General features: G+C 72.8%; 29 protein-coding genes, 2 tRNA genes and 1 riboswitch. Of the genes, 17 read left to right on the top strand and 14 right to left on the bottom strand.

Annotated elements, in window-relative coordinates:
- The first annotated feature begins 262 nt into the window (after positions 1-262).
- The 3 genes from ABZ340_RS31685 (at position 263) to ABZ340_RS31675 (ending at position 4,247) form a co-directional block, all read left to right on the top strand.
- Positions 263-2,383 carry a VCBS repeat-containing protein gene (locus ABZ340_RS31685; RefSeq protein ID WP_358785312.1) on the top strand — a complete coding sequence of 707 codons (2,121 nt, stop codon included), beginning with the start codon at positions 263-265 and terminating at the stop codon, positions 2,381-2,383.
- A gap of 57 nt (positions 2,384-2,440) precedes the next feature.
- Positions 2,441-4,039 carry an amino acid permease gene (locus tag ABZ340_RS31680; protein WP_358785311.1) on the top strand — a complete coding sequence of 533 codons (1,599 nt, stop codon included), beginning with the start codon at positions 2,441-2,443 and terminating at the stop codon, positions 4,037-4,039.
- Positions 4,040-4,174: 135 nt separating this feature from the next.
- Positions 4,175-4,247, top strand: a tRNA-Lys gene (locus ABZ340_RS31675).
- 466 nt (positions 4,248-4,713) lie between these two features.
- On the opposite strand, the gene ABZ340_RS31670 is transcribed toward ABZ340_RS31675, so the two are convergent.
- The 5 genes from ABZ340_RS31670 to ABZ340_RS31650 form a co-directional block, all read right to left on the bottom strand.
- Positions 4,714-5,247: an SMI1/KNR4 family protein gene (locus tag ABZ340_RS31670; RefSeq protein ID WP_358785310.1), complete on the bottom strand. Its 534-nt coding sequence runs from the start codon at positions 5,245-5,247 to the stop codon at positions 4,714-4,716.
- A 477-nt stretch (positions 5,248-5,724) separates the two neighbouring features.
- Positions 5,725-6,312 (bottom strand): class IV adenylate cyclase, encoded by a 588-nt coding sequence (locus ABZ340_RS31665; RefSeq protein WP_358785309.1) that lies wholly within the window; start codon positions 6,310-6,312, stop codon positions 5,725-5,727.
- Positions 6,313-6,323: 11 nt separating this feature from the next.
- The gene (locus tag ABZ340_RS31660) at positions 6,324-6,986 is read right to left on the bottom strand and encodes an SAM-dependent methyltransferase (RefSeq protein ID WP_358785308.1); all 663 of its coding nucleotides are present in this window, start codon (positions 6,984-6,986) and stop codon (positions 6,324-6,326) included.
- 551 nt (positions 6,987-7,537) lie between these two features.
- The gene (locus tag ABZ340_RS31655; RefSeq protein WP_358785307.1) at positions 7,538-8,440 is read right to left on the bottom strand and encodes a radical SAM protein; all 903 of its coding nucleotides are present in this window, start codon (positions 8,438-8,440) and stop codon (positions 7,538-7,540) included.
- Positions 8,441-8,545: 105 nt separating this feature from the next.
- Positions 8,546-9,238, bottom strand: a complete 693-nt coding sequence (locus ABZ340_RS31650) for a haloacid dehalogenase-like hydrolase (protein ID WP_358785306.1) — start codon at positions 9,236-9,238, stop codon at positions 8,546-8,548.
- Positions 9,239-9,335: 97 nt separating this feature from the next.
- Between ABZ340_RS31650 and ABZ340_RS31645 the strand changes: the two genes are divergently transcribed.
- Both ABZ340_RS31645 and ABZ340_RS31640 read left to right on the top strand, forming a co-directional pair.
- Positions 9,336-10,109, top strand: coding sequence for a helix-turn-helix transcriptional regulator (locus tag ABZ340_RS31645; protein ID WP_358785305.1), 774 nt, complete (start codon positions 9,336-9,338; stop codon positions 10,107-10,109).
- Positions 10,096-10,563 (top strand): NUDIX domain-containing protein, encoded by a 468-nt coding sequence (locus ABZ340_RS31640; protein WP_356938154.1) that lies wholly within the window; start codon positions 10,096-10,098, stop codon positions 10,561-10,563. The genes ABZ340_RS31645 and ABZ340_RS31640 overlap by 14 nt, the downstream gene beginning before the upstream one ends.
- Here ABZ340_RS31640 and ABZ340_RS31635 read toward each other — a convergent pair.
- Entirely contained in the window at positions 10,551-11,114 is a 564-nt protein-coding gene (locus tag ABZ340_RS31635; protein WP_358785304.1) for an HD domain-containing protein, read from the bottom strand. The two genes, ABZ340_RS31640 and ABZ340_RS31635, sit on opposite strands and share 13 nt — an antisense overlap.
- A gap of 62 nt (positions 11,115-11,176) precedes the next feature.
- Positions 11,177-11,473 (bottom strand): winged helix-turn-helix domain-containing protein, encoded by a 297-nt coding sequence (locus tag ABZ340_RS31630; protein WP_358785303.1) that lies wholly within the window; start codon positions 11,471-11,473, stop codon positions 11,177-11,179.
- A 414-nt stretch (positions 11,474-11,887) separates the two neighbouring features.
- On the opposite strand from ABZ340_RS31630, the gene ABZ340_RS31625 reads away from it, so the two are divergent.
- The 7 genes from ABZ340_RS31625 (at position 11,888) to ABZ340_RS31595 (ending at position 19,008) form a co-directional block, all read left to right on the top strand.
- The gene (locus ABZ340_RS31625) at positions 11,888-12,184 is read left to right on the top strand and encodes a hypothetical protein (protein WP_358785302.1); all 297 of its coding nucleotides are present in this window, start codon (positions 11,888-11,890) and stop codon (positions 12,182-12,184) included.
- A gap of 93 nt (positions 12,185-12,277) precedes the next feature.
- Positions 12,278-13,408, top strand: a complete 1,131-nt coding sequence (locus ABZ340_RS31620; protein WP_358785301.1) for a dihydrofolate reductase family protein — start codon at positions 12,278-12,280, stop codon at positions 13,406-13,408.
- A 95-nt stretch (positions 13,409-13,503) separates the two neighbouring features.
- Positions 13,504-14,754: an alginate lyase family protein gene (locus ABZ340_RS31615; protein WP_358785300.1), complete on the top strand. Its 1,251-nt coding sequence runs from the start codon at positions 13,504-13,506 to the stop codon at positions 14,752-14,754.
- 87 nt (positions 14,755-14,841) lie between these two features.
- Positions 14,842-14,915: transfer RNA gene (locus ABZ340_RS31610), tRNA-Met, on the top strand.
- 500 nt (positions 14,916-15,415) lie between these two features.
- Entirely contained in the window at positions 15,416-16,468 is a 1,053-nt protein-coding gene (locus ABZ340_RS31605; RefSeq protein ID WP_358785299.1) for a PP2C family protein-serine/threonine phosphatase, read from the top strand.
- Between the two features lie 256 nt (positions 16,469-16,724).
- Positions 16,725-16,882, top strand: a riboswitch (cyclic di-AMP (ydaO/yuaA leader).
- A 12-nt stretch (positions 16,883-16,894) separates the two neighbouring features.
- Positions 16,895-17,944: a M23 family metallopeptidase gene (locus ABZ340_RS31600; RefSeq protein WP_358785298.1), complete on the top strand. Its 1,050-nt coding sequence runs from the start codon at positions 16,895-16,897 to the stop codon at positions 17,942-17,944.
- A gap of 119 nt (positions 17,945-18,063) precedes the next feature.
- Positions 18,064-19,008, top strand: coding sequence for an aldo/keto reductase (locus ABZ340_RS31595; RefSeq protein WP_358785297.1), 945 nt, complete (start codon positions 18,064-18,066; stop codon positions 19,006-19,008).
- Positions 19,009-19,068: 60 nt separating this feature from the next.
- On the opposite strand, the gene ABZ340_RS31590 is transcribed toward ABZ340_RS31595, so the two are convergent.
- The 4 genes from ABZ340_RS31590 to ABZ340_RS31575 all read right to left on the bottom strand — a co-directional run bounded on the left by ABZ340_RS31590 (position 19,069) and on the right by ABZ340_RS31575 (position 24,360).
- Positions 19,069-20,475, bottom strand: coding sequence for a PrsW family intramembrane metalloprotease (locus ABZ340_RS31590; protein ID WP_358785296.1), 1,407 nt, complete (start codon positions 20,473-20,475; stop codon positions 19,069-19,071).
- Positions 20,476-20,525: 50 nt separating this feature from the next.
- A complete protein-coding gene (gene trmB, locus ABZ340_RS31585; protein ID WP_358785295.1) occupies positions 20,526-21,338 on the bottom strand; it encodes a tRNA (guanosine(46)-N7)-methyltransferase TrmB in 813 nt (270 codons plus the stop codon).
- A 291-nt stretch (positions 21,339-21,629) separates the two neighbouring features.
- Positions 21,630-22,862: an L-2-hydroxyglutarate oxidase gene (lhgO, locus tag ABZ340_RS31580; protein ID WP_358785315.1), complete on the bottom strand. Its 1,233-nt coding sequence runs from the start codon at positions 22,860-22,862 to the stop codon at positions 21,630-21,632.
- Between the two features lie 73 nt (positions 22,863-22,935).
- Complete coding sequence (locus ABZ340_RS31575) at positions 22,936-24,360, bottom strand: MFS transporter (RefSeq protein WP_358785294.1); 1,425 nt, start codon at positions 24,358-24,360, stop codon at positions 22,936-22,938.
- A 917-nt stretch (positions 24,361-25,277) separates the two neighbouring features.
- On the opposite strand from ABZ340_RS31575, the gene ABZ340_RS31570 reads away from it, so the two are divergent.
- Both ABZ340_RS31570 and ABZ340_RS31565 read left to right on the top strand, forming a co-directional pair.
- The gene (locus tag ABZ340_RS31570) at positions 25,278-27,491 is read left to right on the top strand and encodes an asparagine synthase-related protein (protein ID WP_358785293.1); all 2,214 of its coding nucleotides are present in this window, start codon (positions 25,278-25,280) and stop codon (positions 27,489-27,491) included.
- A 471-nt stretch (positions 27,492-27,962) separates the two neighbouring features.
- Positions 27,963-31,214: a BTAD domain-containing putative transcriptional regulator gene (locus ABZ340_RS31565; protein WP_358785292.1), complete on the top strand. Its 3,252-nt coding sequence runs from the start codon at positions 27,963-27,965 to the stop codon at positions 31,212-31,214.
- A 240-nt stretch (positions 31,215-31,454) separates the two neighbouring features.
- Here the strand turns inward: ABZ340_RS31565 and ABZ340_RS31560 are convergent, their stop codons facing one another.
- Together ABZ340_RS31560 and ABZ340_RS31555 are read right to left on the bottom strand one after the other, a co-directional pair.
- A complete protein-coding gene (locus ABZ340_RS31560) occupies positions 31,455-33,290 on the bottom strand; it encodes a sigma-70 family RNA polymerase sigma factor (RefSeq protein WP_358785291.1) in 1,836 nt (611 codons plus the stop codon).
- A 353-nt stretch (positions 33,291-33,643) separates the two neighbouring features.
- Complete coding sequence (locus tag ABZ340_RS31555) at positions 33,644-34,435, bottom strand: helix-turn-helix domain-containing protein (RefSeq protein WP_358785314.1); 792 nt, start codon at positions 34,433-34,435, stop codon at positions 33,644-33,646.
- Positions 34,436-34,925: 490 nt separating this feature from the next.
- Here ABZ340_RS31555 and ABZ340_RS31550 point away from each other — a divergent pair, with 490 nt between their 5' ends.
- Complete coding sequence (locus ABZ340_RS31550; protein ID WP_358785290.1) at positions 34,926-36,302, top strand: NAD(P)/FAD-dependent oxidoreductase; 1,377 nt, start codon at positions 34,926-34,928, stop codon at positions 36,300-36,302.
- Between the two features lie 175 nt (positions 36,303-36,477).
- The gene (locus ABZ340_RS31545) at positions 36,478-38,154 is read left to right on the top strand and encodes a SpoIIE family protein phosphatase (RefSeq protein WP_358785289.1); all 1,677 of its coding nucleotides are present in this window, start codon (positions 36,478-36,480) and stop codon (positions 38,152-38,154) included.
- Between the two features lie 21 nt (positions 38,155-38,175).
- Here the strand turns inward: ABZ340_RS31545 and ABZ340_RS31540 are convergent, their stop codons facing one another.
- Positions 38,176-39,453 (bottom strand): MFS transporter, encoded by a 1,278-nt coding sequence (locus ABZ340_RS31540; RefSeq protein WP_358785313.1) that lies wholly within the window; start codon positions 39,451-39,453, stop codon positions 38,176-38,178.
- A gap of 158 nt (positions 39,454-39,611) precedes the next feature.
- On the opposite strand from ABZ340_RS31540, the gene ABZ340_RS31535 reads away from it, so the two are divergent.
- Positions 39,612-40,160: a MarR family transcriptional regulator gene (locus ABZ340_RS31535; RefSeq protein ID WP_358785288.1), complete on the top strand. Its 549-nt coding sequence runs from the start codon at positions 39,612-39,614 to the stop codon at positions 40,158-40,160.
- Positions 40,161-40,525 lie beyond the last annotated feature (365 nt).

Raw genomic sequence — 40,525 nt, 5'->3', positions numbered from 1 at the left:
GTAGGCGGCGGTGGCCTCGCGCATCTTCCGCCGCATCTCCGCGGACTCCTCGTCCGTCACATAGTGCCCGAACCGCTCCGCGAGCAGGGACCGCGTGCGGGCCCTTCCGCATTCCGGGCGCGGCCCGTACGCCCTGGCCATGTGACTACCGCTGCCGCGCAGGGAGTTGCTAGCATCCGCTGTCTTGGCATGTGCAGGGCGGGCGAGGGGGTCTCGGAAACGCCGCCGCCGTGCCGTTTCTCGCTTCCCTGGGGAGGGACCCTTGACCCGGCGTGCCCGGATCGCGCTCACTCTGACCTGCCTGGCCGCCCTCGGCACAGGCTCCCTGACCACCGCGGGCCCGGCCACCGCCGCAGGCGCCGAGCCCACGCCGATCCAGACGGACGGGGTATGGGGGATCGACTACGCGGGCGGCTTTCTGACCAGCGTGGAGAACACCCCGAGCGGCTACCAGCGGGTGATCGGCCGCCGGATGTCGGCCGACGGCGCCACGGTGCTGGAGAAGACCAGCCGAGGGTATGCCGACACGTATGCGAACGGCAGCCACGTGCAGCGGGTGCCCTGTGACGCCGGCGGCTGCGTGCCGATGCGCTCGTTCGGCAACACGTGGGTCGGCTACTTCATGGAGGACGAAACGGGCAAGCAGACCGCCCAGGTCCACCTCACCGACAGCTCACTGAGCGGGAACGAAGAACCGCTCGTGACCGGCGGCCGCTTCGTGGACGCCGCCGGTCGTTACTACGTCTACAACGCGGCCTCCACCGGCAAGCAGTACGTCGACGCCGTGAACCTCTACCGCCGGGACAGCGTGCGCCTGACGCGCTCCGTCACCGCCGCATCGGTGTGGGGAAAACTCCTGTGGACACCCGGGACGGGCAAGGGGCAGGTCACGGCCTACGACCTGGAGCAGCGCAAGAACGCCGCGGCCGTCTCCACGGGCGCGCCCTGCACCGTCAAGGAGCTGCAGGTCGTCGGTCGCTGGATCTACTGGAACTGCGGACCCACAGGTGCCGCCGGTGTGTACGACCGCACGGCGAAGAAAGCGATCAAGGTTCCGTCGGGGCCCGCGCTCGTCGGCGACGGCTACCTGGTCCGGCACGACCGCGCCGCGGGCAAGCTGGTGCTGACGGATTACCACTCCGGCGTGGCCGCCGCCCCGCGTGCCGTCGCCGACCTCCCGGCCGGAAACACCGCCGATCAGCGGCGGCTGACCTGGACCGTGGACAAGTTCGGCGGTGACATCGCGTACGTCGGCGAGGACAAGGCGATCCGTATCGTGCAGAGCGGAGTGCCGTCCCAGTCGCTGGCGAACATCGAGTCCGACGTCGCCAGTGACGCGGTGGACCCGACGGGCCGCGGCGGAATCAACTTCTGGGACAGCTACTGGCAGCTGAACAAGCCTGCGAACTGGACCTTCACGGTGAAGGACGCCCAGGGCCGCGCGGAACGCACGATCAAGGGAGCGGGTGCGTCCATCGACGTCTCCTGGGACCTGAAGACGGACTCCGGTGCCTATCCGTTCAACGGCCCCAAGACCTGGACTCTTTCCGCCACGGCGGCCGAGGGCGGCGGCACCTACCGCACGAGCGGACGGATCGGCTACGTCGGCGGCCGGCAGGGCCACCACGACGTGGCCGGCTTCAACTACGGCGATCTGGTCACGCTGACCTCCTCGGGCGGCCTGACCCTGCACTACACCGACGGCAAGGGGACGTTCACCGGCAAGGAATCCGGCTCGGGCTGGCCCGCCGGCACCGTCGCGGTGCCGTTCGGTGACATGGACACGGACCGGTGCGCCGAGATGCTCGTCCGCATGCCCGGCGGCGAACTGCGCCGCTACCGGGGCAAGTGCGGTGGCGGATACTCCCCGGGGAACAGCCACACCGTGCTCGGCACGGGGTGGAACGCGTACAACGTTCTCACCGCACCCGGCGATGTGACCGGTGACGGGCGTACCGACCTCTTCGCCCGCAAGGCGTCGACCGGTGAGGTCTACCTGTTCGCCAACGACGGGGCGGGCAAGCTCAGGGCCGGCGTGAAGCTCGCATCGGGCTGGTCCGGGTACACGCACATCGTCGGCGCGGGTGACCTGACCGGCGACGGGTTCGGTGACCTGCTGGCGCGTGACAGGTCCGGGACGCTGTGGCGGTACGACGGCCGGGGCAACGGCACGTTCGGCACCCGCGTGCAGGTCTTCACCAAGTGGGGCACCGGGTACAACATCATCGTCGGTGTCGGGGACATCACCGGCGACGGGAAGGCAGACCTGGTCGAGAGGGACGGCGCGGGCAACCTGTACCGCAACAACGGCAACGGCAGGGGTTCCTTCGCCGCCCGCGTGAAGATCGCGAGCGGCTGGCAGGGGTACAAGGGCGTGTTCTAGCCATGCCGTCTCGCTTGTGACGCATGTCACGCCCCCGGCGAGGGAATCGCTGGGGGCATGACAGATGACGGCAAGGCCGGCGGGCTGTCGGACGAGGAACGGCTGGCCCAGCTCGGCTACACCCAGGTCCTGGCCCGCCGCATGTCGGCGTTCTCCAACTACGCGGTCTCCTTCACGATCATCTCGGTCCTGTCGGGCTGCCTGACCCTCTACCTCTTCGGCATGAACACGGGCGGCCCCGCCGTGATCACCTGGGGCTGGGTCGCCGTCGGCCTGATGACGCTGTTCGTCGGGCTGGCGATGGCCGAGATCTGCTCGGCATACCCGACCTCGGCGGGCCTGTACTTCTGGGCGCACCGGCTGGCGCCCGCGCGGTCGGCCGCGGCCTGGGCCTGGTTCACGGGCTGGTTCAACGTGCTGGGCCAGGTGGCCGTGACGGCCGGCATCGACTTCGGCGCCGCGTCCTTCCTCGGCGCCTACCTGAACCTCCAGTTCGGCTTCGAGGTCACCCCCGGCCGCACCATCCTGCTCTTCGCGGCGATCCTGTTCCTGCACGGCCTGCTGAACACCTTCGGCGTCCGTGTCGTCGGCCTGCTCAACAGCGTCAGCGTGTGGTGGCACGTCCTGGGCGTGGCGGTCATCGTCGGCGCGCTCGCCCTCGTCCCCGACCGGCACCGGTCCGCGTCCTTCGTCTTCGGCGAGTTCGTGAACAACACCGGCTGGGGCAGCGGCGCGTACGTCGTCCTGCTCGGCCTGCTGATGGCCCAGTACACCTTCACCGGTTACGACGCCTCCGCCCACATGACGGAGGAGACGCGGGACGCGTCCACCGCCGGGCCCAAGGGCATCGTCCGCGCCATCTGGACCTCCTGGATCGCGGGGTTCGTCCTGCTGCTCGGCTTCACCTTCGCGATCCGGTCCTACGAGGGCGCCCGCACCTCCCCGACCGGCGCCCCGCCCGCCCAGATCCTGCTCGACGCGCTCGGCGCGACCGCCGGGAAACTGCTGCTGCTCGTCGTCATCGGCGCCCAGCTCTTCTGCGGCATGGCCTCGGTGACGGCCAACAGCCGCATGATCTACGCCTTCTCCCGCGACGGGGCGCTGCCCTTCTCCCGCCTCTGGCACACGGTGAGCCCGCGCACCCGCACCCCGGTCGCCGCGGTGTGGCTGGCGGCGGGGGGAGCGCTGGCGCTGGGACTGCCGTACCTGATCAACGTCACGGCGTACGCCGCGGTCACCTCCATCGCCGTGATCGGCCTCTACATCGCCTACGTCATCCCGACCCTGCTGCGCGTCCGCAAGGGCCCCGCCTTCGAACGCGGCCCCTGGCACCTGGGCCGCTGGTCGCGGACGGTGGGCGTGGTGGCCGTGACCTGGACCGGCTTCATCACCGTCCTGTTCATGCTGCCCCAGGTGTCCCCGGTGACCTGGGAGACCTTCAACTACGCCCCGGTCGCCGTCCTCGCCGTCCTGGGCTTCGCGGCGGCCTGGTGGCTGGCGTCGGCCCGGTACTGGTTCCTCGTTCCCGGCGATGCCCGTACCCGGGCCGGGGTGCGGGGACGAGGGCGGGAGGCGTTCCGCGCGGACGCGTCCGGTCCGGCCGGCGAACAGGCCCGCTCCCCGGCCCGGCGACGCGTTCGGTTCCCCGGCCGGTGATCCGGTCGATCCGTGACGGATGACCCTTGTTCGACCCTTGTTCGATGCGCGTGTGGCCCGCGGCGTGGCCGTGTCTTCGATACCCGATCGGAGACACGGCCGTGTCCGGCTATGCTCGGGGTGGCACCCTTGCCTGGGCCCTTAGCTCAATTGGCAGAGCAGTGGACTTTTAATCCATTGGTTGTGGGTTCGAGTCCCACAGGGCCTACCGGTGGCGGGAGAGGGGTTATCCCCTCTGACCTGCTACGCAGCGTCCGGGTCGGCTTCGGTCGGCCCGGACGCTGCTTCGTTTCCGGGGTCCGTGCGCGAGCGGGTGTGCTCATGGTCTGGGACTCGGCTGCCGCTGGGGCGGATGATGCGCCCAAGCGGTTTTCTCGGCCCGGCTCCGGGAGCGGGCTCCTGTACGTGTCCGGGCCAGTGTGATGGCCGGGCGCCGCAGCGAGCACAGTTCGGCAGCAGCCCGACCGTGCCGGTAGACGCGGCTCCTGTGCCCATATGTCATGTACGCCGAGCTTGCCGGCCCAGCAGCCGCGATGCATGGAGCCGGAGGGATGCCGTGAGGCCCGTGGGCCTGATTGCGCAGCGCTCAGCCCTGACGAGGCGACACCGTCCCTCCACGGCGTCCTTCTCCGGTGGGGTTTGCTGTTCCCGTGGGTGAGTGAGGACCGAGCCGCTCAGACAGCCACCAGCTGCCGGAATTCGTGGTCGGCGAGTGGGAAGCGCGAGAAGAACACGGCGGATCGCACGTCTCCCTCGAGCACGGCGACGAGGAACTCGCTGCAGTTCATCGCGTAGTGCTCCCAGCGGTCGCCGCGGGCCTCGTTCACCATGACGGTCCACTCGTCGGGACTCCGGTCCGCCCGAACGAGCCAGTAGAGGCACTCACCGTTGTCGGTGGTGGCCCAGGGAATCACCCGGCTCTGTCCGTCCGCCAGCTCATCCGGCTTCTTCTCGAACTCCCAGAGGCCCTCCAACGCTTCGGTCTGCTGGTCCTCCCACTCGATGAGGTCGTAGTTGCCGTTCGGGCAGTCCGGTTCGAGGAGGTGCAGGTAGTCGTCCCAGTTGCTGCCCCCGTAGGTGCGGATCAGCTCCTTGTAGTCGGTGGGGAGGACGACGCCCAGCAGCCGCTCCGCCGCGTCCCAGTCCTTGTTCCCGGGCTCGGACGGCGGCGTGATTACCTGTGTGAGGCGGGCGAGTGCGGCGTTCATGGAATCTCCCTCCGTGGTTCTGTTCCATCACGCGCCGTGAGGGCGGGCCGCAGGGCGCTATCCAGGGGTGTACCGGGGAAGACACGCCCTGGCCACGGGGCTTGTGCCGAGAGGGACGGCAGGCTCTTCCGTGACCAGGGCGAGGGCTTAACCGCGGCGGTGATCTCGTTCGGATGGTCAGGGTGAGTCGATGCGTCCCTGCCGAGCAGCGACTCCCAGATACGTGCCTGGAGTTCGCGGATGGTGGGTCCGCACGCGTACATGGAAGCCTGAACGTCGGCGACGCTCGCGGGGCCGACCCACAGGACGCGGGTCCAGCGCTGGTCGCAGGAGAGTCGGCAGAACCCGTCGATCCATTCGTTTCCGTCATCCGTGGCCGCCGGAACGGGTAGTCCACCTCGGGCGAATTCTGCGATCCCGGGGTTCACCCTGCGCTGTAGGGCGACTTCCGGCAGCATGGTTCGTCCGCTTCCCCGATCAGGATTCCTGGGCCGCCGAGAAAGTGTTCTCCTGCTTCTCGCCGTCGGAGAACAGCAGGGTGGGCTCGGTGAGGATGTCGCGGCCGGCCTCGCTCTTGTAGATCTCGTCGACGCTGCCGAAGCGGGCCTCGGAGTAGTCGAGGCCCAGAAGATCGGCGGCCTGCCGGACAGACGCCTCGTCGGGGCCCTCGATCTCCAGGAACGTGGGGAGGTCGGGCCAGGTGTCGAAGTCGAAGGCGACTTCTCCCAGGCGCCATTCCTCGCGGTAGTTCTCCTGGTAGCGGACCTCGGTGAGACCGACCCGGCGGAGGATGTCGGCCATGGCGTGCAGATCGGCGACCTCGGTCTCGATCTCCTTGGTGCCGTCGATCGCCGTGGCGTCGGTGATCTGCTTGAGCGTGAGAGTCGAGCGGGTGCCCTCGTCCCGCAGACGGAGCCACGCTCCGCCGTCGAGAGACTCGCTCTCGAAGATCTTGCGGGTGAGGAGGGTGCGGGGAAGTGCCTGGACGGCACCAAGAGCGGACAGCTTGGCCTGGAGACCTGCGACGTCGACGGACAGGAACTTCGCCTCGTACTCGTGCTTCATGGGTCCTTCTCTCAGGAACGGTCGGTGAGGGTGGACGAACGGGCCGCCAGGAGCAGGCCCATGCGATGGATGTGGTCGTGCGGCCGGCCGACATGGGGCCGTTCGGTGAACTCGTTCGTGCGGAGGGTGAGCAGCACGTCCCAGTCGCCGAGGAAGTGACGGTGCAGGCGCTCGGGAGAGGTGTAGTGCTCCACCAGGTGATGACGCTTTTCGACGGGCATCATGAACTCCGCACCGAACACACCGCCCGGGCGGACCAGGCGCTGCATGCGGTCGACGAACTCGGCGAGCGGGCGGTGGTGGTTGGCACTGTAGTGCCACGAGCAGCTCGTCCAGACCGCTTCGCACGGCACGTCCAAAGGTTTCCCCGCGAGGAAGTCCTCTTCAATAACCTGCACACGGTCGTGGAGTTCCTCCAGCTTGAGCCGGTCGATCAACCCCATGGCGTGCACCTGGCTGTCACCCGGGAGGCGTACCTCACCTCCATGCACGGCGAGCGCATCGCGTTCGATGGCCACTACGCGGTACCCGGCGGTGGCCAGGGGCAGGACGAACTTGCCGTCGCTCGCACCGACGACCGCGACGGTGGAGTCAGGAGCAACACGTTCCCGCAGGGTCGCGAGGAACTGAGGGAAGAAGGTGAGGGTGTGCTCCCACAAGCTCTGTGTCTGCATGGGAGGGCGCTCCTTGCGTATCGGTGGCGGTGATCACGCGGAGGACTTGTTCGGGGGTGAGCCCCGTGGTGTCGATGCGTCGCATCGGGAACGAGGCGTAGGCATCCGCCACTTGGTCAGTGACGGTCTCCGTCAGCGCGTCCCATCGCGATATCGGCTTGTCCCGGGCTGCGAGGCGGCGCCGGCGTTCGTCGTCAGCGCAGACGAGGTAGTACGTGACGGGAGTCGGCAGCCAGGCCGGCAGAGTGACGCCGAGCCGGGCTCCCAAGGCTCGGTGGCTGGTGAGGCACCGGGCGAAATAGCTCTCCACGACAACCGGAACGCCGCTTCTGAGGTGCCGCTGGATCTCTTCGGCTGCTGTGAACAGTGCGGAGAGGTAGAGGCACATCCGAGCCTCGACGTTCGTCCGCCTGTCCACCTCGCGCCTGAGGGGCTGGTAGAAGGCTGGCACGGTGGGCACAAGGACGGCTTGACGGGCAACGGCGAGCATCGGAGCGATCGTCGACTTCCCAGTGCCCCGTAAGCCTTCCAGGCTCTCGAATCTCGGCTGGTCAGACACGGGCGTACACCACGTCCGGTACGGAGAGCGCGAGCTCATCGGTGGCGGAGGGCCTGTGGACGATGCGATTCGCGGCCTTCTCGTACCAGAACGCGTGGGAGTCCTTGCCCACCGCCTTGCACGACATGGTGAGCGCACCGCGCGGGTCGGCCTCGATCCGGTCGATCTCGCGGGGCCCGCCGGACGGAGCGCAGATCTCTGGCGCGCCGGACTCGGAGAGGTCCTCGTCGACGATCACTTCAAGCGGCAGCCTGGTCCGCGCGAGCTCTTCGCGGAGCCGGCCGTAGGCGGTCGTGTCCGTGACCAGCAGCTCGGGGTGGTCAGCGGCATTGCCAACCGGCCGCAGGTGGTGGAGTTTCAGCTGCCGGACTCCGAGCTGCCCGAGGATGCTGGCGAGAGGGAGGACCTCGCCGATGTTCCGAGAGGTCACGGTCATGGTCGCGCCCGTCGGAACCCCGAGGTCCCGTGCCAGGCTGAGTGAGCTGAGGGCGCTCTGGTAGCTGCCGCGCTTGCGGATGCCGTCGTTGGTCGAGCCGACACCCTCCAGAGAGACACGGAGCAGGTCCAGGTGCGAAGCGATCTCGGTCAGGCGGCGCTCGATCCGGTATCCGTTGGTGCAGATCTCGACGCGCTGGCCGAGTTCCTGCTTGGCGTGGCGGACGACCTGCGGGAGCTCCCTGTGGACGAACGGTTCCCCGCCGAGGAGGGTGACGGCCTGCGTGCCGTACTCGCCTCGCATCAGGGAGAGAAGACTGGCGGCTTCCTCGGCGGTGAACGCGTCGGCGTACTGAAGCCGCTTGCCGTGGAAGCAGTGCAGGCACGTGAAGTTGCAGCGGTACAGCAGCTGCAGGTACAGCATCCGGATCTTCCTGATCCCGGTGACTTCCCCGATCACATGGGCTCCTTCGGCTGACTGCCTGGTGGGAACCCCGATGGTGGCGGTCTGCCAGGGGACCTCGTCACCGCGTTCGGGGACGGTCCAAGGACGTCCTGGGACGTTTTACGTGCCCGAGAAGGACTCCAGGATGCCGAGAACCCGCCGGGTGTCCGACAGGTCGGACAGGATCTCGTGGGCGCCGGCAGCGGCCAGTTCCTCGGCACTGTGGACACCAGAGGCCACCGCAAGGATCGCGGAACCAGTGGCCAAGGCGGCTTCCACGTCGCGGGGGGTGTCTCCCACCAGGACGACGGGCACATCGGCTGGAACGCCACGGAGCTGCTGTATGCGTTCACGCGCGACCGCGACAAGTTCGGGACGAAGCTCAGCATCCGCTCCGTAGGCGCCGGCAGGCAGATCCAACAGCGAGTCAAGGCCGAAAGCGGAAAGCTTCACGTGAGCGTTGGCGGCGATGTTGCCGGTCAGAACAGAGGAGACCCAACCACTTCGTGCGGCAGCGGCCTTCAGTACCTCGTGAACCCCTGGCAAAGCCGTCCCGCGCAGGCGCAGATCATCAAGGCGGCCATGCCCAGCTTGCGCGAGGGCGGCCTCGATGACGGACCAGTCGGGTACAGGTAGCCCGTCGCGAAGGAACATGTCGCGCATGATGAGTCGATCCGTGCGCCCCTCGGTACGAGCCGGCTCCGACGGTACGCGTCCCGCAAGTGATGAGAAGGCGGCAGCGTAGATCTCCTTGCTGACCCCCGCGTTCTCGATGAGGGTGTGGTCGATATCCCACAGGACGATGAGCTCCATGGCGCCAGGGTAGGCAGTCGGTTCGCTGCACCGCTTCCGTGACGGCGTCCCAAAACGTCCTTGCGTGATCATGCACCGGGCCGCTTCCATGGCTCCTGTGAACGACCGACTGCACTCTGTGCTCGCGCAGCGCGGCGTCTCGCCCGAATCGCTCGCGGAAGTCTGCGAGGTGGACCCCAAGACGGTGAGCCGGTGGCTGGGAGGGCGCGTTCCACACGCACGGCATCGCTTCCGCGTCGCCCGCCATCTGCGCGTGGAAGAGACCTTCCTGTGGCCGGCGCCGCCTCGACGGTCCGGCCGACCGCGGGACGGGTTAGGCACCGAACTGGTCGGCACCTATCAGAACCGGGCCAGCGTGCCGCGGGACGTCTGGCTCTCGCTGCTGCGAGAGGCCCAGCACGAGATCAGCGTCCTCGTCTTCTCCGGCACGTTCTTCGCCCAGTCCAATCCGCATGTAGCCAAGATGCTTGCCGAGCGCGCGGCGGAGGGGGTCCGGGTGCGCCTGTGCTTCGGTGAACCGGACGGTCAGGCAGTCGCGATCCGAGGCCGCGAAGAGGGGATCGGCGACACCCTTGCCGCCAAGATCCGAGCATCACTGACGTACTACCGGCCCCTGCTGGGCGGAGCTGGGTGCGCCGTACGCCTCCACGACACCACCCTCTACACGTCCATGTTCCGCTACGACGACAACCTTCTGGTCAACCCCCACATCTGGGGGCAGCCGGCCAGCGCCAACCCCCTGCTCCACCTCAAGAGGACTGAAGGGACTGGGTGGTTCGACAGCTACGCTCAGAGCTTCGATGCCGTCTGGGCCGCCGCGCGGCCGTGGACACCCGATCGCGAGAGGACCACCGCCCATGGGCAGGACTGAGTACTACAACGACCCGGCCGCCCCGAAGGCAAACACGCTTATCCCGGCCAGCAACCTGCTCGTCGTCGACGAGACCGGAGCCATCCTTCTCCAGCGTCGCCGTGACACCGGCCAGTGGGCGCTTCCCGGAGGCGCGCAGGACATCGGCGAGACCGCGGCAGAGTGCGCGGTACGCGAGTGCCTGGAAGAGACCGGCATCGTCGCCGAGATCACGGGCTTCCTCGGCGTCTACACCAACCCGAACCACATCGTCGCCTACAGCGACGGAGAGATCCGCCAGCAGTACGAGAACACGTACATCGGCCGCCCCATCGGCGGAGCTCCCACGATCAACGACGAGGCCGACGGGGTGCGCTTCGTCCAGCCGGCCGACCTCGACCAGTACGACATCCACCCGAGCATGCGCCAGCAGATCGGGGACTACCTGGCCGGCACCTATCCCTACCTCGGCTGAGTCGCCAGCACCGCCTCGATCCTCTGCACGGAAGAGAAGATCTGCGGCGCCGCACGGCGGATGAAACGGCCGACCACGCTGTCCGTGCCATAGCGGCTGATGATCTCCGCGATCCGCTCCCGCGCACTGGTCCGGCCGCCGTCGGGCGTGGTCGTCATGTCGCAGTACACGAGAGCGTCCACCAGCAACGGCTCCTCCAGCAACGGAAACTCCGACGCCAACACGTCCCGCAGCCCACGCTCCTCAGCCTCCAGCAGGGCAAAAGAGTGGTTCGCGACCAGCCGAGTGAGCCGCTCGTCGGCCCCGTGCTTGTCGCGGAGGAACCTTGCCCCGTCCAGCGGGTGGAACCCTGTCACGGCCAGGCGAGGTGCGTACCCGATGTCGTGCAGCGTGGCGGCAGCGATCAGGAGGCCGGTGTTCTCCCCGAGGGCCGGGCCGACCTCGTTTGCGCGTTCTGCCACTCCGCGTGTGTGCGCCCACCGACGAGGGAGCGCGGCGCTGAGCTCGGCTTCCGCTATCCGCATCGCCCATCCCACGATCAGGTCACCCATGCGTTCTCTCTGCCCGGGGCGGGAGCCGCACAAGCCTCACTGGTCGAGGGGAGTCAGTGGCGTCAGTCGGCGTCCCCGTCCCCGTCCTCCGGCGAGTCGGAGGGCGGCTCCTCAGTGCGTACGAAGGTGCCCTTGATGGGCACGGTGATGACCAGGCCCTGCTCGCGCAGATCGCGGATCGCCCGGCGGATGGTGTTGACGGCCACGCCGTACTGCTCGGCGAGGTCGCGCTCGGCCGGGAGGCGTGCGCCCGCGGGCAGCCGCCCGGTCCGGATCTGCTCGGCGATGTGGTGCACGACCTGCACGTACACGTAGACGTGACTCGCCGGGTCGGGTCTCCAGTCGCGTTCATGAGCCATGAGTGCACGCTAAGGCGGCGAAAAGCACCCCACCACGTACGGGTGCAACCCCATGCTTCCTATTGCTACCTGATGCGTCCTATAGCAAAGTGAGAAACAGAAGACCCCGGCGGCCTGGCAGGGCCCCGGGGCATGGCCAACGCTTACCAGGAGCGTCGACATGCACGACCTTATCCGCCGTATCGCCCATTGGCTGGGCCTTCTCTTCGGTCCCGGGACCGGGGTCCACCGCGCGGGTGTCCCCCGTCACCGTGCCCCTCGCCCCGCCGCCCCCGGACCCCTTCCCCGCCACCACTCCCCGTACTGCCGCCACCTCCCCCTCGACGGCACCGGGACCCGCCTCGTCCGGCCGTACGTCACCGCGTACGAAGAAGAGAGCGGGCGCGTCGGAGACGGGCGGAAGGTGGCCGCCTGATGGGACGCGTCACCGAGCTGCGGCTGCTGCCCTGGCTGTCGGCCGAGGGAAAGCCCTGTTTCCTCGCCCCGGGTGACGGGGGCGGGATCGTCTCCCGTCTGGCCGACGAGACGGAGGCCCGGCAGCTCGCCGTCGGGAGGGACGTCCTCGGCAGTGCCCGCGAGGTGCTGGAGGACCCGCTGTCCCCGAACGCCGAGGTGCGGTACGCCGCGATCCGGTTGTCGGAGTGCCTGGCCGACGTGCTGAGGGTGGCGGAGTCGCGTGGCCGGCGGTTGCCCGTGGCCGACGGAGACTAGGGGCGTTCTCGTAGCGTTGCCCTGCCGCCCGCACCGCCCGCACCGCCCGCACCGCCCGCACCGCCCGCATCGATCGACCTCCGGAGCCCGCCGATGCCCCTCCCGTATGTCCTGCTCTCCGCCGCCGTCTCCCTCGACGGGTACCTGGACGACGCCGGTCCCGAGCGGCTGTTGCTGTCCGGCCCGGAGGACTTCGACCGGGTCGACGAGGTGCGGGCGTCCGTGGACGCGATCCTGGTGGGGGCCGGGACGATCCGGGCCGACAACCCGCGGCTGCTCGTCAACTCGCCCGAGCGGCGGGCGGCCCGGGTCGCCGCGGGGAAGCCGGAGTTCCCGTTGAAGGTGGCCGTCAGCGGGTCGGGGGAGATGGACCCGGCGGCCCTGTTCTGGCACACGGGCGGCGACAAGGTCGTCTGTACGACGGAGGAGGGCGCCGGGCGGGCCCGGGCGCTCGGGATCGCCGCCGACGTCGTCGCGTTCGGCGCCGAGCTGGACTGGCGGGAGGTGCTGGAGTACCTGCACGACGAGCGGGGGGTGCGGCGGCTGATGGTGGAGGGCGGCGGGACCGTCCACACACAGCTGATGCAGCGGCAGCTCGCCGACGAACTCCAGCTGGTGCTGGCGCCGCTGATCGTCGGCGACCCGGAGGCGCCCCGGCTGTTCGGGCCCGGCACCTATCCGGGCGGGCGGATGCGGCTGGTGGAGACGCGGCGGATCGGGGACGTCGTCCTCACGCGGTACCGGCCGACGGCCCCCGGAGCGGGCGGGGAGGTGTCGGCCGCCGACCGGCACTGGCTCGGGCTCGCCTGCGAACTGGCGGCGCAGTGCCCGCCCTCCCGGACCGCGTTCAGCGTGGGGGCGGTGGTGGTCGCCGCCGACGGCACCGAACTCGCCCGCGGGTACTCCCGGGAGGGCGGGGACCCGGTGGTGCACGCGGAGGAGGCGGCCCTCGCCAAGACCGACCCGGCCGACCCGCGGCTGGCGACCGCCACGGTGTACAGCAGCCTGGAACCCTGCGCCCGCCGCGCCTCCCGGCCCGCCCCCTGCGCCCGGCTCATCCTCGACGCGGGGGTGCGGCGCGTGGTGACGGCCTGGCGCGAGCCCGACACCTTCGTGCCCGGGGCCGACGGCAGCGGGGTGCTCGCCGCCCAGGGCGCCGCCGTCGTCGTCCTCCCCGAGTTCGAGGAGCGGGCCAAGGCGCCCAACCGGCATCTGACCGATTGACCGATTGACCGATGGACCGGCCGGCCGGTTCCGGGTACGCGGCCGTTCGGCCCAACCGGACCTGCGGGCCGGGCCCCCGCGGAGGCACGCTGCCAGTGACCCGGGCGACGGACGACGCGGAGGTGGCGATGAGGTCGGTGCGCAGGCGGGCGGTGGCCTGGGTGGCCGCGACCCTGGTGGCGGGGCTCGTCACCGCGTGCGGCCAGGAGACGGGCGGCCGGTCCGCGGTGCGGGCGCTGCCCGCCGACGTGGAGTTCACCCACCCCGGCGTCCTGGTCGGCAAGGCCCAGCTGGACACCGTACGGAAGAACGCCACCGCCGGGCGGCAGCCCTGGCTCACCGCGTACCTGGCGATGCGGGACAGCGCGTACGGGTCGTACAAGTACCGGGCCCGGCCGCAGGAGACCGTCTCCTGCCCGTCCGGCGGCAAGGCCGGCCGCGGCTGCGCCGAGGAGCGCGAGGACGCCATCGCCGCCTACACCCAGGCCCTGCTCTTCGGCGTCACCGGAAAGCGGCAGCACGCCGTCAAGGCCCGGGAGATCATGGACGCCTGGTCGGCGCGGCTCACCCGGCACACCGGGGGCGACGCCGGGCTCCAGGCCGGATGGACCGGGTCCACCTGGGCACGGGCCGCGGAACTGGTGCGGCACACGCCCGGTGCGGGGTGGCCCGAGGACCGGGTGCGGCGGTTCGAGGAGATGCTGCGCGGCGCACACCTGCCCCACCTGACGAGGAAAGCGCCCGACCTCGACGGCCACCGGGACCTCGTCATGACCGACGGGGCCCTCTCCGTCGCCGTCTTCCTCGACGACCACAAGACCTTCAACCACGCGCTCCAGCGCTTCCGGGAACGGGTGCCCGCCTACTTCTACCTGGAGAAGGACGGCAAGCTGCCGCTCACCCCGGCGGGCAGCACCATCGGCACCCCGCAGCGGCTGGCGGCGTACTGGCACCGGCAGACGACGTACAAGGACGGCGTGACCCAGGAGACCTGCCGCGACTTCGCCCACGTCGGCCACGCGCTCGCCGCCACCGCCCACATCGCCGAGACCGCCTGGCACCAGGGCGTCGACCTGTACAAGGAGACGGAGGACCGGCTGAAGGCCGCCCTCGCCCTGCACGCCCGCCACCAGCTGGGGGAGCCCGCGCCCGCCTGGCTGTGCGGCGGCAAGGTCGAGGCGGACATGGGGCCCGACCTGGAGGTCCTCCTCAACCACCTGGAGAACCGGCGCGGCATCTCCGTCCCCGCCGCGCACCGGCTCGCCGTGACGACGCGGCCGGCCGGCACCGACGACCTCTTCGTCTCGTGGGAGACCCTGACCCACGCGGACAACCCCGGAGAGTGAAAAGCCCAGGTGGGGAGGGGTGCCGGGGGGCGCCGGAAACCCGTGTGCGGGCGGTCCCGGAAATGGGGTACTCTTGAGACACAACGACGCGGGGTGGAGCAGCTCGGTAGCTCGCTGGGCTCATAACCCAGAGGTCGCAGGTTCAAATCCTGTCCCCGCTACTGAAGGCCGACGGCCGGAATCCGACAGGGTTCCGGCCGTCGGTGCGTTTGCGGACCGATCGTTCCCCCGTCTCTCTTCCGTTTCCCTCGTACGGTCATCCGGTCGGCCCTCCCGGCTCGCTCCCCGCCCCCGCGCCGGGAACCCTGGACGGGCGGGGCAGGTGGACGACGGCGCGGACACGAGCTGCGGGACCGGTGGGAGACGGAGACGAGTGGTGCGGCCTGGTGACGTGGACGAGGGGCCGCACGGCGGTGCCGCTCCCGGGCCGGGTGCCGGTGCCACTCCCGATGCCGGTCTCGGTTCCGGTGTCAGTTCCGGCTCCGGTGTCAGTTCCGGCTCCGGTCTCGGTTCCGGTGTCGGTTCCGGCTCCGGTGTCAGTTCCGGCTCCGGTCTCGGTTCCGGTGTCGGTTCCGGCTCCGGTGTCGGTTCCGGTGTCGATTCCGGTTCCGGTTCCGTGCCGTCGGGTGGCGGTGGGGGGCGGGCGGGCTCCCGTCTCCAGGTGTTCGTACGGCTGCTCCCCGCGCTGCTCCTCGTCATCGGCGTGCTGTACGACTGCCTCACCCCCCGCTCCTTCACCGCGGCCCCCCTCTTCACCGCCGCGCCCCTGGTCGCCGCCCCGCTCTTCTCCCGGCGCGGCACCCTGCTCACCGGGCTCGCCTCCGTCGCCGCCGTGCTCGGAATTCACCTGGGGTTCGGTGTCCTGGCGCGGATCGACGCGCTCACCGAACTGGTCACCGTGGTGACGGTCGCCGCGCTCGCCGTGCTCATCAACGGCCTCGTCCGGCGCACCGGCGAGCGCCTCGCCTCCGCCCGCGAGATCGCCGAGGCGGCGCAGCGGGCGGTGCTGCCCGAACCCGCCGAACGGATCGGCGGGTTCGAGATCGCGGCCTGCTACGAGGCGGCGCAGGCGGACGCGTTCATCGGCGGTGACCTGTACGCCGTGCAGGACAGTCCGCGCGGTGTCCGGCTCGTCGTCGGAGACGTGCGCGGCAAGGGCATGGGCGCGGTCGCGGCCGTCGCCGTGGTGATCGGGGCGTTCCGGGAGGCCGCCGAGCAGGAGGCCACGCTGGAGGCGGTCGCCCAGCGGCTGGAGCGGGCGCTGGCCCGCGAGGGCACCCGGCGCGAGGGACTCGACGCCTTCGAGGGGTTCACCACCGCCGTCCTCGCCGAACTCCCGCACGGCGACGGGATCGTCCGCATCGTCAACCGGGGGCATCCGCCGCCCCTGCTGCTGTACGCCGACGGCACCCTGCGCCCGCTGCCGCCCGCCCGGGAGTCCGCGCTGCCGCTCGGCATGGGCGAACTCGGCGTCTGGCCCGACCGCGCCGACGAGACCGTCTTCCCCAGCGGTGCCACGCTGCTCTTCTACACCGACGGTCTGTCCGAGGCCCGCGACGCCCACGGCGTGTTCTACGACCCGGCCGTCCGGCTCGCCGGCCGTACCTTCCGCCACCCCGCCGACCTGCTGGCGGCGCTCGCCGACGACGTGCGCCGGCACTCCGGAGGCGGCATGGCCGACGACATGGCGCTGCTCGCCGTACGGCGTTCCTGACTCCGCGCCCGATCGCCGTCACGGATGGTGACGGGGTGGCCGCCCTCCGCATAACAACTGACACACCGTCAGGTTGCGTGTGGGGCGAGGGGGGTGGCTGAGGGGAGGTCAACTCGCCGGAAATGCGGTGGTCATGGCCTGTTCGTCCCCCCGGAAATCGTTAATGATCAAGCGGAACGGCTTGGAATACGCGCCTCGCGTCTATTAACGTTCGATAACGCAGCGCGGTCGTCCCAGCCGTCACAGGAGACGGCTCCGCGCGCACGCGCCGAATCCCGTCAGGGAACCGGGGAACCACCACCTTGGGGTGAATCGGGCGTATGCCGCCGTGGAGACACGGCACGTATACGCGCGTAGGAGACCTTCCTGCTCCGAACCCGTCAGCTAACCCGGTAGGCGGAGAAGGAAGGAAAGGAGCGCGCCCACGTGGCGTCCAACCGGCCTGCCCCCGAGGCCCCGTTCATGCCGAGCCGGCATGACACCGTCCCCTTCGGCCACGGCGGCCCCCTTCCCGGTGAGGGCCCCGGCGAGGGTCCCTTCGAGGAGTGGAACCCCACCGCGGAGTCCGTCCGTCCCGTGCGCGGCCGGCACCGTGTCGCCAAGCAGCGCGGTGGATTCGCCCGCAGCTCCACCGTCCTCGGCGTCGGTGTCATCGCCGCCGTCGGCGCGGGCGGCATGGCCAGCGCGCAGTCCGGCAAGTCGCCGGTGTCGATCACCATGCCCGACCTGCCGTCCGTGGGCTCGCTCATCGCGGACGAGGAGGAGGAGCCCGCGGCGACCACTCCGGCCGCCCCGCTCAGCGGCATCGGCACGGCCTCCGCCGGCACCGAGCAGGGCACCGCCGACGCCGGTGAGGCACTGCGGGCCCGGATCATGGCGCAGGCCGAGCAGCAGCAGGAACAGGCCGAGAGCAAGGCCGTCGCCGACGCCGTCGCCGCCGCTGAGAAGGAGGCCGCTCAGGCCGCCGCCGCGGCGGAGAAGGAAGCCGAGGCCAAGGCCGCCGCCGAGAAGGCGAAGGCCGAGGAGGAGGCCAGGAAGAAGGCCGAGGCCGAGCGGCTCGCCGCGCTCGCCCGCCAGTACGCGCTGCCGACCTCCTCGTACACCCTCACCTCCACCTTCGGGCAGGCCGGCCCGTACTGGTCCTCCGGTCACCACACCGGCCTCGACTTCGCCGCCCCCACGGGCACGCTGATCAAGGCCGTGCACAGCGGCACGATCACCTCGGCCGGCTGGGACGGCTCCTACGGCTACAAGACGGTGCTCACCCTCGACGACGGCACGGAGATCTGGTACGCCCACCAGTCCTCCATCAGCGTCAGCGTCGGCCAGAAGGTCTCCACCGGGGACGTGATCGGGCGCGTCGGCGCCACCGGCAACGTCACGGGCGCGCACCTGCACCTGGAGGTGCACCCCGAGGGGTCCGCCTCCGGCGTGGACCCGGCGGCCTGGCTACGGAGCAAGGGGCTCACTCTCTGAGGACGGGGCGGGGGACCGGTCGGGCCGGGTTCGCTCGGCCCGGTGAGTCCGCGGAAGGTGAGTCCGCGGAAGGTGAGTCCGCGGAATAGGTGGCCTTGCCATCTATGTTGCAGAAGGGCATGACTTCTCTTCGCAAGCTCGGCTCCTCCGACCTCGAGGTCTTCCCGCTCGCCCTCGGCGGCAACGTCTTCGGCTGGACCGCCGACGAGGCGGCCTCCTTCGCCGTCCTCGACGCCTACACGGCCGCCGGCGGCAACTTCGTCGACACCGCCGACGCCTACTCCGCGTGGGCCGACGGCAACAGCGGCGGCGAGTCCGAGACCCTCATCGGCAAGTGGCTCAAGGCCCGCGGCAACCGCGCGGACGTCGTCATCGCCACCAAGGTCAGCCAGCACCCCGAGTACCCGGGCCTGTCCGCGGCCAACATCAAGGCCGCCGCCGACGCCTCCCTGCGCCGCCTGGGCACCGACCACATCGACCTCTACTACACCCACTTCGACCAGCCCGAGGTGCCGGTGGAGGAGATCATCGGCGCCCTCGACGAGCTGGTGAAGGCGGGCAAGGTGCGGCACATCGCCGCCTCCAACATCTCCGCCGAGCGGCTGCGGGCCTCCCTGGACTTCTCCGAGCGGGAGGGACTCGCCCGGTACGTGGCGCTCCAGCCCCACTACAACCTCGTCTCGCGCGACACCTACGAGGGTGAGCTCCGGGACACGGCCCAGCGGGCGGGGCTCGCCGCCGTCCCGTACTACGCCCTCGCCTCCGGGTTCCTCACCGGCAAGTACCGGCCCGGCGCCGCCGTCGACAGCCCGCGGGCGGGCAAGGCCGCGCAGTACCTCCAGACCGAGCGCGGGCAGCGGGTCCTGGCCGCCCTCGACGAGATCGCCCAGGCCCACGACGCGCCGATGGCCACGGTCGCCCTGGCCTGGCTCGCCGCCCAGCCGACGGTGGCCGCGCCGATCGCGTCCGCCCGGACCGTGGAGCAGCTTCCGGCGCTGCTGGGGGTGGCGGAGCTGACCCTGACGGAGGCGGAGCTCGGCAGGCTGACGGAGGCGTCCGCCTGACGGCGCGGGCGGCCGGGCGGCCGGGGCGGGGGCGGGAGCGCCTGGGGGCCGTCCGTCCGCCTACGTGCGGTACGGGTTGTACTGCGGGTGGGGCTGCGGATGCGGGTAGGGCTGTGGAGGTGACTGGTACGGGGCCGGTGCGGTGTGCGGCGGCCGGTACGGAGACATCGGGCCGTACGGCGTCCAGGGGGCCGGCGGCATCATGACCGGGGGCGGGGGCGCGGTGACCCGTGCCGCGTACTCCAGCGCCGGGCGGGCCACCCCGTGGCGGCTCCACAGCTCCCGCAGCAGCTCCCCTTCCCGAACGGTGAAGTCGGCGCCCGCCCGGCCGTGGCGGCCCCGGTGGCGCAGGAACGCCAGCGAGGTCGCGTACGCCTCGTACTGCGCGACCGCCCGCGCCGCCGCCTTCCCGGCGTGGTGCCGGGCGTACTCCCGGGCGATGCGGCGCGCCCGCATCGAGCCCAGCGCGAACGGTTCGGCCGGGGTCAGCCAGCCGGTCGCGACATAGGGCGGCAGTTCGGTCCGCACCGTCCTCAGCTCGCGCTGCCGCGTCCAGATCACCAGCCACGTCAGCAGGCCGAACGCCGGCACCATGAACGCCGCGTACACCGCGAAGAAGCCGTAGTCGCCGAGAGCGGCCGAGCCGTTCCACAGGGCGTGCACGCCCATCGCGAGCAGCAGGCCGGCCGGTGGGAGCAGCGCGCGGCGGACCCGGCGGCGCTCCCCGGACAGCGCGGCGATGCCGAAGCCGATGCCGGTGAGCACGGTGAACAGCGGGTGCGCGAACGGCGACATCACGATGCGCACGAAGAAGGTCGCCGCCGTGACGGAGGCGATGCCGGTGTCGCCGGTGAGCTGGTCGGTGCCGAAGGCGGTGCCCAGGTAGAGGATGTTCTCGGTGAACGCGAAGCCGGTGGCGGTGACACCGGCTATGACGACACCGTCCACGATCCCCGTGAAGTCCCGTCTGCGGAAGAGGAAGACCAGCAGGACGGCGGCGGCCTTCGCGGACTCCTCGACGACCGGGGCTATGACGGTGGCGCCGAGGGTGTCGGCGCCGTCCGGGTCGGCGGTCGCGGTCGCTATCCACCGGGTCGCGAAGCTGTTGGCGACGATCGCGATGAGCGCGGCGGCGCAGGCGCCCCAGGCGAAGGCGAACACCAGGTTGCGCCAAGGGCCGGGTTCGACGCGGTCCAGCCAGCGGAACGCGGCGATCAGCAGGGGGACCGGGAGGACGGCGAGACCGAGGCCGACCAGGAACCCCTGCGTGCCGGTCTCCTCGCGGACCAGGGCCAGGATGACGAGGCCGGAGAGCGCGAGGAGGGTGATCAGCGCGCCGTAGCGGACCCAGGGGCGTTGCCACCAGTGCGGGTGCGCGTTCCGCAGGGGGCCGGCCGGAGGACCGTTCGGCGGGCCGCTCGGCGGACCGCTGGGATACGACGTCGGGTGCGGGGGACAGGTGGCCACGGCATCGACCCTAACGAGGCGAGCGGCGCCGGTGCAGGGAGCGGCGGACTTCAGGCGCCGGTGGGGGACTGGTTCCGGTGGACGCGGCGGAAGAGCAGGTCGTTCACCACATGTCCCTTGTCCAGCCCTTGGCCCTCGAAACGGGTGAGGGGGCGGTGGGCGGGTCGCGGGGCGAAGCCGCCGTCCGGCTGGGTGTTCTCGTAGTCGGGGTGCGCGGTGAGCACGTCGAGCATCTGCTCGGCGTACGGCTCCCAGTCGGTGGCGCAGTGCACGATCGCCCCCGGCTTGAGGCGGGTCGCGGCGAGGGTCAGGAACTCCGGCTGGATCAGCCGCCGCTTGTGGTGCCGCTTCTTGGGCCAGGGGTCGGGGAAGTAGACGCGGAGCCCGTCGAGGGAGTCCGGGGCGAGCATCTCGCGCAGGAGGATGATCGCGTCGCCGTTGCCGACGCGGATGTTGGACAGGCCGCCCCGGTCGGCGAGGTTGAGGAGGTTGCCCTGGCCGGGGGTGTGGACGTCGACGGCGAGGATGTTGGTGTCCGGGTCGGCGGCGGCCATCTGGGCGGTGGCCTCGCCCATGCCGAAGCCGATCTCCAGGACGACCGGGCGGGTGTTGCCGAAGAGCTCGGCGAGATCGAGGACGCGCTGCCCGTCGATGTCGAGGCCCCACTTGGGCCACAGGCGCTGCAGCGCGTCGGCCTGTCCCGCGGTCACGCGGCTGCGGCGTGGCTGGAAGCTCCGGATCCGCCGTTCGAAGTGCGAGCCGGCCGGGTCGGCCTTCGGGCCTTCCGGGAAGCGGGGCTCGCCCTTGGGGCGGGAGGGGGCGGGGGGCTGGGGAGCCTCGGGGGCATTACGGGAGTCAGACACAGTGGGGTCGATTTTACGGGGGTGGGGGTGGCCGGGGCTTGTGCCGTGCTCGCGGGTGGGGGTGGCCGTGGGTTTGTGCTGTGCCTGCGGTGCGGGTGGGGGTGGCCGTGGGTTTGTGCTGTGCCTGCGGTGCGGGTGGGGGTGGCCGTGGGTTTGTGCTGTGCCTGCGGTGCGGGTGCGGGTGCGGGTGCGGGTGGCCGGGGCTTGTGCCGTGTACGCGGGCGGGAGTGGTGGAGGGCTGTGCCGTGCACGCGGGCGAGAAGCTTGCGGGCGGGGTGGCCGTGGCGCCGGTCAGGTCCGGCCCAGGGCCGTCAGTGCTCGCCGCGCCACCTCTCTCCCGATCGGCAGGGACGCCGTCGCCGCGGGGGACGGCGCGTTCAGGACGTGCACCGCGCGGGCGCCCTCCCGGATCAGGAAGTCGTCGGCCAGGGTGCCGTCCGGCAGGACGGCCTGAGCCCGTACGCCCGCCGCCGCCGGCACCAGGTCGTCCTCGGTCACGGCGGGCAGCAGCCTGCGCACCGCGCCGGTGAAGGCGGCCTTGGACAGGGAGCGCCGCAGCTCGCCGGTGCCGTAGCGCCAGTGGCGCCGGGCGATGCGCCAGGAGCCCGGCCAGGTGAGGGTGGAGGCCAGCTCGCGGGGGCGGACCGTGCTCCATCCGTAGCCCTCGCGCGCCAGGGCCGGGACCGCGTTCGGGCCGATGTGCACGCCGCCGTCGACGCCCCGCGTCAGGTGCACCCCGAGGAACGGGAAGGCCGGGTCCGGCACCGGGTAGACCAGGCCCCGCACGAGGTCGGGCCGGGCCAGCTCGTAGTACTCGCCGCGGAACGGCACGATGCGCATGCCGGGGGCGTCCCCCGTCATCCTGGCGATCTCGTCGCAGTACAGGCCGGCGCAGTTCACCAGGACGCGTGCGCGGACGATGTCGCCGGAGCGGGTGAGCGCGGCGACCCCGAGGGCCGGTCTGCGGTCGATGCGGACCACCCGGGCGCCGTAGCGGATGTCCGCGCCGGAGGACTCGGCGAGCTGCCGGGCGACGGCGGTGTAGTCGCAGACGCCGGTGGTGCCGACGTGTATCGCGGCCAGGCCGCGGACCTCCGGCTCGTACTCGGCGATCTGGGCCGGGCCCAGTTCCCGTACCGGTATGCCGTTCTCCCGGCCGCGCTGCACGAGCGCGTGCAGGCGGGGCAGCTCCGCGCGGTCGGTGGCGACGATCAGCTTGCCGGTGACGGCGTGCGCGATGCCGTACTCCGCGCAGAACTTGATCATCTCCGTGGCGCCCCGCACCGCGTAGCGGGCCTTGAGGGAGCCGGGGCGGTAGTAGATGCCGCTGTGGACGACGCCGCTGTTGCGGCCCGTCTGGTGGCGGGCCGGGCCCGGCTCCTTCTCCAGGACCGTGACCCGGGTGCCGGGCGCGGCACGGGTGATCGCGTACGCCGTCGACAGGCCGACGATCCCGCCGCCGATCACCAGCACGTCGCAGTCGTCGGCGGCCCTCTGCCGCGCCCTGTGCCCCACCTGCTCCACCTGCTCCACCTCCCGGGTCCGATAGTGCACTGCGCCACTGACAATGCCTTCAAACCCGGGGCGGGCGGCGCGGTCAGGCCGGGGCCATGAGCAGGGGGCGGGCGCGCTCGCGCAGCTCGACCACGCGGGGCTCGTCACCGTAGGGCTCCAGGCGGTGCAGGAGGTCCTTGACGTACTCGGTGGTGCGGGCGGAGGAGATGCGCCCGGCGACCTCGACCGCGCGCACGCCCTGCTCGCAGGCCGCGTCCAGGTTGCCCGACTCCAGTTCGGCGACCGCCGACACGACCAGGCGCAGGCCGTGGGAGCGGACGTACTCCTCGGTCGGCCGGGAGAGGGCCTGCTCGGTGAAGCGGCGGACCTGGCGGGGGGCCTTCAGGTCGCGGTAGCACTCGGCGGCGTCGGCGGCGAAGCGGTCGTAGGAGTAGAAGCCGAGCCACGTCGGGTCGTGGTCGCCGGGGCGGGCCCGCTCCAGCCAGCTCTCGGCGGCCTTCAGGGCCGCGCCCGCCGCCTGGGCGTCGCCCGCGCGCGCGTGGGCACGGGCCTCGACCAGGCGGAAGAAGCTCATCGTGCGGGCCGTGGCCAGGCCGCGGTTGCGTTCCAGGGCGGCCTGCGCGAGGTCGACGCCCTCGTCGCCGAAGCCGCGGTAGGTCGCCTGGAGCGACATGGAGGCCAGCACATAGCCGCCGAGCGGGACGTCGGCCGCCGCGCGGGCCAGGCGCAGGGCCTGGATGTAGTAGCGCTGGGCCGCCTCCTGCTGGCCGGTGTCGAAGGCCATCCACCCGGCGAGCCGGGTCAGTTCGGCGGCGGCGCCGAACAGGGCGCGGCCGACCTCGTCGGAGTAGGAGCCGAGCAGCAGGGGCGCCGCCTCCACGCGCAGGCACTCGGGGACCATGGACGAACGCCAGTCCCCGCCGCCGTACTTGGAGTCCCAGCGGCGCGCATCCTCGGCGGCCTCCCGCAGCTTCTGCACATCGCTGTGGCCGACTTTGAGCGGTGCGCCGGAGCCCTCCGCCGGGCTCGCCTCGCGCGCCACCGAGCTGTCGGCCGGGGTTATCAGCCACCGCGACGCAGGCGTTGCGTATGCGCTCACTGCGAACGACCCGGCCAGCGACTGCCAGATGCCGCCGGAGCCCGCGCGGCGGCCGGCGAGGTCGAGCCGGTACAGCTCCGTGGCGGACTTGACCGCCTGCCCGACGTCTCTCGGGAAGGCGAGCCCCACCTCGGGCGCGGGGTCCGCGTCCGCCAGGCCGATCTCGTGGAGCGGCACCGGGCGGCCGAGCTTCTGGCCGATGGCGGCGGCGATGAGGTGCGGCGCCGCACCCTGCGGCACCATGCCCTTCGACACCCAGCGCGCCACCGACGTCTTGTCGTAGCGAAGTGTCAGGCCGCGCTGGGCGCCGAGGTCGTTGACGCGCCGGGCGAGGCCCGCGTTCGAGATTCCCGCGAGGGCGAGAACGGCGCCGAGCTTTTCGTTCGGCCCGCGTTGCTCCCTGGACATGCGCCACCCCTCGACACAGACGGCTGCCGCGCTGGCATAACCATGCGGCATTCGTAAACACAGCGTAGTTCGCTGCATCCCAAGCGTTAAGGGGCCCTGTCCCGGATGGCGGGATTGTGGTCCGTACTCAAGTGCGGCTTCTGTACGGACTGTTGCCGTGTGCTCCCGGTGTGTGGCCGTGCGCCCGGCCGTGCGCTCTTCTCCGGCCACCGGGGGGAGCGGTTCCATGGCTCCTGCGTGGGTCGGCCCGCTGTACTGGATCCAGTGGGCTGGGGGACACCGCCGCCTCCATCCCCGCGGGCGGCGGACCGGTCCGGGAGGCGTGCCCCGCCTCCCGGACTGCGCGCCCGTCGGAGGGTGTGCGAAGCCTGGGTGAAGCGTGTACGGAGCGTGTTCGAATGCCGCTCTCTTGTCGCTCCCCTGCCGCTCCGTGTCTGCGATTTGGCCGAAAATAGACCCGGTGGGTTCCGGGGTATTGCCGTGTCTACCACGGCACTTGGCGGCGCACCAGGTGACGAAAGGGCGCGCTCAAGGGGCGCATTCACGCCGTGGTGATGGTGTGGCACGGGTCCGGCGGGAGTGGGGTGGTGGCGCGGCACGGGGGCGGCGGGAGTGGGGTGGTGGCGCGGCACGGGGGCGGCGGGGGTGCGGCGGTGGCGCGGCACGGGGGTGACGGGGGTGCGGCGGTGGCGCGGCACGGGGGTGACGGGGGTGCGGCGGTGGCGCGGCAGGGATGTGGTGGCGGGAGGTGGCTGCCGGGCCCCGGCAGGGCGCCCGGAGCCCCACGGGGGTAGCCGCGGGGGCGCATTCACGGGAGCGCGAGCGGCTCCGTCGGGCGTCCGGCGCGTGCCCTTCATGGCAGCATGGGGAACCAGTTCGTACGGTGCACTGGTTGTCCACAGCCTGTGGAGGCGTCGATGCGGTGGTTGGTGGGATGGAGCAGCACCGCCGCGGGGGCCGCCGGCGTCGCCGGGGCCGGCTCCGCGGGAACCACCGGGTACGACGGTGAGGCCGTACAGCCCGTGGGCGCCCAGCTCCTGTGGGGCGACCCCGACCCGCTGTGGGCGGTCGGCGACTGGCGCCCCGACGAGGTGCGCGTCGTCCAGGCCGACGCCCTGACCCGGATCGCCGTCCTCGGCATCTGCGGGGCGACGGACGAGCAGCTGCGCGTCGCCCTGTTCGCCGCGCGCGGGGGCGCACTGCGCCATCTGACCGCCTGGCCCGGCAGTTACACGGCCGTCGTCCAGGTGGGGCGGCGGATCACGGTGTGCGGCGACCTCGCCGGCGCGCGGCCCGTGTTCCACACCCCCTGGGCGGGCGGCACGGCGTACGCGACCGCCGCGCTGCCGCTGGCCGACCTCGTCGAGGCCAACCTCGACTTCGGGTACCTCGCCGCGCTGCTGGCCGCCCCCGACGTACCGGCCGCGCTGGACGACGCCACCCCGTACGACGGCGTGAAGCGCGTTCCGCCGGGGCATGCGCTGATCCTGCGCGCCGGGGCCCGGGAGATCGCCGGGTACGAACCGGTCGCCTCCCTGGCGGTGGCCGCGCCCCCGGCCGATCCCGACAGCGCGGTGGACGGCGTGCGGGAGGCACTCGTGGAGGCCGTGCGGACCCGGCTCGCCGCGCCCCGGCACGTTCCCGGGTACCCCGGGGACGGCATCGACCCCGGGCCCGTGCCAGGGATGGGGCCCGCCGACCGGCGCGCCGCGCGCGGGATGCCGGCTCCGGGGATCGGGGCGGACCTGTCGGGCGGACCGGCCTCCGGCACGCTGGCGCTGCTCGCGGCGGGGCTGCCCGGCAGGCCCGGGACCGTGCTGGGGCACGGCGGCACGGAGGCGGGCGAGCGGCTGCTGGCCGTCACGTTCAACGACCTGGCCGTCGGCGGACGGGAGGCCGAACTGGAGCGGGCGGGGGCGCTGGCCGCCAGCCCCCGGCTGCACCACGTGGTGGTGGCCGGGGGCGAGGAGACGCTGCCGTACGCCGACCTGGACGGGCCGCTGACGGACGAACCCGCGCCGTGCCTGGTGTCGGCGGCGCGGCACCGGGCGCGGCTGGCGGCCGGGAGCGCGGACCACTTCACGGGGTACGGCGCACGGCAGGTGCTGGACGCGCATCCGGCGCGCCTGGCCGACCTGCTGATGGACCGCAAACGGCGCCATGTCGTGCGGCCGGTGGCCGCCCTGGCGAAGGCCGACGGCTCGGTGGGCTCGGTGATGGTCCCCGCACGCGTGTACGCCGCGGCGCGGCGGCTGGCGCGGACGCCGTACCGGGCGGGGCTGGAGGATCTCGCCGAGCGGCTGCTGCGGAGGCGGTTCGAGGAGCCGGGGGGCGGAGCCGGGTGGTCCGGCCGCTCCGGCCGTGCCGGACGCCCCGGGGGTGGGGGCGGGGGCGGGCCGGACGGTGCCGGTGGTGGTGCGGTGGAGGCGTCGCTCGCCGCGCTGACCTGGGGAAGACCCGGGCCCGCGGCGCGGTGGCTGACCGGGGAGGCGCTGGCCGAAGTATCGGTTCGCCTGCAGGCGGCGACGCAGCGGTCCGGGGTGGGGCCGGGGCAGCGGCCGGGCGACTTCCGGGCGCGTGCGGCGCTGGCGCGGCAGGCGGCCCAGGTACGGGTGCTGGAGCAGGCCGCCGAGATCCGCTTCCAGCGACTGCACGCGCCGTTCCTCGACAACCAGGTCGTCCGCGCCTGCCGGGCCCTGCCGGAGGCGCTGCGGGTACAGCCGGGGGCGCGCGCGACGATACTGCGTACGGTGCTGGAGGGCGCCGGGGTGAGCGAACTGCCGCCCGGCTGGGGAGCGCCGACGCAGGCGGTGGCGGCCGCGGCGGCGCGGACGGGGCTGCGGGTGGCCGCGGACTCCTTGCTGGCGCTGTTCGAGACGCCGCTGCTCGCGGAGGCGGGGCTGGTCGAGGCGAGGGTGGTGCGCAAGGCGCTGCGGGGAGCCGCGGCGGGAGAGCCGCTGCCGCTGGACGGGCTGGCCGACCTGGTCTCCCTGGAGCTGTGGCTCCGGCGCCTCCTCGCGCGGCGGGGCACCTGCTGGACGGGAACGGCCGGCCGCCAGCGCGCGGTGCCGGCGGGGATCGCGCCGCAGCGGGGGGTGCTGGGGGCGGGAGCTGTGGTGCGGCGGGGGTGAGGTTTCGCCTTCGGGGTCTGGGCGGGGGCCTCCGGCGGTGGGCGGGGGCCCCGGCGGTGGGCGGGGGTGCTGCGCCGGCTGGGGGCCTGCGGGGTGCTGCGTCGGCTGGGTGGGGGCCTGTGGTGTGCTGCGCCGGCTGGGCGGGGGCTGCGGGGTGCTGCGCTGGCTGGGCGGGGGCTGCGGGGTGCTGCGTCGGCTGGGTGGGGTGCCTGCGGCGCATGTGCTGTTTCGGTGGGGGTGCGTGTAGCGCCTTCCCGGTGGGGGTGGGCCGGGCCGCGCCGGGGGGTGTCCGTCCCCGGAACGGCGCGGAATCGGTCGGTTGGGAAGGCGCCCGTGGTGACGCGCCAACCGCTGCGGGCGGACACCCCCCGACACGTCCCTTCCCGCCGCGCGCGACTGCGGCTCCGCCCCACCAAGGGGCTGGCGGGTGCGGGAAGCGCCCCTGTGACGCCGACCCGCGACAATGACCCGGTGCGGTACAGAATCCTGGGCGTCACGCAGGCGGAGAACGAGGGCGGCGACGTCGTCGGCGTCGGTGGTCCGCGCCTGCGCGCTCTGCTCACCGCACTCGCCCTGCGCCCCGGCCGCGTCGCCGATCCCGGCACCCTGATCGGCGAGGTCTGGGCGGACGACCCGCCCCAGGACGCCCCGGCCGCGCTCCAGGCCCTGGTCGGCCGGCTCCGCAGGGCCGTCGGCAGGGACGCCGTCGTCTCCGTACCCGGCGGTTACCGCCTCGCGGCGCGAGACGACGACGTGGACCTGTTCGTCTTCGAGCGGCTCGTCCGGCAGGGCGTCGCGGCTCTCGGCGCCGGTGACGTCTCCGAGGCCGCCCGGACGCTGGACGAGGCCCTCGCCCTGTGGCGTGGTCCGGCCCTGGCCGACCTGCCCGACCGCGGTGCCGCCGCCCGCCCGGAGGCGCTGCACCTGGAGGCGGTCCGGGCCCGTATCGACGCCGACCTGCGGCTCGGCCGCGCCCAGGACGCCGTACCGCGGCTGCGGGAACTGACCGCCGCGCACCCGTACGACGAACCTCTGCACGCCCTCCTCGTACGCGCCCTGCGCGATGCCGGCCGCCCGGCCGAGGCCCTCGCCTCCTACGAGGCGGCGCGGCGCGTCCTCGCCGAGGAACTGGGTACGGACCCGGGGCCGCAGCTGCGGGCGCTCCACGCCGAGCTGCTCGGCGCCGCGGAGCCCGGGGCGGGAGCGCCGGGACGCGCGGGCAACATCCGGCCCCGCCTGACGTCCTTCGTCGGGCGGGAACGGGAGCTGGCGGACATCCGCTCCGATGTGCGCGGGGCCCGGCTGGTCACGCTCACCGGACCGGGCGGGTCCGGCAAGACCCGTCTCGCCGAGGAGGCCGCCGCCGGGCTCCCGCAGGCGTGGCTGGTCGAGCTGGCCCCGCTCGACCGGCCCGAGGCGGTGCCCGGCGCGGTGGTCAGCGCGCTCGGTCTGCGGGAGACCGTGCTGCTCGCCGGCGACCTGGGCATGCCGCAGGACGACCCGGTCGCCCTGCTCGTCGAGCACTGCGCCTCGCGCAGCCTGCTCCTGGTCCTCGACAACTGCGAACATGTCGTCGGCGCGGTCGCCCACCTCGCCGAGACCCTGCTGACCCGCTGTCCGGGGCTCACGATCCTCGCCACGAGCCGTGAGCCGCTGGGCGTTCCCGGCGAGGTCGTGCGGCCGGTCGAGCCCTTGTCCCCCGACCAGGCGCACCACCTCTTCGCCGAGCGCGCGTCCGCCGTCCGGCCCGACGCCGACGCGGTGCTGCGCGACCGGGAGGCGGTGGCGGAGATCTGCCGACGGCTCGACGGGCTGCCGCTCGCCATCGAGCTGGCGGCGGCCCGGCTGCGCCTGCTGACACCCCGCCAGATCGCCGACCGGCTCGACGACCGCTTCCGGCTGCTCACCTCCGGCAGCCGCACGGCCCTGCCCCGCCAGCAGACGCTGCGCGCGGTCGTCGACTGGTCCTGGGAACTGCTCGACGAGCAGGAGCGGACGGTGCTGCGGGAGGCGTCGGTGTTCGCCGGCGGCTGGGAGCTCGCCGCGGCGGAGGCCGTGTGCAGCGGGCCCGTGGCCGAGACCCTCGGCGCGCTGGTCGACAAGTCCCTGGTCGTCGCCTCCCCCGGCCCGGGGGACGGCGGCGCGGGGATGCGCTACCGCATGCTGGAGACGATCCACGAGTACGCCGGCGAGCGCGCGGCGGAGGTGCCCGGACTGCGTGCCGCGGCCGAGCGGCGGCACCGCGCGTGGGTGCGCGCGCTCGCCGAGGAGGCCGACCCGCGACTGCGCTCCGCCGGGCAACTGCCCTGGATCTCCCGCCTGGAGACCGAGCTCGACAACATCCGGGCAGGACTCGACCGCGCCCTGGCGGCGGGCGACGAGCCGGAAGCCGGCGCCATCGCGCTGGCGATGGGCTGGTTCTGGTGGCTGCGCAACTACCGCCACGAGGGCATCGGCTGGATCGACCGCGTCCTGCGCCTGGGCGTCACCCTGGACGCCGCCGCCGGCCGCCCGCTCCCCGGCGGCGCCGACGACCCGGTGGACACCTTCCTCGCCACCGCGGACGGAGAGACGGGGCACCCGCTGCACCCCCTGCGCATGAACCTCCGGATGCTGCACGTGTTCTTCAAGGCCGAGACCGAACCGATGGGCGGGCCGCTGGACGAACGGATGGCCCGGTACGTCACCCGCCTGCGGGACCACTTCGTGCGAGGCGGCCCTCAGGCGGCCCGTGTCCCGGGCCTCGTCTGGCCGCTGACCGATTCCCTCCTGGCCGACGCGGACGGCACGGTCGACGTCCGGCGGGACCTGGACGCCGCCGTCGCCACCTGCCGTACCCACGGCGGGGACTGGGAGATCGCCGTCAGCCTGCTGTTCCGTACGCACATGACGGTCGACTCGCCGGGCGGCCTGACGGGCGTCGACGACGACCTGGCGGAGCTGCGGGTGCTCGGCCGCCGCACCGGAGACCGCTGGCTGCGCGCCCAGGTCTGCAGCGCGGCCGGCGAGGCCGCCATGGCCCGCAGCCGCTTCGCGGAGGCCGAGAGCGAGTACGAGGAGGGGCTGCGGCTCGCCTACGAGGTGGGCGCGTACGCCGAGACGCCGTTCCTGATCGCCCGGCTCGCCGAGATCGCCTACCGCGCGGGAGACCGCCCGGGCGCCCTGAAGGCCCTGGACGAGGCCGACGCCGCCGCCGACCGGTACGGCGTGGCGGACGCCAAGACGTTCGTCCTGCTGCTGCGGGCCCAGCTCGCGCTGGACGGCCAGGACACCGCCCGGGCGCGCCGTCTGTACGAGGAGGCACGCGTACAGGCCGAGCGCGGTACGCCGCCGCCGCAGTTCCTGGTGATGACGGAGCTGGTCGACGTGCTGGTGACGGCGGGCGAGTCGGGCCCGGGGCCGGCCCTGGTGAAGCTGGCCCGCACCCTCTCCACGGCCGTGGAGAAGCGGTGCGCCGACACGGTCACGGCCGCGCTCGTGGACACGGCGGCGGGCCTGCTGGCCGACCTGGGCGATTTCCCGGGCGCGGCACGGCTGCTCGGCGCCGGCGACCGGTGGCGCGGTGGGCATCCCCGTCCTCTGCCGGAGCGCACACAGGCCGGACGGGCGGAGGCCGCGGCCCGTGCCGCCCTCGGCGCCGGGCGGTACACGGCCGAGCACGCCCGGGGCGCCGCGTTCACCGTGGACGACGTCCTGCGCGAGCTCCCCGGACAGCACACCTAGAGGGCTCCTGACGGATCTTCGTGGCGTCGCGACGCCCGGCGCGCTCCCCCAGAGGGGCGCCCCCACTCGCCGCACGGGGCGGAGGACCAGGTGGCTCCGCCACATGACCCTCCGCCCCGCACGCCGAGAGCACGCACACATCGGGTCGACGGCCCGGAGCTTGGCGGCGGCTCCGCCCCGCACGCCGAGAGCACGCACCGAACGCCGCTCCTTCTTCCACGGAGATCCGTCAGAAGCTCCCTAGCCGCAGGTGAACCCCGACTCCGCCCAGTCCACGAGCGCGAGATCGTCGGCAGGGCCGTGCGGCTCGACGACCAGACGCACGGACGTGCGTCCCGTGAGGTCCACGTGGACGGGGACCGCCGGGTCGCCTCCCTTGACCATCCCGGAACTCCACAGCCGTACCCCGTCGGCGTGGACGGAGAGGTGGACCTTGACCGGCTTCGGCGTCAGGTCGTCGACGCCGGCCAGCGCGTTATAGGCGGAGCAGGGGCGGTTGAGGTCGATGGTGACGGAGGAGCTGCCGCGCACGGTAACGCCGTGGGCGTACCGCCGGCCCGCGATCGACATGCCGGACCGCTGCCACACCCAGCCGCTCTCGCCGTGCCGCATCTCGGGCCCGCCGCCGTCACCGGCGGTGTCGTACGACAGCTCGCTCCACGGGTAGGTGACCGGGGTGGCGGGGGGTGGTGTGGGGGAGGGGGTGGGAGTGAGGCTCGGTGCGGGAGTGGGGGTGGGGGTGGGTATGGGGGTGAGGCTCGGCGTGGGTGTCCGGGGCAGCCGTGGCTTCGGAGTCGGCGTCGGGGTGGGGGCCGGTGCGCTCACCGGTGGCTCGGGGGCGGGAGATCGAGAGGGCGCGGGCGGACGAGGGGGCGCGGGCGGCTCCTCCCGGGGCTGGGTCACCGGGGAGGACGGGCGTGGAACGGCCTCCGTCCGCCGCTCGGCCGGGGTGTCGTTGCCGGCCAGCGCGAACACCACCGCCGCCGCGACCCCCACGGCGACCAGGCCGGTCGCGATACCGGCCTTCACCGGAGCCCCCAGTCCTTCGGAGGTCGCCGCTCCGCCGGATGCGCCGCCGCCCGCCGTGGCCGCCCCGGCGGCACCGGCACCGGCCGCGCCCGCGCTCCCGGCCACGATCCCGGCCGCCTTGGCGTACCCGGCGGCACCGAACCAGCCGATGACCGCGACCGGTACGACGGCGGGGATGCCGTCGGCGACCTCCTGGATCTGGCCGGCGGCCAGCCGGCACCTGGCGCACTCCTCCAGATGCTTGCGCAGCCCCCGTTCCGCCCGGGTGCGCAGCCGGCCGCGGGCGTAGGCGCCGAGCCGGTCGGCGTGGCGGGCGCACTCCTCGTCACCGCTGAGGACACTGCTGACGTGGGCCTGGAGGTAGGCCTGCTTCAGCCCCTCGCGGGCCCGGCCGGCGAGCGCGCGGGCCCCGCCGGCGTCCAGCCCGAAGAGCGCGGCCACCTCGCTCGGCGACTCGTCCTCGACCTCGGTGTGCCACAGCACGGCCTGCCACCGCTCCGGCAGCGACCGGAACGCCCGCATCGCCAGGGACTGCTCGGCCTCGTGCATCGCCCGCACGTCCGCCCCCGGCTCCAGCGTGCCGTCCGGCGTCTCGGCGAGCCGGTCGGCCTGCGCGGCGAACACCGCGAAGTCCTCGACCAGTTGCTCGCGCCTGGCCGACCGCGTCCACCCCGCGGCGACACGCCGGACGCTGGTGAGCAGGTACGCCCGTACGGCGTGTTCGGGGCCGGAGCCGCCGCGCACCGCCTGGAGCATGCGGGCGAAGACCTCGGCGGCGAGGTCGTCCGCGGTGTGGGCGTCCCGGCAGCAGGTGCGGGCGTACCGGCGCACCGCCTCCGCGTGCCGCCGGTACAGCTCCTCGTACGCGGTGTCGTCGCCTGCGCGCATCCGGCCGATCAGCTCGGCGTCGGAGGGCGGCAGTTCGCGCGGCGGCGGCAGGACGCTGTCCGCACGCCCGGCACGCCCGGCACGCCCGGCACGTCGCGCCGGTCCGCCGGCCTCCGCGTCGCCGTCACCGAGTGCCCCGTCCCGCTCGCCCACGCTCATCGCGGAAAGCCCCCACCGCCTGACCGATCTGCCCCGGACATCGGGCCAGCGTGTCACGGAGGCTTCCGGTCACGCTCCTGGAGCAAGGACAATCACTCGTCCGAGGGGACTTCCCCCGCGGCGGTACTGACGGCCATCCGGCGGGGGAACACTCACCCGGCACGTCTCCGGGACCACCGCGACAGGACTGCCCTCCTCATCGCCGCGACAGGACTGCCCTCCTCATCGCCGCGACAGAGCTGCCCTCCTCATCGCCGCGACAGAGCTGCCCTCCTCATCGCCGCGACAGAGCTGCCCCCCTCATCACCGCGACGGGGGCCGCCCTCCTCACCACCCGGCGAGCGCCTTCCTCCTCACGCCGGCCGCGACCGCAACCCGTCCAGCAGGATGTCCAGCAGCCGTGCCGACGCCGCCGCCCGCTGGGCCGTGTCCGGCAGGGAGGGCGCCGCCGTCGCTATCACCAGCAGGACGTCCGACACGGACACGTCCGGCCGCAGCTCACCCGCCGCACGCGCCCGCTCCACCAGCTGGCCCACGACCTCCAGCAGCGCCGCCGCTCCGGCGTCGTCCACCGCGCCCGTGGCACCGGGCCCGGCGCCGACCGCCCGTTCCCCGGACCCGGCCGCCCGTTCCCCGGACACCAGCCGCAGCTCACCGGTGCCCGGCTGCATCCGCTGCTGCGGCACCCGGGGTTCCCCGAGCACGGCGTCGGCGCCGGACTCGTCCGGCACCCCCACCCGCAGCACCTGCGGCGGCAGCAGCCGCCCGGCGCCCGACGCCACCGAGGTGCGCAGGAAGCGCGAGAGCGCCGACCACGGCTCGTCCTCCTGGCCGAGCGCCGCCCGCGCCTGGTCGGTCAGCCGGGAGGTCTCCTCCTCGGCGATCCGCCGCACCAGGACGTCCTTGCTGGGGAAGCGCCGGTACACCGTGCCGACACCGACCCGTGCCCGGCGCGCCACGTCCTCCATCGGCGCCCCGTACCCCAGCTCACCGAAGACCTCGCGCGCCGCCCGCAGCACGTGCTCCAGATTGCGCTGCGCGTCCACGCGCAGCGGCGTCGTGCGCACCGCGTCCCCGCGCCCGGCGCCCCCGTCGCGCCCGGCGCCCCCGTCGCGCCCGCCGCCCGCGGACGACGCGGACGCCATGGACGACACGGATGCCATGGACGGCACGGACGGCACGGACGATACGGACGCCGCCGGCTGCCTGGCCGCTCCCGGCCGTCCGGTCGCCCCATGAGAGTCCTGAACATGCATAGACAATCCCCCGGTAATGACGTCTCCCCCCGGAGACTCTCCCCGCCATGAAAGCCGGAGCGTGCGGAACGGGCCCGGCTGCCGGCCCCGCCCGTCGCGGACCCGAATGAGCGCGCATCCCCCCACACCCCGTCGACACGAACATAGTTGAGCGGGAGTCAATTCAGAAGGGGCAGGTTCCGCACGGAGTGCCCTCCGATCGGAGTACGGACCGCGCGCCCTCCGCACGCGCCGCCCTCCGCTCCCCGGCGCACACACCCTGACCTGCGCGGCAGACGCACAACACGGCAACTCGGCCGTCGTCGAGTCTTCTCCCCCTCCAGTCATACAAATCGCCGGGCCTGTGGACAAACACAAGCGTCGGGTGCGTCATGGGAGGGTGAAGGAACGCGCGCGCATTCTCGTTGTCGGCGGCGGCTACGTCGGGATGTACACGGCTCTGCGACTCCAGCGGAAGCTGAAAGGCGAACTGCGGCGCGGCCGGGCCGAGATCACCGTCGTCACGCCCGACCCCTATATGACGTACCAGCCGTTCCTGCCCGAGGCCGCCGCCGGCTCGCTCTCCCCGCGCCACGTCGTCGTACCGCTGCGCCGCGTCCTCGGCCGGTGCCGCGTCCTCATCGGCGAGGCCACGGCCATCGACCACGCGGCCCGCACGGCCACCGTCACCACCCCCGCCACCGAGGAGGAGGGCACGGGCGCCCGGCGGCTGACGTACGACGAACTCGTCCTCGCCCCGGGATCCGTCGCGCGCACCCTGCCCGTCCCGGGCCTGGCCGAGCACGGCATCGGCTTCCGGACCGTCGAGGAGGCCATCGGCCTGCGCAACCACGTCATCGAGCAGCTGGACATCGCTTCCTCCACCCGCGACCCCGCGGTGCGCGACGCCGCCCTCACCTTCGTCTTCGTCGGCGGTGGCTACGCGGGCGTGGAGGCCCTCGGCGAACTGGAGGACATGGCCCGCCACGCCGCGCGCTCCTACCACAACCTCACCCGCGAGGACATGAGATGGGTGCTCGTCGAGGCGTCGGACCGGGTCCTGCCCGAGGCCGGCGGGGAACTGGCCCGCCACACGGTCGCCGAACTGCGCCGCCGCAACGTCGACGTACGCCTGAGGACCCGCCTGGAGTCCTGCGCGGACCGCGTCGCCGTCCTCGACGACGGCACCCGCTTCCCCACTCGTACGGTCGTCTGGACGGCCGGCGTCCGACCCCATCCGCTCCTCGCCGCCACCGACCTGCCCCGCACCCCGCGCGGACGGCTGAAATGCACCCCCCAGCTGAGCGTCGAGGGCACTCCGCACGCGTGGGCGGCCGGTGACGCTGCCGCCGTACCGGACGTCACCGCACCCGCCCCCGGAGCCGAGTGCGCGCCCGACGCGCAACACGCCGTACGGCAGGCCAGGGTCCTCGGCGACAACATCGCGCACGCCCTGCGCGGCGAACCCCTGACGACGTACGCCCACCGGCACGCGGGCTCCGTCGCCTCCCTCGGCCTCCACCGGGGCGTCGCCCACGTGCGCGGGCGCGACCTGAAGGGCTACCCCGCGTGGCTGCTGCACCGCGCCTACCACCTCAGCCGCATGCCCACCGCCAACCGCAAGGCGCGCGTCCTGGCCGAATGGGCCCTGTCCGGCCTCTTCGCGCGCGAGATCGTCTCCCTGGGTTCGCTCGAACATCCCCGAGCGGAGTTCGAACGCGCGGCCGGGGGAAAGTCTCCTGGGGAACCCCCGCGCAACCCGAAGGGGTCGTCCTGACCGGAGCCAGGAACTCCTCCGGCCGGCCCGGCGTCTGACGGATGACGCCGGCCCGGCCTGCCCACTGCCAGACTGGGCCGGCACCGCGGGCGGGCCGCCGCTCATCCCCCGCGGCCCCCCGGGGCCCCGGCCGGTTCCGGTGCCGGCCGACGACGACTACACGAGGCAAGGATTCGTGAACCTCACGAACTTCACGAACTTCACGCGCTGGGGCGCCCGATTCCCCGGAACGCGGCGCCCCGCCACGGACGGGACCGGTACGACGGTCTCCCCGGGCCGGCCGGGAGAAGGCTCCGTGCCCACCGCCCGCACCGAACAGCCGGCCGACGAGCCACCCCCCGCACCCCCCGCATCCCCCGTACCGGCCGTCGACGACCTGCCGGCGCGCGAGGTCCTCGACCAGGTCCCGGCTCTCGTCGCCCTCCTCCACGGCCCCGACCACCGCATCGCCTACGTCAACGACGCCTACACCGCGGCCTTCGGCACCCGCCCCCTGGGCGAACCGGCCCGCGAAGCCCTCCTCGAACTGGCCGAGCTCGGCCTGTTCCCGCTGCTCGACCAGGTCCAGCGCAGCGGCCGGCCCCGTACGCTCAAGTCCCGCAAGGCCCCCGACGGCCGCTCCTACACCTTCACCTGCACCCCGGTCACCGAGGGCGACACCGGCGGCGTGCTCGTCTTCGCCACCGACGTCACCGACCACGCCGAGGCCGCCGCACGCCTGCGCGCGAGCGAGCGCCGCCAGCGCGAGACGGCCGTCACCCTCCAGCGCTCCCTCCTCCCCCAGAAGCTCGAACAGCCGGACGACCTGCGCATCGCCGCGACCTACCACCCCGGCGGCACGGAGGCCGCGGTCGGCGGCGACTGGTACGACGTGATCACCCTCGGCGGCGGGCGCACCGCCCTCGTCATCGGCGACGTCATGGGCCGGGGCGTCCGCGCGGCGGCCGTCATGGGCCAGCTCCGCACGGCGGTGCGGGCCTACGCCCGCCTCGACCTCCCCCCGCACGAGATCCTCCAGCTCCTCGACGGCCTGGCCATGGAGATCGACGCCAACCAGATCGCCACGTGCGTGTACGCCATCCACGACCCGAACGAGGGCAGCCTGGTGTACGCCTCCGCCGGCCACCTGCCCATCCTGGTCCGCGACGAGGGCGGCACCGTCCAGCGCGCCGACGAACCCACCGGCCCGCCGCTGGGCACCGGCGGCTGGATGCACACCTCCGGCTCGGTCCCCCTCACCCCCGGCTCCACGGCCGTCCTCTACACCGACGGCCTGGTGGAGCGCCGCAACGAGGACCTGGACGAGGGCATCGCCGCCCTGGAACGCGCCCTGGCCGGCGCCACCGGCTCCCCCCAGGTCGTCTGCGACCGTCTGGTCCGCTCGGCCGGCGTCACCGCGGACCACGACGACGACGTGGCCGTCCTGGTCCTCCAGCACCCGGCCCGCACCGGCCCGGAGGGCGAGCTGTTCCGCAACGCGGCCCTGGAACTGCTCGGCGGCGTGGAAGCGGCCCCCCGCGCGCGTGCCTTCGCCTCCGGCGTCCTCACCAGCTGGCGCTTCCCCACGGACCTGCACGACCTGGGCGTCCTGGCCGCCAGCGAACTGGTCGCCAACTCCCTCCAGCACGGCACACCCCCCATGCGCCTGCGTCTGCGCCGCACCGACCGCCGCCTGATCGTCGAGGTGACCGACGGCGACGACCACCTGCCCCGCCGCCGCCGCGCCGAACCCGGCGACGAGTCCGGCCGCGGCATCGCCATCGTCGCGACGATCGCCTCGAACTGGGGCTGCCGCCGCACCCCGGGCGGGGGAAAGGCGGTGTGGTGCGAGTTCGTCCTGCCGAACCGCTGACGGCCGCGGCCGGACGCCGGGCTACGCGTCCGCGCGCACCGTCTCGACGGCCGGCCCGCCGCCCCGCGACACCACCCGGCTGCGCGCCGCCCACGGCTGGTCCTGCGCCAGGGTGAGCCGGCGCCCCAGCCGCAGCGCCAGCACCGTGATCGCCAGCGAGAACAGCAGGAACGCCACGATGTACGGCGCGTGCAGCGAGGCCCCCAGCGGGCCGCCCACCGCCGGCCCGATCGCCAGCGCGAGCTGCTTCACCAGGGCGAAGGCGGAGTTGTACTGCCCGGCCATCCCGGTCGGCGCCAGATCGGCCACCAGCGGCGCCAGCGTCGGCGACAGCATCGCCTCCCCCAGCCCGAACAGCGCGTACGTCGAGATGAACGCGGCCGTCGCCATGGCCTGGCTGCCGTGCCCCAGCCCGGCGTACCCGGCCACGGCCCACGCCACGGCCCAGATCAGCCCCACGGCGGCGATCACCCGCGACCGCTTCCGCCGCTCCACGAACTTCAGCACCGCGAACTGCGCGACCACGATCATCAGCGTGTTCGCCGCCAGCGCGGTCCCCAGCGCGGACGTCGAGATCCCGGCGGCCTCGGTCCCGTACGCGCTCAGCCCCGACTCGAACTGCCCGTAGCAGGCGAAGAACAGCACGAAGCCCAGCACGCACAGCTGCACCATGGCCCGGTTGCCCAGCAGCTGCCTCCAGCCGCCCTTGCCCGACTGCCCCGGCGCCTGCTCGACCCGCGGCGCACGCGGCATCCGCACCGTCGCCATCACCACGACCAGCAGCAGGAACATCGCCGCCTCGATCGCGAACAGCAGCGTGAACGACGACGCGCTCGACGTGTCGACCAGGTGTCCGCCGATGAGCCCGCCGACACCGAGACCGAGGTTCTGCAGGAAGAACTGCATCGCGAACGCCCGCGACCGCGTCTCCGTCGACGAGCAGTCCACGATCATCGTCGCGAGCGCCGGCTGCATCACGGCCTGCCCCGCGCCCAGCGCGGCGGCCGACAGCAGGACGGCGGCGGCGCTGCCCGCCAGCCCCAGGCTCAGCGCTCCGACCGCGGCGGTGGCCAGGGCGGCGAGCAGCACCGGCAGCGGGCCCCGCCGGACGATGGCCCGCCCGGCGAACGGCAGCACGATCAGCGCGGCCACGGCGAAGACGGCGAGCACGAGACCCGCCGTGACAGAACCCAGTCCCCGCACCTGCGCCACATAGACGTACAGGTAGGGGACGGTGAAGCCGAGCCCGAACGCGCTGAGTGCGTTGCCCACGTGAATCCGGCGCATCGCTGCGCCCATCGCCCTGGTCACGTTCACCTCTCTCTGTTCTCTCCGTACTCCCCGCACTCTCCGCGTGCCGAGGAGTGAAGCCTGAAGTATTAGAACCTAAAGTTCGAAGCTAAAGAGTACACAGTGAAGGACTTCAAGGCAAAGGCGTCACGTGCGATACTGCGCCCATGGGCGACACCTCCGGCGTCAGCGAGCCGACACTCGAAGAACAGATCGCCGCCTACCAGCGCGAGTTCCAGGATCTCGACCCCCAGGTCGAGAAGATCGTTTCGGCGCTCTCCCGCCTGAACCGCCGGATGAACGTCGCCTACGGCCGCCAGACCGCCGCCCTCGGCATCAGCAACGCCGAGTGGGAGGTCCTGAAGGCGCTCGTCCTCTCCGGCGCCCCCTACCGCATGGGCCCCGGCGACCTCGCCAAGCGGCTCGGCCTGACCCCCGCCGCCATGACCCACCGCATCGACCGCATGGTCACCGAGGGCCTGGTCACCCGGGAGCGCGACGAGTCCAACCGCGTCCGCGTCATCGTCGAGCTGACCCAGGAGGGCCGGGAGAAGTGGCTCGAGGCCATGCGCCTCGCCACGGTCTTCGAGGAGGACCTCCTCCAGGACCTGTCCCCGGAGGAGCGGACGGCCCTCGGCGAGGTCCTCACCCGTCTCCTGCGCAGGGTGGAGCACGCCCAGCCGGACGCCGGCGGCCGGCTCAGCGACCTGGATTAAAAGATCTTGACAGGGTTGCTTGACACCCCTCTGCCTGATCCGTAAGGTTCCTCGGGTTGCCACGGAGCCGTAACGGTTCTGCGGCAGCACCTCCCGCCGCTGAAAGCGGCACTCAAACCACCAGCACGACCTCCCCGCCGGGACGTTTTCGACATGCTCGAATTCAATTCCGGACAGGGGCTCGACGCTCCGATCGGTTCGAACGACCCGATTGGGAATCGCCGAGAAGATCCGCTAAGGTTTGAGACGTCGGAACGGCCCAAGGGCCGGGAAGACAACCCCCTCTGACTGGGAATCAGGCCCGAAAGGATCTGATAGAGTCGGAAGCGCCGGAAAGGGAAACGCGAGAGCGGGAACCTGGAAAG

Source organism: Streptomyces sp. NPDC006134 (assembly GCF_040628835.1).
Lineage (GTDB): Bacteria > Actinomycetota > Actinomycetes > Streptomycetales > Streptomycetaceae > Streptomyces.
This window is presented reverse-complemented; position numbering and strand designations above follow the sequence as displayed.

Coding starts and splice junctions, on each gene's coding strand:
- ABZ340_RS31660 (WP_358785308.1), bottom strand. CDS start 6,986: ATGCAGACACAGAGCTTGTGGGAGCACACCCTCACCTTCTTCCCTCAG.
- ABZ340_RS31540 (WP_358785313.1), bottom strand. CDS start 39,453: ATGGGCGCAGCGATGCGCCGGATTCACGTGGGCAACGCACTCAGCGCG.
- ABZ340_RS31535 (WP_358785288.1), top strand. CDS start 39,612: ATGGGCGACACCTCCGGCGTCAGCGAGCCGACACTCGAAGAACAGATC.
- ABZ340_RS31630 (WP_358785303.1), bottom strand. CDS start 11,473: ATGGCTCATGAACGCGACTGGAGACCCGACCCGGCGAGTCACGTCTAC.
- ABZ340_RS31670 (WP_358785310.1), bottom strand. CDS start 5,247: ATGAACGCCGCACTCGCCCGCCTCACACAGGTAATCACGCCGCCGTCC.
- ABZ340_RS31625 (WP_358785302.1), top strand. CDS start 11,888: ATGGGACGCGTCACCGAGCTGCGGCTGCTGCCCTGGCTGTCGGCCGAG.
- ABZ340_RS31640 (WP_356938154.1), top strand. CDS start 10,096: ATGGGCAGGACTGAGTACTACAACGACCCGGCCGCCCCGAAGGCAAAC.
- ABZ340_RS31665 (WP_358785309.1), bottom strand. CDS start 6,312: ATGAAGCACGAGTACGAGGCGAAGTTCCTGTCCGTCGACGTCGCAGGT.
- ABZ340_RS31560 (WP_358785291.1), bottom strand. CDS start 33,290: ATGAGCGTGGGCGAGCGGGACGGGGCACTCGGTGACGGCGACGCGGAG.
- ABZ340_RS31575 (WP_358785294.1), bottom strand. CDS start 24,360: ATGTCCAGGGAGCAACGCGGGCCGAACGAAAAGCTCGGCGCCGTTCTC.
- ABZ340_RS31680 (WP_358785311.1), top strand. CDS start 2,441: ATGACAGATGACGGCAAGGCCGGCGGGCTGTCGGACGAGGAACGGCTG.
- ABZ340_RS31620 (WP_358785301.1), top strand. CDS start 12,278: ATGCCCCTCCCGTATGTCCTGCTCTCCGCCGCCGTCTCCCTCGACGGG.
- ABZ340_RS31595 (WP_358785297.1), top strand. CDS start 18,064: ATGACTTCTCTTCGCAAGCTCGGCTCCTCCGACCTCGAGGTCTTCCCG.
- ABZ340_RS31570 (WP_358785293.1), top strand. CDS start 25,278: ATGCGGTGGTTGGTGGGATGGAGCAGCACCGCCGCGGGGGCCGCCGGC.
- ABZ340_RS31650 (WP_358785306.1), bottom strand. CDS start 9,238: ATGGAGCTCATCGTCCTGTGGGATATCGACCACACCCTCATCGAGAAC.
- ABZ340_RS31555 (WP_358785314.1), bottom strand. CDS start 34,435: ATGGCGTCCGCGTCGTCCGCGGGCGGCGGGCGCGACGGGGGCGCCGGG.
- ABZ340_RS31635 (WP_358785304.1), bottom strand. CDS start 11,114: ATGGGTGACCTGATCGTGGGATGGGCGATGCGGATAGCGGAAGCCGAG.